General features: G+C 72.3%; 47 protein-coding genes, 2 tRNA genes and 4 pseudogenes (2 of these 53 cut by a window edge). 27 read left to right on the top strand and 26 right to left on the bottom strand.

The features are described 5' to 3' along the window. Positions 1 to 334, bottom strand: a pseudogene (locus OV079_RS59145) (GntR family transcriptional regulator) (its annotated part extends 284 nt beyond the left edge of the window); the annotation flags it as partial. Positions 335 to 383: 49 nt separating this feature from the next. Between OV079_RS59145 and OV079_RS35225 the strand changes: the two are divergent. Together OV079_RS35225 and OV079_RS35220 are read left to right on the top strand one after the other, a co-directional pair. Then, the gene (locus tag OV079_RS35225; protein WP_267773801.1) at positions 384 to 1,424 is read left to right on the top strand and encodes a pyridoxamine 5'-phosphate oxidase family protein; all 1,041 of its coding nucleotides are present in this window, start codon (positions 384 to 386) and stop codon (positions 1,422 to 1,424) included. Positions 1,425 to 1,438: 14 nt separating this feature from the next. Continuing rightward, entirely contained in the window at positions 1,439 to 2,311 is an 873-nt protein-coding gene (locus OV079_RS35220) for a phosphodiesterase (RefSeq protein WP_267773800.1), read from the top strand. On the opposite strand, the gene OV079_RS35215 is transcribed toward OV079_RS35220, so the two are convergent. From OV079_RS35215 to OV079_RS56485, 8 genes and pseudogenes are all read right to left on the bottom strand, one after another. Then, a complete protein-coding gene (locus OV079_RS35215; protein ID WP_267773799.1) occupies positions 2,304 to 2,483 on the bottom strand; it encodes a hypothetical protein in 180 nt (59 codons plus the stop codon). The two genes, OV079_RS35220 and OV079_RS35215, sit on opposite strands and share 8 nt — an antisense overlap. Beyond that, positions 2,456 to 2,635 carry a hypothetical protein gene (locus OV079_RS35210; RefSeq protein ID WP_267773798.1) on the bottom strand — a complete coding sequence of 60 codons (180 nt, stop codon included), beginning with the start codon at positions 2,633 to 2,635 and terminating at the stop codon, positions 2,456 to 2,458. The genes OV079_RS35215 and OV079_RS35210 overlap by 28 nt, the downstream gene beginning before the upstream one ends. 784 nt (positions 2,636 to 3,419) lie before the next feature. Beyond that, positions 3,420 to 5,912 carry a methionine synthase gene (locus OV079_RS35205; protein WP_267773796.1) on the bottom strand — a complete coding sequence of 831 codons (2,493 nt, stop codon included), beginning with the start codon at positions 5,910 to 5,912 and terminating at the stop codon, positions 3,420 to 3,422. Positions 5,913 to 6,114: 202 nt separating this feature from the next. After that, positions 6,115 to 6,900 (bottom strand): annotated as a pseudogene (locus OV079_RS59140) (homocysteine S-methyltransferase family protein); the annotation flags it as partial. 248 nt (positions 6,901 to 7,148) lie between these two features. Next, entirely contained in the window at positions 7,149 to 7,748 is a 600-nt protein-coding gene (locus OV079_RS35195; protein ID WP_267773792.1) for an OmpA family protein, read from the bottom strand. A gap of 18 nt (positions 7,749 to 7,766) precedes the next feature. Then, positions 7,767 to 8,540 (bottom strand): PP2C family protein-serine/threonine phosphatase, encoded by a 774-nt coding sequence (locus OV079_RS35190; protein WP_267773790.1) that lies wholly within the window; start codon positions 8,538 to 8,540, stop codon positions 7,767 to 7,769. Positions 8,541 to 8,703: 163 nt separating this feature from the next. Further along, a tRNA-Ala gene (locus tag OV079_RS35185) sits at positions 8,704 to 8,776 on the bottom strand. Between the two features lie 102 nt (positions 8,777 to 8,878). Further along, positions 8,879 to 9,058, bottom strand: coding sequence for a hypothetical protein (locus OV079_RS56485; protein WP_267773788.1), 180 nt, complete (start codon positions 9,056 to 9,058; stop codon positions 8,879 to 8,881). A 26-nt stretch (positions 9,059 to 9,084) separates the two neighbouring features. Between OV079_RS56485 and OV079_RS35175 the strand changes: the two genes are divergently transcribed. The 4 genes from OV079_RS35175 (at position 9,085) to OV079_RS35160 (ending at position 14,116) form a co-directional block, all read left to right on the top strand. Beyond that, positions 9,085 to 9,834: a TlyA family RNA methyltransferase gene (locus OV079_RS35175; RefSeq protein ID WP_267773787.1), complete on the top strand. Its 750-nt coding sequence runs from the start codon at positions 9,085 to 9,087 to the stop codon at positions 9,832 to 9,834. 71 nt (positions 9,835 to 9,905) lie between these two features. Continuing rightward, positions 9,906 to 10,226, top strand: a complete 321-nt coding sequence (gene yhbY / locus OV079_RS35170) for a ribosome assembly RNA-binding protein YhbY (RefSeq protein ID WP_267773786.1) — start codon at positions 9,906 to 9,908, stop codon at positions 10,224 to 10,226. Between the two features lie 24 nt (positions 10,227 to 10,250). After that, on the top strand, positions 10,251 to 12,284 hold the full coding sequence (locus OV079_RS35165) for a TldD/PmbA family protein (RefSeq protein ID WP_267773785.1): 2,034 nt from the start codon (positions 10,251 to 10,253) through the stop codon (positions 12,282 to 12,284). After that, complete coding sequence (locus OV079_RS35160; protein ID WP_267773784.1) at positions 12,281 to 14,116, top strand: metallopeptidase TldD-related protein; 1,836 nt, start codon at positions 12,281 to 12,283, stop codon at positions 14,114 to 14,116. Before OV079_RS35165 ends, OV079_RS35160 begins: the two co-directional genes overlap by 4 nt. 298 nt (positions 14,117 to 14,414) lie before the next feature. Here OV079_RS35160 and OV079_RS35155 read toward each other — a convergent pair whose 3' ends face one another. The 3 genes from OV079_RS35155 to OV079_RS35145 form a co-directional block, all read right to left on the bottom strand. Beyond that, positions 14,415 to 14,672: a hypothetical protein gene (locus tag OV079_RS35155; RefSeq protein WP_267773782.1), complete on the bottom strand. Its 258-nt coding sequence runs from the start codon at positions 14,670 to 14,672 to the stop codon at positions 14,415 to 14,417. Positions 14,673 to 14,742: 70 nt separating this feature from the next. Beyond that, entirely contained in the window at positions 14,743 to 15,255 is a 513-nt protein-coding gene (locus OV079_RS35150; RefSeq protein ID WP_267773781.1) for an RNA polymerase sigma factor, read from the bottom strand. A gap of 13 nt (positions 15,256 to 15,268) precedes the next feature. Then, complete coding sequence (locus OV079_RS35145; RefSeq protein WP_267773779.1) at positions 15,269 to 15,661, bottom strand: hypothetical protein; 393 nt, start codon at positions 15,659 to 15,661, stop codon at positions 15,269 to 15,271. Between the two features lie 162 nt (positions 15,662 to 15,823). On the opposite strand from OV079_RS35145, the pseudogene OV079_RS35140 reads away from it, so the two are divergent. Beyond that, positions 15,824 to 17,551, top strand: a pseudogene (locus OV079_RS35140) (M13 family metallopeptidase); the annotation flags it as partial. A 456-nt stretch (positions 17,552 to 18,007) separates the two neighbouring features. Here the strand turns inward: OV079_RS35140 and OV079_RS56480 are convergent. Next, entirely contained in the window at positions 18,008 to 20,443 is a 2,436-nt protein-coding gene (locus tag OV079_RS56480; protein ID WP_338088971.1) for a serine/threonine protein kinase, read from the bottom strand. 40 nt (positions 20,444 to 20,483) lie between these two features. Between OV079_RS56480 and OV079_RS35130 the strand changes: the two genes are divergently transcribed. The 4 genes from OV079_RS35130 (at position 20,484) to OV079_RS35115 (ending at position 24,498) form a co-directional block, all read left to right on the top strand. Beyond that, positions 20,484 to 22,664, top strand: coding sequence for a type VI secretion system Vgr family protein (locus OV079_RS35130; protein WP_267773777.1), 2,181 nt, complete (start codon positions 20,484 to 20,486; stop codon positions 22,662 to 22,664). 114 nt (positions 22,665 to 22,778) lie between these two features. After that, complete coding sequence (locus OV079_RS35125) at positions 22,779 to 23,249, top strand: DUF6484 domain-containing protein (protein ID WP_267773776.1); 471 nt, start codon at positions 22,779 to 22,781, stop codon at positions 23,247 to 23,249. Beyond that, positions 23,249 to 24,121 carry a hypothetical protein gene (locus OV079_RS35120; protein ID WP_267773774.1) on the top strand — a complete coding sequence of 291 codons (873 nt, stop codon included), beginning with the start codon at positions 23,249 to 23,251 and terminating at the stop codon, positions 24,119 to 24,121. The genes OV079_RS35125 and OV079_RS35120 overlap by 1 nt, the downstream gene beginning before the upstream one ends. Beyond that, positions 24,055 to 24,498, top strand: coding sequence for a hypothetical protein (locus OV079_RS35115; protein WP_267773773.1), 444 nt, complete (start codon positions 24,055 to 24,057; stop codon positions 24,496 to 24,498). The genes OV079_RS35120 and OV079_RS35115 overlap by 67 nt, the downstream gene beginning before the upstream one ends. Before the next feature lie 119 nt (positions 24,499 to 24,617). Here the strand turns inward: OV079_RS35115 and OV079_RS35110 are convergent, their stop codons facing one another. Continuing rightward, the gene (locus OV079_RS35110; RefSeq protein WP_267773772.1) at positions 24,618 to 25,625 is read right to left on the bottom strand and encodes a PDZ domain-containing protein; all 1,008 of its coding nucleotides are present in this window, start codon (positions 25,623 to 25,625) and stop codon (positions 24,618 to 24,620) included. A gap of 139 nt (positions 25,626 to 25,764) precedes the next feature. After that, positions 25,765 to 27,075, bottom strand: a complete 1,311-nt coding sequence (locus OV079_RS35105) for a hypothetical protein (RefSeq protein ID WP_267773771.1) — start codon at positions 27,073 to 27,075, stop codon at positions 25,765 to 25,767. A gap of 297 nt (positions 27,076 to 27,372) precedes the next feature. Between OV079_RS35105 and OV079_RS35100 the strand changes: the two genes are divergently transcribed. Further along, positions 27,373 to 29,160, top strand: coding sequence for a serine/threonine-protein kinase (locus OV079_RS35100; protein WP_267773769.1), 1,788 nt, complete (start codon positions 27,373 to 27,375; stop codon positions 29,158 to 29,160). A 139-nt stretch (positions 29,161 to 29,299) separates the two neighbouring features. On the opposite strand, the gene OV079_RS35095 is transcribed toward OV079_RS35100, so the two are convergent. Together OV079_RS35095 and OV079_RS35090 are read right to left on the bottom strand one after the other, a co-directional pair. Further along, positions 29,300 to 30,379: a hypothetical protein gene (locus OV079_RS35095; RefSeq protein WP_267773767.1), complete on the bottom strand. Its 1,080-nt coding sequence runs from the start codon at positions 30,377 to 30,379 to the stop codon at positions 29,300 to 29,302. 3 nt (positions 30,380 to 30,382) lie between these two features. Next, a complete protein-coding gene (locus OV079_RS35090; RefSeq protein WP_267773766.1) occupies positions 30,383 to 31,255 on the bottom strand; it encodes a DUF4215 domain-containing protein in 873 nt (290 codons plus the stop codon). Positions 31,256 to 31,643: 388 nt separating this feature from the next. Here OV079_RS35090 and OV079_RS35085 point away from each other — a divergent pair, with 388 nt between their 5' ends. The 3 genes from OV079_RS35085 (at position 31,644) to OV079_RS35075 (ending at position 35,611) form a co-directional block, all read left to right on the top strand. After that, positions 31,644 to 33,335: an alkaline phosphatase D family protein gene (locus OV079_RS35085; protein WP_267773765.1), complete on the top strand. Its 1,692-nt coding sequence runs from the start codon at positions 31,644 to 31,646 to the stop codon at positions 33,333 to 33,335. 5 nt (positions 33,336 to 33,340) lie between these two features. Then, positions 33,341 to 35,209, top strand: coding sequence for a carotenoid oxygenase family protein (locus tag OV079_RS35080; RefSeq protein WP_267773764.1), 1,869 nt, complete (start codon positions 33,341 to 33,343; stop codon positions 35,207 to 35,209). A 329-nt stretch (positions 35,210 to 35,538) separates the two neighbouring features. Further along, positions 35,539 to 35,611, top strand: a tRNA-Phe gene (locus OV079_RS35075). A gap of 60 nt (positions 35,612 to 35,671) precedes the next feature. Here the strand turns inward: OV079_RS35075 and OV079_RS35070 are convergent. Both OV079_RS35070 and OV079_RS35065 read right to left on the bottom strand, forming a co-directional pair. Then, positions 35,672 to 37,534: a HEAT repeat domain-containing protein gene (locus tag OV079_RS35070; protein WP_267773763.1), complete on the bottom strand. Its 1,863-nt coding sequence runs from the start codon at positions 37,532 to 37,534 to the stop codon at positions 35,672 to 35,674. Between the two features lie 85 nt (positions 37,535 to 37,619). After that, positions 37,620 to 37,979 carry a hypothetical protein gene (locus tag OV079_RS35065; RefSeq protein ID WP_267773761.1) on the bottom strand — a complete coding sequence of 120 codons (360 nt, stop codon included), beginning with the start codon at positions 37,977 to 37,979 and terminating at the stop codon, positions 37,620 to 37,622. A gap of 45 nt (positions 37,980 to 38,024) precedes the next feature. Between OV079_RS35065 and OV079_RS35060 the strand changes: the two genes are divergently transcribed. From OV079_RS35060 to OV079_RS35010, 11 genes are all read left to right on the top strand, one after another. Then, positions 38,025 to 38,273 (top strand): hypothetical protein, encoded by a 249-nt coding sequence (locus OV079_RS35060; RefSeq protein ID WP_267773760.1) that lies wholly within the window; start codon positions 38,025 to 38,027, stop codon positions 38,271 to 38,273. Positions 38,274 to 39,090: 817 nt separating this feature from the next. After that, complete coding sequence (locus tag OV079_RS35055; RefSeq protein ID WP_267773747.1) at positions 39,091 to 39,507, top strand: sporulation protein; 417 nt, start codon at positions 39,091 to 39,093, stop codon at positions 39,505 to 39,507. 9 nt (positions 39,508 to 39,516) lie between these two features. After that, on the top strand, positions 39,517 to 39,993 hold the full coding sequence (locus OV079_RS35050; protein ID WP_267773745.1) for a PaaI family thioesterase: 477 nt from the start codon (positions 39,517 to 39,519) through the stop codon (positions 39,991 to 39,993). Beyond that, the gene (locus OV079_RS35045) at positions 39,990 to 40,481 is read left to right on the top strand and encodes a PaaI family thioesterase (RefSeq protein ID WP_267773743.1); all 492 of its coding nucleotides are present in this window, start codon (positions 39,990 to 39,992) and stop codon (positions 40,479 to 40,481) included. The genes OV079_RS35050 and OV079_RS35045 overlap by 4 nt, the downstream gene beginning before the upstream one ends. A gap of 606 nt (positions 40,482 to 41,087) precedes the next feature. After that, positions 41,088 to 41,453, top strand: coding sequence for a sacsin N-terminal ATP-binding-like domain-containing protein (locus OV079_RS35040; RefSeq protein ID WP_267773742.1), 366 nt, complete (start codon positions 41,088 to 41,090; stop codon positions 41,451 to 41,453). A 139-nt stretch (positions 41,454 to 41,592) separates the two neighbouring features. Beyond that, positions 41,593 to 44,052, top strand: a complete 2,460-nt coding sequence (locus OV079_RS35035; protein WP_267773740.1) for a transglutaminase-like domain-containing protein — start codon at positions 41,593 to 41,595, stop codon at positions 44,050 to 44,052. 318 nt (positions 44,053 to 44,370) lie between these two features. After that, positions 44,371 to 45,864 (top strand): hypothetical protein, encoded by a 1,494-nt coding sequence (locus tag OV079_RS35030; RefSeq protein WP_267773739.1) that lies wholly within the window; start codon positions 44,371 to 44,373, stop codon positions 45,862 to 45,864. Continuing rightward, positions 45,864 to 46,721 (top strand): TrmH family RNA methyltransferase, encoded by an 858-nt coding sequence (locus OV079_RS35025; protein WP_267773738.1) that lies wholly within the window; start codon positions 45,864 to 45,866, stop codon positions 46,719 to 46,721. The genes OV079_RS35030 and OV079_RS35025 overlap by 1 nt, the downstream gene beginning before the upstream one ends. 19 nt (positions 46,722 to 46,740) lie before the next feature. Beyond that, the gene (locus OV079_RS35020) at positions 46,741 to 47,814 is read left to right on the top strand and encodes a hypothetical protein (RefSeq protein ID WP_267773737.1); all 1,074 of its coding nucleotides are present in this window, start codon (positions 46,741 to 46,743) and stop codon (positions 47,812 to 47,814) included. A gap of 127 nt (positions 47,815 to 47,941) precedes the next feature. After that, complete coding sequence (locus OV079_RS35015; RefSeq protein ID WP_267773736.1) at positions 47,942 to 48,553, top strand: SDR family NAD(P)-dependent oxidoreductase; 612 nt, start codon at positions 47,942 to 47,944, stop codon at positions 48,551 to 48,553. Between the two features lie 524 nt (positions 48,554 to 49,077). Then, positions 49,078 to 49,518, top strand: coding sequence for a TerB family tellurite resistance protein (locus OV079_RS35010; RefSeq protein WP_267773734.1), 441 nt, complete (start codon positions 49,078 to 49,080; stop codon positions 49,516 to 49,518). Positions 49,519 to 49,715: 197 nt separating this feature from the next. On the opposite strand, the gene boxB is transcribed toward OV079_RS35010, so the two are convergent. Next, positions 49,716 to 51,140, bottom strand: a complete 1,425-nt coding sequence (gene boxB / locus OV079_RS35005; protein ID WP_267773732.1) for a benzoyl-CoA 2,3-epoxidase subunit BoxB — start codon at positions 51,138 to 51,140, stop codon at positions 49,716 to 49,718. A 34-nt stretch (positions 51,141 to 51,174) separates the two neighbouring features. After that, positions 51,175 to 52,848, bottom strand: a complete 1,674-nt coding sequence (gene boxC / locus OV079_RS35000; RefSeq protein WP_267773730.1) for a 2,3-epoxybenzoyl-CoA dihydrolase — start codon at positions 52,846 to 52,848, stop codon at positions 51,175 to 51,177. Positions 52,849 to 53,343: 495 nt separating this feature from the next. Here boxC and OV079_RS34995 point away from each other — a divergent pair, with 495 nt between their 5' ends. Further along, positions 53,344 to 54,000 carry an HAD hydrolase-like protein gene (locus OV079_RS34995; protein WP_267773729.1) on the top strand — a complete coding sequence of 219 codons (657 nt, stop codon included), beginning with the start codon at positions 53,344 to 53,346 and terminating at the stop codon, positions 53,998 to 54,000. Positions 54,001 to 54,089: 89 nt separating this feature from the next. Here the strand turns inward: OV079_RS34995 and OV079_RS34990 are convergent, their stop codons facing one another. The 5 genes and pseudogenes from OV079_RS34990 to OV079_RS34975 all read right to left on the bottom strand — a co-directional run. Next, entirely contained in the window at positions 54,090 to 54,701 is a 612-nt protein-coding gene (locus tag OV079_RS34990) for a class I SAM-dependent RNA methyltransferase (RefSeq protein ID WP_267773727.1), read from the bottom strand. Between the two features lie 26 nt (positions 54,702 to 54,727). After that, complete coding sequence (locus OV079_RS34985) at positions 54,728 to 55,156, bottom strand: class I SAM-dependent RNA methyltransferase (protein WP_267773725.1); 429 nt, start codon at positions 55,154 to 55,156, stop codon at positions 54,728 to 54,730. 107 nt (positions 55,157 to 55,263) lie between these two features. Further along, positions 55,264 to 55,392 (bottom strand): annotated as a pseudogene (locus OV079_RS59130) (hypothetical protein); the annotation flags it as partial. A 21-nt stretch (positions 55,393 to 55,413) separates the two neighbouring features. Beyond that, positions 55,414 to 56,700 carry a 3-phosphoshikimate 1-carboxyvinyltransferase gene (aroA, locus tag OV079_RS34980; RefSeq protein WP_267773724.1) on the bottom strand — a complete coding sequence of 429 codons (1,287 nt, stop codon included), beginning with the start codon at positions 56,698 to 56,700 and terminating at the stop codon, positions 55,414 to 55,416. Next, positions 56,697 to 56,871: the final stretch of a DUF5924 family protein gene (locus OV079_RS34975; RefSeq protein ID WP_267773722.1), read on the bottom strand. 884 nt of this gene lie beyond the right edge of the window; only the last 175 of its 1,059 coding nucleotides appear in the window; its start codon lies off the right edge, out of view — the gene reads right to left on this strand; it ends in the stop codon at positions 56,697 to 56,699. The genes aroA and OV079_RS34975 overlap by 4 nt, the downstream gene beginning before the upstream one ends.

Below are 56,871 nucleotides of genomic sequence, written 5' to 3'. Positions count from 1 at the left end.
ACGCGGGCTTGGCCGGGACGCCGGTGCGCAGCGCCTGACCGGCGCGTCGCGGGGTGGGCTCGGGCAGGGTGCGCGAGACGAAGGTGCCGCGGGCCTGGGCGCTGTCGATCCACCCCTCGGACTCGAGCTCGCGGTAAGCGGCGAGCACGGTGTTGCGGTGGACGCCGAGGTCCTCGGCGAGGCGGCGGCTGCCCGGCAGCGGGTCGCCGGGGCGCAGGCGGCCGCGCCGGATGTCGGCCGAGACGGCGTGGGCGATCTGCACGAACAGCGGCAGATCGCCGGCGGGGTCGAGGTCGACGGCGATCTGCCACGGCCGAACTGGTCTAGTCGACATGAAAGAACTGGACCTTTTTCATGGACCAGTGTGCGGCCATCCTCGAGGCATGCGCAAGCAGGAGTTCTTCGGGATGGCGCGCGAGGAGGCGGTCGCGCTGCTGGCGGCGGCGCCGGTGGTCCGCCTTGCGAGCGTCGGCGAGCGCGGGCAGCCGGTGCTGCGCTCGCTCCACGCGGTGGTCCTCGACCATTGGCTGTACTTCCACGCGGCGCCGGTCGGCGAGAAGTCGGAGGCGGTCGGCAACGAGGCGGTGATCGCCGCCGACGAGACGATTGCGACGATCCCGAGCCACGTGTTCGACCCGGAGCGCGCGTGCCCTGCGACCACGTATTACCTCAGCGCGCAGGCCCACGGGACGCTGCACGCGGTCGACGAGCCGGGGCTCAAGGCCCGCGTGCTGCAGGCGCTGATGGAGAAGCACCAGCCGGAGGGCGGGTACGCGCCGATCACCGCCGACGACCCGCGCTACCGCGGGGCGGTGAAGGGGATCGCGGTGGTCGGCATGCCGCTGACGCAGGTCGACGGCAAGGCCAAGCTCGGGCAGAACCGCGGGGCCGACGACCTGGGCAAGGTGCTGCGATTCTTGTGGGCGCGCGGGGAGCCCGGCGATCCGCGGGCGGTCGACCTGGTGCGCGCGGCCAATCCGAGCGTGCCGACGCCGGAGTTCCTGCAGGCGCCGGCGGGGGCGCGGCTGCGCTGCGCGATGGGGCCGCGCGACCTGGCGGAGGCGGTCGAGCTGCTGGCCGGCCAGTACTGGAACGTGGATGTCCCGCGGGACAGGATCGCCCGCGCGCAGGTGTCCTCGTCGGCCTGGGTGGGGGCGCGCGACGAGGCGGGGGCGCTGATCGCCTCGGGGCGGGGGATCGCCGACGGGGCGCGCTGCGCCTTCCTGCTCGACATCGTGGTGGCCGAGGCTTGGCGCGGCCGCGGGCTCGGCAAGGCTCTTTTGAAATTGCTGCTCGACCATCCGCAGGTGCGCGGCTGCCGGCGGGTCCTCCTGCGCACCCGCGACGCGCAATCTTTTTATAAGGCGTACGGCTTCCGTGAGCGCGTGGAGCTGCCCGGGACCGAGATGGTGCTGAACCGATAACCTGGGAGTGAGACATGCTCATTGCGCAGATCAGCGACCCCCACGTCAGCGCGCTGGAGGGCGTCGCCGACAGCTTGCTTCGCACGTCGGGGCACCTGGCCCGCGCCGTCGCGCACCTGAATCGCCTGGAGCGCCGACCGGACCTGGTGATGATCACCGGCGACCTGGTCGATCGCGGCGAGGTCGGCGAGTACGAGCGGCTGCGCGAGCTGCTCGCGCCGCTGCGGATGCCTGTGTTCCTGCTGGCCGGCAATCACGACGATCGTGACAACCTCCGCCGCGTGTTCGCCGATCACGGGTATTTGCCGCGCGCCGGCCTTTTACAGTACACGGTCGACGACTGGCCGGTGCGGCTCGTCGCGCTCGATACCCAGGTCCCGGGGGAGGCCGGCGGTCGCTTGTGTGGCGAGCGGCTCGCCTGGCTCGAGGCTCGCCTCGCGGAGGCGCCGGAGCGGCCGACGGTGGTCGCCATGCATCACCCGCCGTTTGCGCTCGGGATCCCGGTGATGGACGCGTTCGGGCTCGACGGCAGCGACCGCCTGGCTGCGGTGCTCCGGCGGCATCCGCAGGTCGAGCGCGTCGTGTGCGGGCACCTTCACCGGCCGATCGTGCGCAGGTTCGCGGGCACGGTGGCGTGCACGTGCCCGTCGACCGCGCACCAGCTTGCGCTCGATCTGCCGCCGGCGAACCGGCTGGCGTTCGTGATGGAGCCGCCGGCCTGCATGCTGCACCTGTGGCTCGGCAGCGACGGCGGGCTGGTCACGCACCTGAGCCTCATCGCCGGCGAGCACCCTCCGTTCACGGTGCACGACGGTCGAGGTGGGTCCGCGACCCGCAGCCGCCTCCGGGCTTTCATCCGGCGTGAGGTCGGATCTTCGCTCAATTAAAGTCGTAGATCTGGCTGAGCACGCAGGTGTTGCGGTGATAGGCGCCGAACCACGAGATGTCGGAGCCGGGGAACACGACGTCGGGGTGACGCAGCACGCGGAAGTCGTCGAGGTCGTGGGCGTACGGGTCGTCCAGGAGGTCGTTCAGCTCGACGACGAGGTCGAGCGACACGGCGTCCTGGGCCTGTTGTAGGTGTTGCCGCCGGCGGTGACGATGTCGCCGCCGAACTGTCGATAATAGAGGACGAGGTGCGAACGCAGGTCGGCGACGAAGGTCGAGACCAGGTCGCGCTCGCTGTATTCTGTGACTGCCCGGAGTGACATGTTCGACCAGGACCAGGACGTGGGCGTTACTGTTCAGAGGAACAGGTGCTGGAGCGGCGCGGCGCGGTCCGGCTCCGGGTCGTGCGCCCGGCGGCGTCCCGTGGAACGTCGGCCGAGGGCACGAAGTTCTCGCGGGCCTGGCCTTCCGCGAGCCCATGACGGCCAGGCAGAGCGAACAAGACGAGCGCGGACCGGCGCACGCGGGAAAGGTGACACGAGGGACGCGTCTCGACAATGGGCCGGGATGTCCGGGCCGTCGCAGCGGCGCTGCGCGGGGGGCCGTAGATTCGCGTGCAGCGCCGGCCCGGCGCGGATCTGTGCATCTTTGCGGCCCGGGGCCGAAACGGTGATTGCGTGGCACGCGAGCGGGTCGGCGCAGAGCGTCGGTCAGGCGTCCACTCCGGCTCGAGTGCCACGGTGTTTCGCTTCCGTGCTTGAGCTCGCTGCCGCGGCGAACAGGCTCAGCGTCGCGGCCGCGTAAAGCTGTCGTCGTCGTCAGGGTGAACGGCCGCCGGGCTCAGCTGGAGCGCGAGCGGTGTCATGCGAGTGTCATGATTCGCCCGGTCGAGCGTCGGTGTCGCCGAATGCAGTCCCCGGCGGGAGGTCGATTCGCAGCAGCGCGGGGGCGCGACCGCGTGGGCCCGGGTCGGCGGCGAGGACGTCGTCGGGCGGGCCGTCGTGCTCGACGACGGCCGACGAGGAGCGCCCGAGCGGCGGCCGGGCGCGCGGACGGTCGGGCCGCGCCGGTGCAGCGAATGGCCGCACCCGGCGTGGCCATCGGGCGCTAGATATTAAAATACTTGGCGTCCGGGTGATGGACGATGATCGCGCTGGTCGACTGTTCGGGGACCAGCTGGAAGCCCTCTTCGGTGAGGGTGACGCCGATGTTCTCGGTGCGGAGCAGCTTGCAGAGGTGGACCTGGTCTTCGAGGCGGGGGCAGGCCGGGTAGCCGAAGCTGTAGCGCGAGCCCTGGTAGTGCTGGCCGAACAGGCCCTTGATGTCGGTGCTGTCGTCCTGGGCGATGTCGAGCTCGCGGCGGACCCGCTTGTGCCACAGCTCGGCCAGGCCCTCGGCGCCCTCGACCCCGAGCCCGTAGAAGTGCAGGTAATCGTCGTAGCGGTTGGCCGCGAACATCTCCTGGCAGTGCTGGGTCGCCACCTCGCCCATCGTCACGCAGGTGAGGGCGATGACGTCGCGCTCGCCCGAGCGGACGCTGCGGAAGAAGTCGGCGATGCACAGGCGGCCCTTGTCGAGCTGGCGCGGGAACGTGATCCTGACCCGTGGCGTGCGGTCGTCGGGCTCGCCCGGCGCGGGATAGATCAGCAGGTCGTTGTGGTCGCTCTGGCACGGGAAGTAGCCGTAGACCACGCGCGGCTGCAGCATCTTGTCGGCCACCGCCCGCTCGCACCACATGCGGAACTTGGGCTCGACCGTCTTCTCGAGCAGCTCCTCGTACTCGGCCTCGTTCATCTTGCCGCGGCGGTACTGCCACTGGCCGACGTACAGCGCCTTCTTGTTCATGTAGCGGAAGATCTCGCCGAGCTGGACCTCCTCCGGGCCGGCGATCCGCGCGCCCCAGAACGGCGGCGTGGGCACCCGCGCGGCCGGCTGGACCCCGCTCTTCACGTAGGTCTCCATCGACTTGCGCATGTGCGCCTCCCACTCCTCCTGGGTGGTCTGGCGATAGGCCTTGATCCGCTTCGGCGCGGTCAGGCTGATCTTGTCGGGCGGCACGTGGCCGCACAGCTCGTCCATCAGCGCCAGGCCCTCGAACGCGTCCTTGGCGTAGAACACCCGCGAGCGCGGGCGCGACTCGGCCTGCCGCTGCGGCGAGGCGTCGGTCGCGGCCTCGCCGGCGGCCAGGTCCTCGTCGCGGCCGCTGTAGGCGTTCTGCAGGTTGTGCTCGACGTAGCCGCGGGTCAGCGCCGCGCCGCCGCAGATCACCGGCATCAGGTGCCCGAGCTCGCGCATGCGCTCGAGGTTCTCCTTCATGATCACGGTCGACTTCACCAGCAGGCCGCTCATGCCGATCGTGTCGGGCTTGTGCTCGGCGGCGGCGGCCAGGATCGCCTCGATCGGCTGCTTGATGCCGAGGTTGACGACCTTGTAGCCGTTGTTGCTGAGGATGATGTCGACCAGGTTCTTGCCGATGTCGTGGACGTCGCCCTTGACGGTGGCGAGCACCATGCAGCCCTTGCTCGGGCCGGCCGTCTTCGACATGTGCGGCTCCAGGTGGCGCACGGCGGTCTTCATCGCCTCGGCCGACTGCAGCACGAACGGCAGCTGCATCTTGCCGGCGCCGAACAGCTCGCCGACGGTCTTCATGCCGTCGAGCAAGATCTCGTTGATGATCCGCAGCGGCGGGTAGACTTCGAGCGCCCGGTCGAGCAGGACGTCGAAGCCGACCTTGTTGCCGTCGACGATGCGCTTCTTGATCTGCTCCTCGAGCGGCAGCGCCTCCTCGGGCGGGCCCGACTCGATCTTCTTGGCGCCGGCGAAGCGGTCGATGAAGGCGAACAGCGGGTCGTAGCCCTCGGCGCGGCGGTCGTAGATCAGGTCGCGCGTGATCTTGAGGTCGTCCTCGCCGAGCTTGTGGGTGGGGATGATCTTCTTGGCGTTGAGGATCGCGGCGTCGAGGCCGTGCTCGCGCGCCTCGGCCAGGTAGACCGAGTTCAAGATCTGCCGCGGGTAGGGCTTGAGGCCGAACGAGATGTTGGACAGGCCGAGGATCGTGCGCGCCTCGGGCAGCTGGGTGTCGATCAGGCGGATGCCCTCGAGGGTCTCGAGGCCGAGCTTGCGGCTGTCCTCCTCGCCCTGGGCGATGGTGAAGGTCAGCGGGTCGAACACGAGGTCGGCCTCGATGAGCCCGTGGCGGTCGACGGCGAGGTCGCGCATGCGCCTGGCGATCCGCAGCTTGCCGGCGGCGTCCTTGGCCATGCCCTCCTCGTCGATGGTGAGGGCGACCAGGGCCGCGCCATACTCGCGGGCGAGCACCGCGATCTTGTCGAACTTGCCCTCGCCGTCCTCGAGGTTGATCGAGTTGATGATCGGCCGCCCGCCGATCAGCTTGAGCGCGGCCTCGAGCACGTCGAGCTGGGTGGTGTCGATCATGATCGGCAGCGACACCGCCGGGACGATCTTCTTGAGGCACTCGCTCATGTCGCGGACCTCGTCGCGGCCGACGTAGGCGACGCACACGTCGAGCACGTGGGCGCCCTCGGCCTGCTGCTCCTTGGCCAGCTCGGCGATGCCGTCCCAGTCCTCGGCCAGCAGCATCTCGCGGAACTTGAGGCTGCCGTTGGCGTTGGTGCGCTCGCCGATCAGCAGCGGCCCGGAGTCCTGGTCCAGGGACAGACGCTGTAGAGGCTCGCCACTGCGGGGTGAACTTGTCGGGCCGCGGCCCGGGCTTGAGACCGGCGACGGCCTCGGCGATCGCCTTGATGTGCGCCGGCGTGGTGCCGCAGCAGCCGCCGACGAGGCTGGCGCCGAACTCCTCGGCGAAGCGGCGGTGCGCCTTGGCCAGCTCGGCCGGGGTGAGGTGATAGACGGCCCGGCCGTCGACGTTCTGCGGCAGGCCGGCGTTGGGCTGGACCGAGACCATGCGCGTGCTGGTGCGCCCGAGGTGACGCACGTGCTCGACCATGAGGTCGGGGCCGGTGGCGCAGTTGAGGCCGACGACGTCGACCGGCAACGACTCGAGGACGACCAGCGCGGCCGCCGTGTCGGTGCCGACGAGCAAGGTGCCGGTGGTCTCGACGGTGACCTGCACGAGCACGGGGACCTCGACGCCCCGCTCGCGCGCGACCCGGTGGACCGCCAGCACCGCGCACTTGACCTGCAAGATGTCCTGGCAGGTCTCGATGAGGATGCCGTCGGCGCCGCCGTCGATGAGGCCCTCGGCCTGGCGCATGACGCTGGCCAGCAGGTCGTCGAAGCTCATGTGGCCGAGCGAGACCAGGCGGGTGCCGGGGCCGATCGAGCCGAGCACGAAGCGCGGCCGCTCGGGGGTCGAGTACTCGCGCGCGACCTCCTTGGCGATCTCGGCGGCGCGCCGGTTCAGCGCGTAACACTCGCCCGCGAGGTCGAACTCGGCCAGCACGTGCGGCATGCCGCCGAAGGTGTCGGTCTCGACGCAGTCGGCCCCGGCCTCGAAGTAGGCGGCGTGGATGTCCCGGATGACGTCGGGCCGCGTGCGCACCAGGACCTCGGGGCAGCCGTCGTAACCCCCGTAGTCGTCGGCGGTCAGGGTGCGCGCCTGGATCATGGTGCCCATGGCCCCGTCGCACACGAGCACGCGCTCCTGCATGGCCCGCAGCAGCGGCAGGGTGCGCCGGCGCGCGGCCAGATCGAAGCGAGGGACCGGGACGGTAATGTCATTGCCCGCAGACATGGGTCTGGGCTTGGTAGCAAGGCGGCGAGGCCATTGCAAACCTCGTCAGGGCCCGAAGTCGAACGGAAGGCCGACTGACGAGTGCGACTCGAAGGCCCCGCGTCGAGGCCGCGACGCAAGACTCACGAGCAAGGGTCGCCGGCCGGCCTGCCGCCGCCGTCGGCGGGCATCCCACCGATCGCCCGCCCCATCAAGGCGACGTTGTGGACCTCGATGCGATTGTTCTGGACCCGGCCCTCGGGCGTGCTGCCGTCGACGATCGGCTTGCTGTCGCCGAAGCCGACCGGATAGAGCCGCTTGCAGTCGACCCCCATGCGCACGAGCTCACGCGCGACGGCCAGCGCCCGCCGCTCGGACATCGCCTGCGCGTCAGGCCCGCTGAAGTGACCCTCGATGCGAACCCGCGTGACGGCCGGTTTGGCCTGCAAATAGCCGCGAACGTGGTCCAGCGCGATCTCGCTCCCGCGGCCCGGGACGTCGGAGGCGGCGGCGAAGTCGACCGGCCGCGGCAAGACCAGGCGGTGCCCGTCGAGCTCGTACGTGACCGGCGCCGCTGCGGGCTCGGGGGCCGCAGGCTCGCCGCTCGGCGCCGCTGCGAGCTCGGGGGCCGCAGGCTCGCTGCTCGGCGCCCCGAGCGCCGCGGGCTCGGGGGCCGCAGGCTCGGGCGCAGCGGCCGGCCGACAGGCGCACAGGCCCACGAGCACGAGTCGCTTCCACGTCATGGCGAACCCGGGCGGCGCTCAGATCACGCGGCGCAGCAGCACCGCGCTGATGTTGTCGGGCCCGCCGTGGCGGTTGGCGGCGTTGACCAGCCGACGCGTGGCCTCCTGCGGCGGATGCTGGGTGATGATGCTGTGCATCTCCTCGTTGGGGACGACATCGGAGAGGCCGTCGGAGCACAGCAAGATGTTGTCGCCGGCCTCGATGATGCCGGCGTTGATGTCGGGCACGCCCTTGGAGCGGCCGTGGCCGAGGCAGCGGGAGATCCGTCCGCGATAGGGGTGGACGGCCGCCTGCTCCTTGGTGATGACGCCCTTGCTCACGAGCTCCTGGACCATGGTGTGGTCGAGGGTGATCGGCGTGGCGGCCTTCTTGTCGACGAGGTAGGCCCGGCTGTCGCCCGAGTGCGCGACCCACATCTTGTCGCGGATGCCCATGACCATCACGCAGGTGCAGCCCATGCCCTCGGTGTCGGGGCTCTTGGCGCTGAACTCGGTGATCGCGGTGCTGGCCAGCAAGAACGCGTGGTACAGCAGCTCGCGCGGGCCCTGCTTGCGGAAGTTGCCGTCGATGTAGGCGGTGATCCGCTCGACCGCCAGCGCCGAGGCGAGCTCGCCCGCGTTGTGCCCGCCCATGCCGTCGCACACGACGGCGAGGTAGTAGCCGCGACCGTCGTCCTCCTGGATCGAGATCGCGTCCTCGTTGTGCTCGCGCGACATCCCGGTGTCGCAGGCGCCGGACATCTGCACCTCGAAGTGGCCCGGGTAGAACGTGCGCTTGAAGAGCTTGTACATGAACCGAGGCGCTGCGAAAGCGTGAGGTCCGCCGATCCTGGCACCTCGGCGCAGCCGGTTCAAGCCATGATCGCGGCCGTCGCGCGGACGAAAGCCGCGCGCATCGATCAAGCGCGCGTTAAGCAACGAGCCCGAAGTCGGAGGACTTCGGGCTCGGTTTTAGTGGAGCAGAGGGGGATCGAACCCCTGACCTGTGCATTGCGAACGCACCGCTCTCCCAGCTGAGCTACTGCCCCGGAGAACTTGGAGGCCCGGGAAGCTAACCGAAGTGACTCACCGAAGCAAGCGTCACGAGCGGGCGACGGGGCGAGCAGCGAGGGCCGCGGATGGGCGAAACATCACGCGTCCGGACCCGGCCGCCGGCCGCGCCAAACCAGGCCGAGCAGCCCACACGCGACCACGACGACGAGCAGCACGATCTGGGGACCGTCCAGCGGCGAGATCAACCACTGCAGAGCGCGCTCCAGGCCGGCGGGAGCGCCCACCCCGAGCCCGCCGAGGATCTGCGTGCGCACCACCGGCTTGCGATATACGACATGGCCCCGTGCCGCAACCTCCCCGCGTCCGCCTCGACAAGCTCGTCGTCGACCGCGGCCTGTGTGACTCCCGCTCGCGCGCCCAGGCTCTCATCATCGCCGGCAAGGTCGTCGTCGGCGACCACACCGAGAGCAAGCCCGGCGCGCTCGTCCCCGCCGACGCGGCCGTCCGCCTGCGCGTGGCCGACCACCCGTTCGTGTCGCGCGGCGGGCTCAAGCTGCGCGGGGCGCTCGACCAATTCACCGCGCTCGACGTCCGCGATCGCGTGGCCCTGGACGTCGGCGCGTCGACCGGCGGCTTCACCGACTGCCTGCTGCAGGCCGGCGCGGCCCGGGTCTACGCGATCGACGTCGGCTACGGCCAGCTGGCGTGGAAGCTGGCGAGCGACCCGCGGGTGGTGGTGCTCGATCGCAGCAACATCCGCACCCTCCCGCGCGAGGCGATCCCCGAGGCCGCCGACCTGGCGGTGGCCGACTGCTCGTTCATCTCGCTGGTGAAGGTGCTGCCGTCGGTGCTGCCGTTTCTGGCCGCCCGCGCGGACGTCGTGGCGCTGATCAAGCCGCAGTTCGAGCTCGGCCCCGGGCGCGTCGGCAAGGGCGGGATCGTCCGCGACGCCGAGGACCACGCCGAGGCCTGCCGCGCGGTCCTCGCCGCCGCCGAGGCGCTCGGCCTGCGCCAGATGGGCCTGTGCGACTCGCCGATCGAGGGCCAGGACGGCAACCGCGAGTTTTTGGTGTGGCTGCGCCAGGGGGCGTGAGCTGCGCGCGCGACCGCGCGCACGCGTGAGCCGGGCCGCCTTGCGCGTCCGCGCCGGGTACACTCCGCCGCGTGAACCGCCCTGTCCTCGGCGCCCGCAGCCGCGCCTTCCTCAAGTCGCTCGCCCATTCCCTGGCCCCCGTGGTGCAGGTCGGCGCCGAGGGGATCTCTCCCGAAGTCGTGCGCGCCACGAGCATCGCGCTCGAGGACCACGAGCTCATCAAGGTCAAGCTCGGCCAGAACTTCCCCGGCGAGCGGGTCGAAGCCGCCGAAGAGCTCGCCGCCCAGACCGGCGCCGCCGCAGTGCAGGTGATCGGCCGCGTGGTCGTGCTCTACCGCCGCCGTTCGCGCGAAGATCCGAAGCGCCCGCGGATCGAGCTCCCGCGGCGCTGACCGATGTCGGCTATCATGCGGCCGATGTCGGCCAGACCCGCGGCGACCCCGGCGCACTCGCGCGCGAGCCGAGACACCGCGAGCGCCGCGCCGATCGCCTGCGAGGCGATCGCCCCCGCGGACGCGCCGGTGCAGGCCGCGAGGCGGCGGACCTCGCCGTGGCTGGTCGCGCTGGCGGCCGGGCTGGCGCTGGCGAGCTGTCGGCCGCGCAACGCGGCCACTTCGCCGACGCCGGACGCGTGGGTGGCCGGCAGCGACGCCGCGCGCGAGCACGCGATCACGCGCACGCGGGCGCCGGTGGGCCTGCCCGAACCTGTCCTTGATTTCCTGGCCCAAGAGACACTCAAGAACCTGGCCCAGCTGCAGGGCGAGGGCGCCGAGGTGCCGGCGTACTTCCTCGCCTACGACCTGATCGCCCGCGATCATCTGTGGCTCGAGGCGCAGAACGGGCAGATCGTGCGCAACCGGAAGGACAGCGACCGCACGGTCGACGTCGACGTCCGGGTCGGCTCGCGCCAGCTCGACAACAGCCACCCGGGCGACGCCAACTACGGGCCGGGCAACGGGCTCGGCAGCGGCATGTTCGTGTCGGTGCAGAACGACCCGCTGGCGCTGTCGCAGGCGCTGTGGCAGTTCACCGAGCTGCAGTACAAGGACGCGCTCGCGGCCTTCAGCGCGGCCGAGAGCGCCGAGCAGCTGAAGAGCCAGACCGAGGACAAGCCGCCGTCGCCGGACTTCAGCGAGGAGAAGCCGAACATCCACGCCGAGCCGCCGGTGTCGCTCGACCTCGCCGCGGTGGGCAAGCAGTGGGAGCCGCGGCTGCGGGAGATCTCCGCGGCGCTGGCCGACGACCCGCACGTGCTCGAGAGCCAGGTCGTGTTCCTCGCGTGGGTCGACAACCGCGCCTACGTCAACAGCGAGAACACGCGGATCCAGGGCTCGCAGGTGCGCCTGCGCCTGATGCTGCAGGCCAAGGCCCAGGCCGACGACGGCATGACGCTCGACCGCTTCGAGAGCTTCGAGGCCCAGGCGCCGGAGCAGCTGCCGGCGCAGTCGGTGCTGCTGGCCACCGCCAAGCGCCTGCGCGACGAGGTGCTGGCGCTGCGGGTGGCGCCGCTGGCCGAGCCCTACGCCGGCCCGGCGGTGCTTGCGGGTCGCGCCGCCGGCGTGTTCTTCCACGAGATCTTCGGCCACCGCCTCGAGGGTCACCGCCAGAAGGACGACCTCGAGGGCCAGACCTTCGCCAACATGATCGGCAAGCGGGTGCTACCTGTCTTTTTGGACATGGTCGACGACCCCACCGCCGAGACCCTCGGCGGGGTGCCGCTGTCGGGCCACTACCACGTCGACGACGAGGGCGTGCCGGCCGAGCGGGTGGTCCTGGTCGAGCGCGGCAAGCTGCGCACGTTCCTGCTCGGCCGCTCGCCGGTGCTGCCGTTCACGAAGAGCAACGGCCACGGCCGGCGCGAGCGCGGCTATCAGGCGGTCGCCCGCCAGGGCAACCTGATCGTCACCAGCCGCAAGACGATCCCCGACAAGGACCTCCGCCGCGCGCTCATCGACGAGGTCAAGCGCCAGAACAAGCCGTACGGGCTGTGGTTCTCCGACATCCAGGGCGGCTACACCATCACCGAGCGCTCCGGCCCGCAGGCGTTCAAGGTCATGCCGCTGCTGGTCTACCGGATCTGGGCCGACGGCCGCCCCGACGAGCTGGTCCGCGGCGTCGACATCGTCGGCACCCCGATCGCCGCGTTCGAGACGATCACGGCCACCGGCGACACGCCCGGGATCTTCAACGGCATGTGCGGCGCCGAGTCGGGCGACGTGCCGGTGTCGGCCGTCAGCCCGTCGCTGCTGCTGCGCAACCTCGAGGTCGAGCGCGCCAGCCACGAGCGCGGCAAGCCGCCCCTGTTGCCGCCGCCGCCGGTCGGGGGCAAGGCTGACCCGAAGAGCATGTCCCCCGCGCCAGCCGCCGCAGCGCCGCGCAAGGCCGTGAACGCGGCCGACAATGGCCGGAAGGACATGTCCTCCGCGCCAGCTCCGCGGAGGTCGCGATGAAGCCGATCGTCCTGGCCCTCGCGCTCGCGCCTGCCGCAGCGGCAGCTCCGGCGCCGACATCCGCCCCGACCCCGACAGCGGCCGCGCCGGTCGCCGCGGAGGCCGCCGAGAGCGAGATCGCGGCGGTCGAGCAGGAGATCGCCCGCGGCATCGCGGGGCTGCGCCTGCCGGACTCGCCGGCGCCCTATCAGGCCGTCGTCTACGTGGTGCGCGCCGAGGTGCTCAGCATCGACGGCAGCTACGGCGGCATCATCACCGACGTCCTCGAGGACCAGGCGGCGGCGGGCATCGACATCCGCGTCGGTTCGGCCGAGCGCGACCAGACGGGGGTGTTCGGCCAGGACGGGGCGTGGCCGCGCTTCAACTTGTCGCTGCTGCCGTCGGCCGAGCTGACGCGGCACAAGCTGTGGCTCGGGCTCGACCAGGCGTTCCGCCGGGCCACCGGCACCTACGCGCAGAAGCTGGCGATCCTGGCCCGGCTGGCCGGCGAGCCGCTGCCGCCCGACCTCGGGCCCAAGCCGGAGCCGCTCGTGCGCCAGCCGGTGCCGCCGGCGCCGACCGACACGATCGACCGGGAGGGCCTGCGCGAGCTGGTGCGCGCGCTCAGCAAGCGGTTCGCCGACCACCCGGCGATCGACAACGGCGACGTGTTCGTGCAGGTGCTGCGCAGCCACGTCACGACGATCACGAGCGAGGGCGTGGTGCTGCACGAGCAGCGCGACCGCGCGGTGCTGGCCGTGATGGCCGACACGCGCGCGCTCGACGGGATGCACCTCGACCACGGCGCGGCGATCCACCTGCAAGAGCTGCCGCGCGCGACCGACGAGCTGAAGAAGCGCGGCGAGGAGCTGGTCGACGGCGTGCTCAAAGAGCTGACGCTGATGGCCGACGCGCCGATGCTCGACGACGACTACGACGGCCCGATCCTGTTCGCCGGGCCGGCTTCGGCGCAATTGCTGGCGTCGACGATCGCGGTGCACACCGGCGGGACGCCGGCGCCGCTCGGCGACAACGGCCGCGTCCGCGACTTCGAACCGCACTGGCAAGACAGCCTCGGCAAGTCGGTGCTGCCGGCGTTCCTCGACCTCGAGGACGACCCCCGCGAGGGCTTCGGTCGCCTGGCCGTCGACGCCCAGGGCTTTGCGCCCAAGCCGCTCACGCTGGTGAAGAACGGGGTGCTGCAAGAGCTGCTGATGACGCGCACGCCGAACCCGCGGCGCAAGGAGAGCAACGGCCGCGCGCGCCTCAGCCCGGGCCTGGCCTGGGGCGCGGCGATCACCAACCTGTCGCTCAAGTCGAAGAAGCGCGGCTCGCCGCGCAAGGCGCTCGAGAAGGAGCTGCTCCGCCGCGCCCGCGAGGACGGCTACGAGTACGCGTACATCGTCGAGTCGCTGCGCGACGGCAACATCCTCGGGCCGGTGAACCGCGAGGGCGCGACGAGCTACAGCACCGGCCGCAAGGTGTCGCTGCCGCTGCCGAGCAAGATCTACCGGCTCGACGCGTCGGGCAAGAAGACGCTGGTCCGCGGCGCCATGATCGCGCCGGCGTCGATGCGGGTGCTGCGGCGGATCCGCGCGGTCGGCCAGAGCGCGCCGGCGCTGCCGCTGCGGATCGCCCCCGGCGCGACGGGTGGCTTCGGCGCGGAGACCGGGATGGACGGGATCCTCAGCAACACGGTCGACGTCAGCGTGAGCTCGCCCGACCTGCTGCTCGACGGGCTCGAGCTGCTGGTCGAGCGCAGCGAGAACGAGCGCCTGCCGATCCTCGAGCACCCGCTGCGCCGCGGCCAGACGCCGCCGCCGCAGCCGCCGGCCGACGACGACGCCGAGTGAGGCCGGGCCAATCTCGCCCCGGCGCCTCGGTCTCTCGTGGTGATCCGCGACGACGAGGACACCGCCCGTCGGTGGTCGCGGTCGAGGATGTCCTTCGGGACAGGCTCGGAGAAGCTCGAATCGGCGGGTCGAGGACACCGCCCGTCCGTGGGTCGACGCTGTCCTTCGGGACAGGCGCGGCGAAGCTCGACTCGGCGAGTCGAGGAGGCCGCCCGTCCGGGGTCACGGTCGATGCTGTCCTTCGGGACAGGCGCGGAGAAGCTCGACCAGGCGGTCGGTCGAGGACGCTGCCCGGCGATCAGGCCGGGTCTTCGTGGCCGACGGCCTCGGCGCCCCAGTCGTGGCCGACCAGCCAGGTGACCACGAGCAGGCCCGTCAACAGCGGGAGGATCGCGCCGGCCGAGCCGCCCCAATCGGGCCCCCACAGCGTCCACAGGCCGAGGCTCGCGGCCAGGGCCGCCGCCGCCAGACCATCCGAGAGGCCGGGGCGCGCGGCGTTGCGGCGTTGCAGCGCCATGATTCGGTCGAGCGCGACGAGCCGCTCGGTCCGCGCCACGAAGGCGAGGTCGGGGGTCGCTCCGGCGGGGCCAGGTCGTCGGCGAGCAGCTTGTCGAACTCTTCGTCGGTCATCGCGGCTCCTTCGCTTGCGCCTCCAGCAGCGCGCGTGCGTTGCGTTTCGCCCGGGCGGCGATGCTCTTCAGCGTCCCGAGCCGCAGCTCGAGCATCGCCGCCGCTTCTTCGTGCGTCCAGCCCTGGCCGTCGCACAGCACCAGCGCGGCGCGCTCGACCGGCTCGAGGCGGGCCAGCACCGCGGTCATGTCGAGGCGCGCCGCGTGGCCCGGCTCCGCGGCCTCGTCGGCGAGCAGCGCCGCGCCGTCGCGCTTGCGCGTCTCGGACGCGTGGCGGCGTCGCTCGTCGAGGAACAGGCGCCAGCCGATGCGGAACAGCCACGCCGCGTAGCTGCCGCGGCCGTCGAACTGCCCCGCGCGCCGCCACGCCTGTAAGAAGCAGTCCTGCGCGAGGTCGTCGCTGCGTCCGGGTCCGGCGACGCGCGTGAGGAAGTCGCGGAGCCGGCGCTCGTGACGAGTCACCAGCTGCGAGAACGCCTGCGAGTCGCCCGCGGCCGCGCGGCGGTTCAACGCTGGATCGTCCTCAACCATCCCGGACGACATCCCGCGGGCCGCGCCGCGAGCCTGCACGGCCGCGGAGGGCCAGCACGACGCCCACGAACAGCGGGAACAGGGCGACCCCGGCCGCGAGGCGGAGCGCAGACGGATCTGCCTGCAACCAGCCGAAGCCGACGCAGGCCGCGGCCACCGCGATCAGCATCGCCCCGTTGCGGTTGTCGAGCGCGTCGCGCTCGGCCTGGGTGCGCCCGCCGAACAGCCGGCCGAGGAGCTCCGGATCGGCGACGGCGCCGGTCGTGAAGGCGCGCCGCAACGTGTGGTGAAGCATCGCCAGGCGGGCGAAGCGGAGCCCGTGGATGAACGCGACCAGCAAGGCGATGGTGCCGATCAGTGCGCCTGCGAAGTGAGGGTCCAGCATGTCGTTCCTCGTCCGTCTCCTCGAGAGTGACGAAAGCCGCGGCGTCCTGGATGAGCTCGCGGTCGATTTTTCGCGGGCGACAAATCATGGGCCGCTCGTCATCCGCGGAGCAGGCGGGGTCCGTCATGGCTGCGAGCGCCGGCTGCGCGCCGGGGCTCGAGGATGCACGCCATGAACCCACGATTTCGCCGCTTCACCGTCAGTCTGACCCTCCTGGCCGCCGCCTGTCCTGCAGGGGCGCCGACGCAGCCGCCGCTCGAGGTCGGCGGGCGCCTCGACCTCGACGGCATGGACCCGAGCGTGGCGCCGGGCGACGACTTCTACCGCTACGCCAACGGCGCCTGGGAGGCGCGCACGCCGATCCCCGCGGATCGGCCCTCGTTCGGCACCACGCAGCAGATGCAGGACGACGCGTCCGAGCGCGTGCGGGCGATCGTCGAGGAGGCAGCGCGCACGCCCGGGTCGAAGCTCGGCGACCTCTACGCGAGCTTCGTCGACGAGGCGACGGTGGCGCGGCGCGGCATCACCCCGGTCGCGCCGTGGTTGCGGGCGATCGGGTCGGCGGCGGACCACGACGCGCTGGCCGTCGAGACCGCGCGGCTGGCCCGCTTCGACGTCGGCGGGCTGTTCGGTGTCAGCGTCGAGACGGACGACCGCGAACCCGGACGACACATGTTGGTCCTGCGCCAGGCCGGGCTCGGTCTGCCCAATCGCGGATTCTATGAGCACACCGATTCGACGATGAATGCGATTCGCTCCGACTATTGTGAATACATGGAAAAAATGCTGACGCTCGCGGGCGAGGCCGACGCCGCCGAGCGTGCGGCCGCGGTGCTCGCTTTCGAGACCGCGCTGGCCCGGGCCCACTGGTCCGTCAGCGATTCACGCGACGCGGTGCGCACCTACAATAGAAGCACACCGGCGGAGCTCGAGCGGCTCGCGCCGGGCTTTCCCTGGCGACGCGCCCTGGCGGCGATGGGGTTCGCGGAGCCGTCGAGCCTCGTCGTCGCCCAGCCGAGCGCCCTGGCCGGCGAGGCTCAGGTCTATCGCCATACTCCGCTGCCCGTGTTGCAGGATTACGCGCGGCTGCGCGTGCTCACCAGCTATTCGCGGTACCTCTCGCCGCCCTTTGAAAACGCGCGATTCGCCTTCTACGGCCGGGCGCTCGCCGGGACGCCCGAGCCGCTGCCTCGCTGGCGCCGCGGCGTGTCCCTGGTCGGCGCGGTGCTGCGCGACCTGGTCGGCCAGGCCTACGTCGCCCGTCACTTTCCGCCCGAGGCGGAGGCGCAGGCGCGTGAGCTCGTCGCCGACCTGATCGCGGCCCTCGACGACCGCCTGGCCCGCGCGGCCTGGATGACGCCGCAGACCCGCGAGCGGGCGCGGGCGAAGCTGGCGCGGACCCGGATCCAGCTCGGATATCCCTCAAAATGGATCGATTACGCAGGCCTCGAGATCGTGCGCGACGATCTGGTCGGCAACCTCGCGCGCGCCAGCGCGTTCCAGTTCGAGCGGATGGTCGCGCGCCTGGGCGCCCCGACGGATCCCGCCGAATGGCTGGCGCCCGTCACGGTCCCCAACGCCTACGCCAGCGCGAGCGTCAACGAGATCATCCTTCCGGCGGCCGTATTGCAGCCGCCGCTGTTCGATCCATCCGCTGACCCGGCACTCAACTACGCCGGCATCGGCGCCACCATCGGCCACGAGCTCAGCCACCTGTTCGACGACCAGGGCCGCAAGTACGACGCCGACGGGCGGCTCGGCGACTGGTGGACTGCCGAAGACGAGCGCGGCTTCCACGGCCGCGAGGCGGCGCTCGTGGCCCAGTACGACGATTACGAGCCGCTCCCGGGTCAGCGCGTCCAGGGCTCGCTCACGGTGGGGGAGAACATCGCCGACCTGGCCGGTCTGGGATTGGCGCTGGCGGCCTATCGTCGCTCGCGCGCCGGCGCCCGCGACACTTTTAAGAAACTTCACGCCCGAGCAGCGGTTCTTCCTCGGCTGGGCGCGCGTGGCGGACGAAGTACCGCGATCACGCGCTGCGGGCCCAGCTGCTGTCCGACGCTCACGCTCCCGCCCGCGAGCGCTCGTGGACCGTGCGCAACCTCGACGCCTGGTACACCGCGTTCGACGTGCGGCCGGGGGACCGCCTCTATCTCCCGCCGTCGCAGCGCGTGTCCTTCTGGGGCACGGATTGACGCGACTCGCTGCGGGCCGGGATTCGCAGCGAACGGCGATGTGCGGATGGATCGTCAGAACGGCGAGCGTGACGAGGTTGAAGCGGAGGAGCCCGCGCGGAGAGACGCGCAGCGCTATCCGAGGGGCATCTCGACGGCGAGCGCTGCGAGATCAGCGGGTCAGCAGCACGACGAGCGCGGTGATGATCAACACGCCGAGGCCGATGTTGAAGAACATGAGCCCGCGCGGCGACAGCCACGGCTTGTCGGCGGGCGGCGGGGTGGCGGGGGCCGGCGTCGCGGCGCCGGCCGGGCGTTGCGTTCGCATCGCGCGGGCCTGGTCGCCGGAGTTCGACACCACCCGGGTCGACTCGTCCCGGGGCGTGGTGCGAGGCTGGATGTCCTTCGGGTCATGTAGCGCGAGGGTCGACTCGGCCGGTCGCGCGCCGCCCTGGTCGAGGACGACCGTCGACTCGGGGCGCATCTCGGTCGGCGCTCGGCCCATCATTCGCGGCAGCGCCCGGGTCCGCTCCTCTCCGTCGGGATCTTCGGATGTGTCCTCGGGGACAGGTTGTTTCGAGCGCGGCCGCAATGTCGGCATCGCGGTCGTCGCCGCGTCCTCGTGCGCGCCCGGATCGGGGAGGGCCATGGTCGACTCGGCGGGTCGGCGACCGTCGCGCTCGGTGGTGGTCCAGGCGGCGGGAAGACCTGACCTTTCGGACAGCCCGTCGTCGTGAGCCAGGGCCATGGTCGTCTCGGGGGCCGTGGGGCGCCGGCCGTCGCGCGCGGTGGTGGTCCAGTCGGCGGGGAGCGCTGGCTGTCGGGACGGATCGTCAGACTCGGCCTGTAGCCGGGTCTTGTCCGAAGGGCGCCGGCGCTCGGCGATCGTCGTGCCTGGCCGCGAGGACATGTCGCCGGACAGCGGCAGGGCGACGGTCGACTCGGCTGGCGGACGACCTGTCTTATGGGTCGCCTGGGTCCGGCGACCTGGCTTCTCGGACAGCTCACCGGAAAGCGGCAACGCGACGGTCGCCTCGCGCGGGGGGACGGGCGCTGGAAGTCGCGCTCGGTGGTGGTCCACTCGGCGGGCAGGTCCTGCGGCGCAGGCACGGTGTTGGGCGCGGGCCGCGTCCTGGCGGCCTTCGGCGCGGCCTGTCGGGGGTCGCGTTCGTCCGCACCTGACCTTCGGGACACCCGCGCGGGCTCGCGCAGCTCCATGGTCGGCTCGGGGCTCGCGGGACGGCGAGCGTCTCGCTCGGTGCTCGGTTCGGGCGTGACGATCCGGCCGGTGTCGAGCTGCTGCAGTGATTCGCGGGCCGGCTTGCTCGCCTTCGGCGGCTGCGCCGGGATCGGTCGGTCGGCGCCGGAGCCGAGCAGCTCCGGTTCGTCCGCGGCGGGCGGCGAATCGGCGGTGGCCGGCGCGACCGGTGCCACGAATGCGGCGTCTCGGTTCGGCCCGCGGGCGGGCGGCTCGGGCGCGGCAGCAGGCGGCTTCGGCCGGGCCACCGGGATCCGCAATGTGCGTGGTCGGGTCGGCGACGGGTGCCGGCTCGTCCGCCGGTTCCGCGGTGGCCGCATTGTCGCCGGCGTTCGCCCGCGGGGCCATGCCGCCGACCGATTGGCGGACCAGGGTCAATGCGCGCAGGAACTCGCGGGCGTTGGCGTGGCGCTCCTCCGGCCGCCGCGCCAGCGCCCGCGTCAGCAGCGGCCGGGCCTGGGCCGGCAGCCCGGCGGTCGACAGGTCGGGCGTCGATTGCAGCGCCTTGTGAGCCGCCTTGAACGCGGAGGGGGCGGTGAATGGATGGACCCCGGTGGTCGCCTCGAATAGCAGCACCGCGAGCGTGAACACGTCGGAGCGGGCGTCGCCGGCCTGGCCTTCGATCTGCTCCGGCGCGCGGTAATCGACGAACGCGCCGCCGGGGCGCGGGGCCACCGGCGAGACGGCGATCTCGGCGATTCCGAGGTCCAGGAGCCGCACCTGCGAGCTCTCGGTGATCCGCACGTTGCCGGGTTTGAGCGCGCGGTGCGCGAGGCCTGTGGCCTCGTGGACGGCCGCGAGCGCGTCCGCGCAGGTGCTCACGACCTCCGCGGCCCGCGACCATTGCAGCGGGCCGCCGCTGGCCCGCAACGTGTCGAGGTCGGCGCCCGCCACCCACTCGCCGACGGCGAAGCGCGGTCCGCCGGCGACGACAGGCGTCTGGGGCAGCACGACCGCGGGGTGACTCACCGCCGCGGCGCTGCGGAGGGCCTCGCCGTAGCGACGGAACGCCTCCGACGAGACCGCGGCGGGGTCGAACAGTTTGAGCGCGCAGGTCTGACGGCGTTCTCGGTCCCAGGCGAGGAACACCTGGCCGAGGCTGCCGCCGCCGGCGGGCCCGCGCAGCTCCCAGCGCTCGCCGAGCACGTCTCCGACCTTGGCTCTCGCCTCGCTGGCGTCCGTCACGACCGGCCGAGCATCCACGGATCTCCGCGGGCGATCAACCGCATATGACATGACCGAAGTCGCGCGAGCGTCGCAGCCGTAATGGGGCGTTTTTGTCTCAGGGCCGCCGAGCCTTGTCGGGGCCGATCGCATGTAGTAGCTTTTCGGACTCGTTCGAGCGCTCATGACGGAAAGTGGCAGCAGCGCCCTGCTGGGCAATCGATCGATGTTCACATTCACCGTGGACGGCTGCGGCGAGGAGCTGCGGGTGGTCCGCTTCAGCGGCGAGGAGGCCGTCTCCTCGCTGTTCGGGTTCCGCTTCGAGCTGGCCTCGGTGACGGTCCCGCTCGACGACCTGGTCGGCCACGCCGCGGTGCTGACGATCCAGGGCCGCGAGGCGCCGCGGTACATCCACGGCCTGGTGTGCGACGCGCGTTACATCGGCGAATCGTCGAGCTACACCCTCCACGAGGTCACGCTGGTGCCGGAGATCTGGACGCTCCAGCAGCGCGCGGGCAGCCGGATCTTCCAGGGCCAATCGACGCCCGAGATCGTCGCCAAGGTGCTGGAGACGGCCGGCATCCCGCGCGCCGGGGTGCGGACGCAGCTGCACGGGACGTACGCCCCGCGCGACTACTGCGTACAATACCGTGAGACCGACCTCGACTTCATCAGTCGGCTGATGGAAGCCGACGGCATCTATTATTTCTTCGAGCACCACGAGGACAAGCACGTCCTCGTGATCACCGACCAGGCCGACGGCGGGGCGCCGATCGCCGAGGATCCGGCGCTCGGGTTCAACGCGACCCGCGAGCGCGAGCGACTGCTGCGATTCACCCTCGGCGAGAGCATCCGCCCGCAGCGGGTCTCGCTGCGCGACCGCAACCTGCACACCCCCGCCGAGGAGGTCGAGGCCGAGGAGGGGCAGGGCGACGCGCGCGAGCTCTACGACTACCCCGGCGGCTTCCAGGTCGGCGGCCGCGGCGGCCCGGAGACGGCCGGCAAGCAGGCCCGCATGCGCCTCGAGGCGGTCCAGGCGACCCGCCGCTCGGGCAGCGGCGAGAGCGACAGCCCGCGCCTCGCGCCCGGCTATTTCTTCAACGTGGCCGACGAGTCGCATCCTCATCTCGAGGGCGAGTATCGCCTGATCCGCGTGGCCCACCGCGGCGAGCAGCCGCAGGTGCTCGACGAGGGCGCGACCGGCGAATTCTCGTACACCAACCGCTTCGATTGCACCGCGGCCGAGCTGCCGTATCGCGCGCCGCGGCGGACGGTCAAGCCGACGGTGCACGGGGTGCAGACCGCGACGGTGGTCGGCCCCGGGAGCGAGGAGATCCACGTCGACGAGCACGGCCGCGTGAAGGTGCAGTTCCACTGGGACCGCCGCAGCGCGTACGACGACGGCAGCTCGTGCTGGGTGCGCGTCAGCCAGATGTGGGCGGGCAACGGCTTCGGCGCGATGTTCCTGCCGCGGATCGGCCACGAGGTGATCGTCGACTTCATCGAGGGCGACCCGGACCGGCCGATCATCACCGGGCGGATCTACACCGGCGTCAATACGCCGCCGTATCCGCTGCCCGACCAGAAGACGAAGAGCACGATCAAGTCCGAATCAAGCCCCGGCGGCGGCGGCTCCAACGAGCTGCGCTTCGAGGACGCGAAGGGCAGCGAGGAGATCTTCCTCCACGGCCAGAAGGACTGGAACATCGTCATCGAGCACGACAAGACGCAGTCGGTCGGCAACGACGAGGCGCGCTCGGTCGGTCACGACAGCGGCGTGTCCGTCGGTCACGACGAGACGATCGAGGTCGGCAACGATCGCAAGATCACGGTCGGCAAGATGCACGTCGAGCGGATCGGCGCCAACATGTCGATCGGCGTCGGCTCGAACCTCACCGAGACCGTCGGCGCCAGCGCGACCTTCACCGTCGCGGCCGACCAGACCGAGTCGATCGGCGCCAACAAGGCCGAGACCGTCGGCATCGCCAGCACCCTGGCCGTCGGCGCCGCCTATGCGGTGACCGTCGGCGGAGCGATGACGGAGAACGTCGGCCTCGCCAAGTCCGAGACGGTGGGCCTGGCCCGCGCGGTCAGCGTCGGCGGCAGCAGCTCCGAGAGCGTCGGCGGGGCCAAGAGCGTCAGCGCGGCCGACAACATCACCGAGAGCGCCGGCAAGAACATCGCGCTGCAGGCCGGCAAGCACGTCAACGTCACCGCCGGCGAGAACCTCAACCTCGCGGCCGGCAAGAAGGCCGCGGTCGTCGCCGCCGATCAGCTGTCGATCCAGTGCGGCAACGCCACGGTCGTGCTCAAGAAGAACGGCGACATCACGATCCAGGCCAAGAAGCTCAGCATCAAGGCCACCGGCGAGGTCACCGTCAAGGGCTCGAAGATCAAGCTCAACTGAGCCGCCGCGCGCTCGTGTTCCACGGGCCCGCGTGGCGTGTTCCACGGCCATCCCCGGCCTTTTCCCACTCCCGTCTCTCTCACGCCTGAGCTGTCCGCCACCGAGGAGCAAGTCATGGCCGCGCGCCGCCCCGCATCGTCCCGCGTCGTCCCGATCGTCCCGCCGACCCCGGCGCCGGCGTTGCCTGCGGTGATCCTCGGCTGGCTCACCGCCGCCGAGCCGCCGCTGGTCGACTTCCCCGGCAATCCGGCCGGGCCGGTGCCGGCGCGGTTTTTGGTCGAGCTCGACGAGCGCGGATTGGCGAACGCGGTGAAGACACGGCAGCCGGCCGCGCTGATGTTCGAGGGCGGCGACCCGTCACGCCCGCTGATCGTCGGCCTGGTGCAGGCGCCGGGCTCGGCCCGCGAGGCCCGCGTCGACGGCAAGCGCGTGGTCCTCACCGGCACGGAGGAGGTCGAGCTGCGCTGCGGCGAGGCCAGCATCTCGCTCAAGAAGGACGGCAAGCTGGTGATCCGCGGCGCCTACGTCGAGACCCGCGCGAAGGGCACGAATCGCATCAAGGGCGGTTCGGTGCAGATCAACTGATGACGACGCGCGAGGGCGACGACGAGCCGCTGTGGGACGTGCTCGAGGAGCACCTGGACGAGGCCGAGTTCCTGTGGGAATCGTGGGAGCAGAGCCTGGTCGCCCCCAATTATACGCTCGAGGAGGTCGCGGCCGGGGTCGAATCGCGGCTGCTGGCGCACCTCGACGGTCTGGTGATCGGCGGGGCGGCGGCGGCCGAGCGATTGTTGGTACCGGCGCTCGAGTCCGATGAATCGGCGCGGGTCAGCGCGGCCGCGGCGGCGCTGCTGCTCGGGGCCGGTGATTCGGCGCTGGGGACCTTGTTCGCGGTGTTGCAGGATTTGCCCGAGCAGCGGCCGGCGCTGGTGCGCGCGTTCGCGTGCGTCGATCACCCCGGGCTGCTGGCGCGGCTGCGGGCAGGGCTGGCCGACGTCGACGAGGCGCTGGTGGCATCGTGCGCCGAGGCGCTGGTGTTCCGCCACGAGCCGCTGGGCGAGGCGCTGTCGGTGCTGCTCGCCAGCGACGACCCGACAGTGCGCAGCCTGGGCCTGCGGGCGCTGCCCGGCGAGGGCGAGGGCTCGGTGCGGGCGATCCAGGCCGCGCTCGGCGACGAGGAGCCGCTGGTGGTCGACGCCGCGATCGCGGCCGGTCTGGTGCTGGCGCCGGCGCCGACGTGGACCCGCGTGCGCGCGCGAGCCGAGGAGCCCGGCGGCGGATCGGCGCTGGTGCTTTGGCGCTGCGCGACGCGGCCGGCGATCGTGCGGCGGTGCAGGCGGCGCTCAGTGATGCGTCGCGGCGGGCTGCCGCCATCTACGCGCTCGGCCACGTGGGCGCGCCGGAGCTGGTCGACGCGTGCCTCGAGTGGCTCGACGACGCGGCGTGCGGGCCGCTGATCGGCGAGATGATGCAGGTGCTGACGGGCATCGATCTCGACGACGCGGGCCTGACCGTGACCGTCGAGGACGAGGCGCTCGAGCACACTCCCGAGCACGACCTGCCGCGGCCCGATCCGCTGCCGACGATGCAGTGGTGGCTGCGCCAGCGCCCGCGCTTCGAGGACGGGGTGCGCTATCTGCATGGGAAAATTCGCGGTCGCGCCGAGGTGATCGAGGCGCTGACGAGCGGGCCGATGCGCCGGCGGCCTGCCCTGTTGCAGGACCTGCAGCTCCGGGCGCCGCGCGGGGTGCTGCTGCGCCTGCAGACGCGCGCGCTGACGAGCCGACAGCTGGCCGAGCTGGCCGAGCTCCGCCGCGCGCTAGCGAGCAGGTGAGGGCCAGCGGTGGGCCGAGCCGTCGTGGACCGCCGAGGCTCGGCCGAGACGAGCTCTAAAAACACAAATGGCCCTTCGGACAGGTCCGAAGGGCCATGGCTCAAGAGCCAGTCAGTGGCTCAGAGGCTCTTCTTGGCGAACTCGATCGCCTGGATGATCGTCCACTGGTCGTCCTTGCCCTTGCCGGCCAGCTCGTCGCCGGCGGGCGGGGCCTGGATGCCCTCGGAGTGCCAGCGGATGATGCCGTCCTCGTCGAGCAGCACGATGGCCGGGGCCTGGCGGAGGTACTGCTGGTAGGTCGTCGCGCCCTCGAGGCCGAGCTCGCGCGAGGCCTGGTACTCGGTCGCGTTGGGGAAGCGGTAGGTCGGCAGCGGGCCCTTGTCGGGCAGGCCGTTGGTCTTCTCCCAGTCGCGCAGGCCGGAGTCGTTCATCGGCCGCACGCGCGGGGTGCCGTCGCCGAGGTTGTTCGACGGGAAGGTGATGTGCGTGAACATGATGTCCACGCCGGAGTTCTGCAGGTCGTCGCGGGCCATCTGCAGCACGCGCAGCATGTTGGCGGCCTGGGCCTGCTCCTCGCGGGTCGCCCAGTCCCAGAACAGGATCAGGCGCTTCTTGCCGGCCATCTGGCGGCCGTCGGTGGAGCCGCCGTCCATGTTCATCAGCATGATCATGAGGCTGGCGTGGCCGAACAGGTTGCGGCGGGCCCACTGGGGCGCCTTGTCGAGGTCGGCGGCGCCGACCGACCAGAACGGCGGGGCCTCCTTGATCGGCGGGAGCTTGTCGCTCGGGTTGGCGACGATCTCGACGTCGACGACCTGGCCGCCCTTCTTCTGCACCTTGAGCTTGACCGGCTGGCCCGTGGCGATCTGGCTGACCCGCAGGTCCTTGGCCGAGGTCACCTTCTGGCCGTTCAGCTCGAGCACCAGGTCGCCGCGGCTGAGCTGGTCGCAGCCCTTGTCGCAGCCGAGGACGTAGGTGATGTACACGCCGCCGGGCTTGAGCTGCTCGCTCGTGACCTCGATGGTCGGAGGGGCCGAGCCGGCGCCGTCACACGCGGCGATGGCCGACAGGGCCAGTGTGGAGGCGAAGCCGAGGGGGACGAGACGGTGAACGAGACCGCGGAGCATCGCCGCGGACTTTAGAGCGGGGCCCCGCGAGCGTCAAATCCGGGCGACGTGCGTAAAGAGCGCGGTCCGAAACTCGCGGGCCGGCGGGGCGCTGGGGGCCTGCGGGCGTCGCGGCCGGCGTCTCGTCGTGAAGCTCGCTTCACAGACCCAGGCGGAAGCGGACGCTGACGGAGAACGACCAGAAGTGGGGCAAGCCCTTGCGGAGGTTGGTGCCGGCGTCGAGCGCCGCGCCCTCGATGATCGACAGCGGCGCCACCCCGGACAGCTCGGGGTGGCTGACCCCGGTGATGACGTAGAACGCGTAGTGATAGGCGAACTCGCCGGTGACGGCGATGTTGGGGTGGACGAAGGCGCCGCCGCCGACGCGGAACGGGGCGACGAAGCCGTGGAAGTCCATGCGGGTGGGGCCGCCGGTGGTCTCGTAGCGGTTGCGCCACAGCTGGTAGTGGATGCCGGTGCCGATATAGGCGACGCCGCGGCCCTTGCGGAGGAAGTGGATCCGCAGGGCCGGGCCGGCGCTGACGGCCCGCGCCTTGGCGCTGTTGACGATCAGCTGGTTGAAGTCGACGTCGACCTCGGTGCCGAGCCGCTCCGACAGCGCCTGCTCGAGGCGCGCCGGGTCGATGCCGTACAGCGCCACGGCGTTCTTGCCCTCGATGTCGCGCGGGCGCAGCGTGCCCCACTGGGCCTCGATGCCGATGTCCAGGATGCCGAGCAGGTTGCCGCCGACGAAGCCGCCGAGCAGGGCGCCGGGGCGCTCGCCGTGGCCGTTGCTGCCGGCGCAGAACTGCCGCGTGCAGCCGAGCGTGCCGAACCGCGGCTCGACGATGAGGCCGGCGTGGCGCCACTTCTTCGGCTGCTTGCGCCGCGCCCGGGCCGCCTCCTCCTCGATGTCCTCCTGCGACTTCGGCGGCTCGGCCGGCTTGTCGCTCTTGGCCTCGGCGCCGGTCGGGTCGGCGCCCTCGATCATCGGCGCCCGCGTGTCCGCCGGGCCCGCCTTCGGGCCCTCGGGCTGCAGCGGGTCGCCGGCGGGCGAGCTGCCCGAAGAGACAGGTGGCGGCGGGGTCGGCACCGGGCTCGAAGCGGGCGGCGAAGCGGGCGCGGCCGGCGGGGGCACCGAATCGGCGGGCGGCTCGGGCGCGGCGACCGGCGGCGCGGGCGGGGTGGGCGCCGGGGTCGGCCGCGCCGTGGGGCGCATGACCGGGGGCCCGGGGGCGGGCTTCACCGGGGCGGGCGCAGTCGTGGTGGGCGGCGTCGACGGGGCGGGGCTGGTCGGCGGGACGTTCTGCGGGCTCGTGTCGGGCAGCATCGGCGGGGGGCCGATGTCGGGCAGCTTGGGCGGCGGACCGACCGAGGGGGCCGCGGCGGCCTCGGCCGGCGCCAGGGTCCACGCGAGCGCCAGCGCGCCGAAACAGACCAGAGACAACGCGGCGCGACGAGCAGAGAGCATCACGGACCTCAGTACGATGCGTGACGGGCCCGGTGATTACAAGCCGAGTCCGACGCCGGTAGGTGTGCGGAGGCGTCGTTCGCGAGGGCGACCATGCGTGACGGATCCGGATGCGCGCGCTCCCGAGTTCCTGGCCCAAGGGACAGCTTCGACTCGCGCCCTGCGGCGAGCTGCTTTCTTTGCCGCGGCGATTGTGCGATAACGCGCGGGCCCTCGCGTTCTGGCGACGGATTCGATCCAGGTCGCCACCCTCGGTTATGCTAGCGCCGGTCCCGTCGCTCCCGCTGCTCCCGCCCTATGGACCCGTCGTCCCACTCGCACGAGCCGGCCCCCGGTGAATCCTCGGGAGTCATCAAGATCCCCAGCCTCGCGCAGGAGGCGGACCCCGCGTCGCGCAGCGGCACCGGCTTCGCCAAGGTCGTCGAGCCCGACGACCCCGACGACCTGGTCGATCGCGTGCTCGGCAACTACCGCCTTGTGCGGCCGCTCGGCGGGCGCGGCCTGACGTCGGTGTACGAGGCCCGGGCGGCGGCCGGCGGCGACCGCCGCTTCGCGGTGAAGATCCTGCGCAACGCCAACTTCAACCGCGGCGCGCTCGATGTCGTGCAGCGGCGCTTCGTCCAGGAGGCGCGCGTCGCTTCGCGCCTGCACCACCCGCACATCGGCGACGTGGTCGACTTCGGGACCGAGGCCGGGCTGGCCTACATCGTCATGGAGTACCTCGAGGGCGAGAGCCTGCGCGAGACCTTGAGCCGCCACGGGCCGCTGCCGTGGACGCGCGTGCTGCCGATGTTCCTGCACATCTGCGACGCGCTCGAGGCGGCCCACGCGCAAGGAGTGATCCACCGCGACCTCAAGCCGAGCAACGTCTACCGCGTGCGTCACGCCTCCAGCGACGACTACGTCAAGGTGGTCGACTTCGGGCTCGCGCGGATCGTCGACGAAGATTTGCCCGAGGGCCTGCTGGCCGGCGGCGTGCTCCTGTCCACCCCGGAGTACATGGCGCCGGAGCTGATCCGCGGGGCCAAGCCCGACCCGCGCGTCGACATCTACGCCGTCGGCGTCCTCCTCTACGAGCTGCTCACCGGCTCGTGTCCGTTCAAGAGCGGCAAGCAGACGACCGTGCTGGCGATGCAGCTGCTCGACACGCCGATCCCGCCGCGGCGCGTCGCGCCCGACGCCAACATCCCCGGCGTGGTCGAGCGCGTGATCCTCAAGGCCCTGAGCAAGGCCCCCGAGGAGCGCTATCAAAACATCATGGAACTGCGCCTCGCTCTGCTCGACGACACCCGCATCGGCCGCACCGAAGCCGCCGCCATCCGCACCAAGGCGCTGTCCGGCCCGTCCCGCAGCGCCGCCAGCACGTCCGGGGCCGTCAAAGAGAGCAGCGTCGGCGTGACCATCATCCTCGCGCTGATCGCCGCGGGCCTCATCGCCTGGGTGTTCGCCGGGACGCCGGGCCTCGAGTTCCTCACCGGCGCCCCGCCGCCGGGCCCCGCGCCGGTCGTCGCGCCGGCCGCGGCCGTGCTCCCGCCCGACGCTCAGCCCCCGGCGGCGACCGACCCGCGCGTGCTCGAGACCACGCCGCCCGCACCGACGCAGGACCCGCAGATCGAGGCCGAGCCCGACGAGCCGCCGCCCGAGCCGGAGCCGCCGGTCGCCCTGCCGACCACGCCGCCCGAGCCGTCGCCGCCGAGCGACCCCGAGCCGACCGCGATCAAGGCTGCCCGAACGACCAGGTCCTCCGAGACAGGCGCGAAGGAGCCCGTCAACTACGACATCGTCGACGACCCCAACGAGGCGACGGTCGTCACCGAGGCGCAGATCGACGAGCTGCTCAAGCCCTACCGCCCGGCCGCGGCCCAGTGCGGCCGCCAGCACGGGGTCGAGATCGACGCCACGGTGACCTTCAAGTTCGTGCTGACGAAGGACGGCCGCCTGACCCAGATCAAGCCGGTCGGCCGCGCCGCCTCCGACCCCGCGGCGGTGTGCATGATCGACCTGATCCGCGACGCCCGCCTGCCGGTGCCGGCCGGCAGCAGCTTCAAACACGCGTTCTTCGACTACAGCTTCCGCGTGTACTGAGCGGGCGGATCGGCCTGTCTCACGGGACATGTCGAACGACGCGTGGCGCTCTTCGACCGCAGTGTCCGTGTTACCGAGGCCGCGGAGATAGCTGTCCCCCGGGACAGGTTGATGGCCGCGTGACTCTCGCGGCCGCGCCTCAGTCCTCGAGCTCGCCGTCCTCGAAGCAGTAGAGGCGCCGCGCCTTGTCACAGAGCGAGCTGAGCGCGCTCGTCCACTGCCGCTCGTCTCGCCAGAGCTGCCAGTCGGGGCCCATCTCGAGCTCCAAAGCGTTGAGCCCCGAGCGGGCGGCGAACCCCAGGCCGTCGGAGGTCCAGCCGTCGCAGTGGTCGACGGCGCTGAACGGCTCGCCGAACGGTGCGGTGTTGGTCCACACGAGCTGCTCCGTCACGTGCATCCCGGTCTCGGTGAGCGCGATCCCGGTGCGCGGGCCCTGCTCGATCAGCTCCGTGAAGTCCGCGGCGATCATCCGCCCGTTGGGAAGCACGTAGGGCGCGCCCTGCAGATCGACCTGCTCGAAGCGGCTCAGCGGCGAGTCGAGGCCGTCGCTCAGCCAGGCGCGAAAGGTCAGCGCGTTCCCCAGGGCGGCCGCGGTCGCCAGGTTGCGGCAGCGGAGGTCGGCGCCGGGCAGCCCGCCCAGGGCGCCGTCGTAGGTCGCGCTGCTGAGGAACACCAGGCGACCCTGCCAGCGGCACGTGAGGCTGCAAGGCACCATGTCTTCGAGCCCCATCCCGGTGCCGTTGAGGAGGCCGAGGTCGCACTCCTCGAAGCCCTCGTCGAGCTGGCCGTCGCTGCAGCGCGGCGCCCAGGTGCAGTCGGGGCGGCAGCCGCCGTACTCGCCGACGTTGCCCGGGCCGAAGTCGCAGTCCTCGGCGCCGATCCACAACAGCCCGTCGCCGCAGGTCGCCGGGTCGCACTGCAGGGTGCAGGCGCCGTTGTTGGAGTTGTCCGTCCCGAGGTCGCAGTCCTCGCCGAGGTCGAGGTGGCCGTCGCCGCACGCAGGGCCCTCGCTGCCGGTCGTCGGGTCGGTGGTGCTGCCGGTCGACGTCGTGGTCGGGTCGACCGGCATCGTCGTCCCCGACGTGGCGGGCGGCGGCGGTTCGCCGGAGCTCGAGGTCCCGGTCGTCGACGACGAGGTCGCGCCGGCGCCCGGCTCGTGGGTGGGCAGACAGGCCGCGGCGAGCGGCAGTGCCAGACCCAGGGCGGTGCGGATCTGCATGAATCAGGCCCCCTCGAAGCAATAGAGGCGCAGCTGCTCGATGCAGCTGGTCGGGTTGAACTGGGGATCGGGTTCGTAGGTCCAGCGGCCGTCGAGCACGCCGCTGTGGCCGTAGTGGCCCTGGATCGCCGCCAGGTCGTCGATCGTCCAGTCGTCGCAGTGGGTGACGCCCGGAGCGGCGGTGCCGTCGGGCAGGGTGCCGGTCCAGGCGCCGCCGAGGGCGGGCTGGCCGAACTCGTCGACGTCGAAGGAGGCGCTGAGCGTGCCCGACAGGAACTGCTCGAAGTTCTCGGCGATGACCTCGCCGTCGACCCGGCGGTAGCGGCCCATGCCGGGGAACACGCGCTCGCCGGCGCTGGTGGTGGAGTCGCTGAGCCAGGCGCGGTAGCCCTTCCAGTTGGCGCCGAGGCCGGCCTGGTTGGCGAGCTGGCCGCACAGGTTGTCGGCGCCGGTCAGGCCGCCGATGAGGTCGGGCTGGAGCACCATGCTGGTGGCGAAGACCCACCGGTCGCGGAAGCATGCGGCGCAGCCGTCGTCCGGGTCGGCGTTGGCGTCGTCGCACTCCTCGTCGGCGTCGAGGATGCCGTCGCCGCACTCGCCGACCGGGCCGGTGGTGCTGCTGCTGCCCTCGCCGGTGCTGCCGGTGCTCTCGGTGCTGCCGTCGCTGCCCGCCTCGGAGCCGCTCGTCGTGCTCGTGCTCGTCGAGGTCATGAGCGTCGAGCTCTCGCTCGCCGCTTCGCCGCCGCCGGTTGAGCTGGAGCCCGAGCTCGAGCTCGAACTCCCGTCCTCGGGCGGAAAGGGGTAGGTCGTCTTATCGATCCCGGGCGCAGTACACCCGGTGAGGAAGACGAGCGCGATGCAGACGCTGCGCGACACCGCGCCACGGTACCACGACCGGCGCCGGCGCACCAATACGAGGGCCTGCAGCGCGATTCACGCCTGTCGGCAGGCGCCCCCGACCGCGCCGGAATTGCGCGGAGCGGTGGCGCGAGCGATCGGCCGCGCGACGAATCGAGGGCTGTCGATGTTATGACATGTCCTTCGGGACAGCAAAGCATATCGCGCGACGGGGCGACACGCGATCCGCGTGGCGTGTCTTCACGGTCACACGCTCGGCCCTCTGCATGGGGAGGGCCTTTCGGGCGCGCGCTGAAGGTCACGCCGAGTTCGCGCCGATGTGATGCGAAGTGCCCATAAAGTCGGGCCCGATGTCCGACCACGACGATCTGCCCGAGGCCCAACGGAAGCTCGCCCGGCGAGACTTTTGAAGAAACTCGCGGGCGCGACGCTGGTGGCGGTGCCGGCGTGCGCCGACGACGTGATGGCGGGCACCGAGGGGCTGGACGGCAGCAGCACCGGTGACGGCAGCAGCACGACCACGAGCGGCGAGGTGCCGACCACGGGGACGCCGACGACGAGCAGCTCGACGAGCACCGGCGACGCGACGACGACGTCGAGCACGGGCGTCGACTCGACGAGCACCGGCGACCCGACGAGCACGAGCACGGGCGAGCCGGGCGACATGGGCGCGCAGCCGCAGGCGTGCGAGGGCCAGGAGATCGCGTTCGCGCCGGATGCGGTGGCGGAGGACCTGGCGCGCTTCCCCACGGCGGTGATGGCCGGGGCGATGCGCCAGGAGTCGGCGCTGCTGCACGGCCGCAGCGAGACGCCGGACCCGGTGCTGCTGCGCGTGTGGCAGCCCGGCGATGTCGAGGGCACGGTGCGGGTGGTCCGCGAGCTCGAGGTGGCGCCCGACGAGAACGGCTACCTGCGGCAGTTCGTCGACGGCCTGTGCCCGGGGCAGTGGTACCGCTACGGCTTCTTCGGCACGGAGCGCGGCGAGCCGGTCGCGCGCGGGGTGCTCGGCGAGTTCCGCACCGCGATCGCGGACGACGCGATGGAGCCGCTGACCGTGGCGATCTCGTGCTGCAACGGGCTCGACAACTTCCCGTGGCCGGCGCTGCAGCGGACCAGTGACGAGTACTACGACGTGTTCCTCCACCTCGGCGACATGGCCTACAACGACGGCGAGATGTCCCTGGCGGACTACCGCGGCAACTGGCAGGCGTACCTGGCGGTGGCGGACGGTGGCGGGATGGCGCTGGCCTACGCGCGCGCCGGGCTCTATTGCACGCTCGACGACCACGAGGTCACCAACGACTTCAACCCGGAGACGATCGACCCGCAGCGGCTGCAGGACGCGATGACCTCGTACTTCGAGGCGATCCCGGTGACCGACACGCCGATGGGGTTCCGCGTGTGGCAGAGCTTCCGCTGGGGCCTGACGGCGGAGTTCATCGTGCTCGACTGCCGCACCGAGCGGAAGCCGTCGACCGCCAACTCGGCCGACCCGATCTACCTCGGCAAGGAGCAGATGGCCTGGCTCAAGGAGCGGCTGCAGTCGAGCCCGTGCCACTTCAAGGTGATCCTCAACTCGGTGCCGATCACCGACATGCCGACGATCCCGTGGGACTTCGCGGCCAATGACCGCTGGGAGGGCTACCCGGTCCAGCGCCAGGAGCTGCTCGACTTCATCGCCGCCGAGGACATCACCAACGTCTGGTTCCTGTCGGGAGACTTCCACACTTGCTTCATCAGCCACGTCGAGCCCGACGGCGACGGGGTGGTCGCCAGGACGCGCGAGATCGCCGTGACCGGCGGCAACACCAACGTCCTCGGCGACTTCCTCGCCGCCCCACATCTCGTTCGGCTCGTCGAACCCGCACGGTTGCATCATCACGTTCGACCCGTCCGCCGACGAGGTGCTGGTCCGCTTCATCGACGCGGACAGCGGGCAGGACGCGTACAGCGAGACGCTGACCCAAAAATGACACCGGTTACACGTGAACTTCGGGACATGTCCTCCAGCGCGTTCGCGCGCGCAGGAGCCTTGAGGATCCGCACGGCCGCGCGGTGGACGACCAGGCGGCTTTCAGACGCTGATCCGGGACGATGACCCACATGGAGATCCCGCAGGGACCCAGCCGCATCATGCCCACGTCGATGCTCAGCAGCGGCGCGGAGGACCTCGACGGTCACCGCCGCGAGCTCGAGCTCAACGTGCTGGACGGCGCGCTGCCGGCGGACCTCCACGGGCACCTGTTCATCGCCGGCTCGATCGCCTCGCTCGGCCGCCCGGCCTTCACCGGCGAGGGCACGCTGTACCGCTTCGACCTCGAGGCCGACCGGATCCGCCTGACGCAGAACATCATGCGGCCGCCGTGTCACTACGCCGACCGCGCCGCCGCCAACTTCGGCGAGTTGATGCAGTTCCGCGACATCGGCCTGTCGCGGATCTCGCCGCTGCTCGGGATCCGCACGGTGCTGAGCAACTCGCCGATCCCGCTGCGCGACCGCATGATCGTGACGACCGACGCCGGCCGCCCGTGGGAGTTCGACCCGGTCACGCTCGAGCTCGTGACCCCGATCGGCAAGGCCGACGAGTGGCTCGGATCGATCCCCGTGCCGTGGGCCTTCCCGCTGGTGCTGAGCACCGCCCACCCGGCCGAGGACGAGGCCACGGGCGAGCTGTTCACCGTCAACTTCTCCAACCCGGCGCCCGGCGGGCGACCTGGCTTTTCGCACCTGGTCCGCTGGACAGGTCGGGCGCTCGAGCACTTCACCCTGATCGACCGCGACGGCGAGGCGATCCAGATCCACCAGTGCGTGCACCAGATCCAGGTGACCCGCCATTGGGTGCTGATCCAGGACTCGGCGTTCGTGGTCGAGATGCGCCAGCTGGCGCTCGACGTGCTCGGCCAGGTGCTGCCGGTCGAGCCGCTGCGCGAGCTGCTGGGCGCGAGCACGATGCGGACGCAGCGGCCGACGACGGTGATCCACGCGATCCGCCGCAGCGACCTGCGGCCGCGCGCCGGCGGGTTCGCCGACCACCCGACGCCGGTGCTGGCCCACCGCATCGAGCTCGAGGGCGAGTCGGTGCACTTCTACGCCGACTTCGAGGACGACGGCGAGCACGTGCGCCTGATCGTGCCGCACACGCCGACGCTCGACGTGTCGGAGTGGATCCACGAGGGCGAGGACCTGCTGAGCGGCGGCGAGGCCGGGATCGAGGTCGCGGGCATGCAGATCCCGTGCGCCCTGGCCCGCGGTCGCCTGGGGATCCACAAGGTCCACGTGCCGTCGGGCAAGGCGGAGTCGCGCTTCGTCGAGGGCCGCGAGACGTGGGGCCTGGCCCTCGGGACATACGCGCGCCGCGGGCCGGAGAAGCCGATCGAGGTCGTGTACTACAACACCAGCGGGTTCGCGCCCGAGCTGGTGCCGTCGCGCCTGCTGTCGGCGTACGCGCCGCGGGTGGATATCGGGGCGCTGCCGCTGGCCGACGGCGAGCCGCCGCGCCTGCTCGAGATCGACACGACGACGGGAGTGATGCGCAGCTACACGGCGCCGAACGGCTGGAGCCTGCTGTCGCCGAACTTCATCCCGCGCCGCGGCGGGCCCCGCCACGCCCGCGACGGCTACGTGGCGGTGCTGGCCCACGCGTCGGAGACGGTGCCGCGCACGCTCGGCTCGACCGGCGAGGAGCTGTGGCTGTTCGACGCCAACGACATCACCCGCGGCCCGGTCGTCCGCCTCGGCCACTCGGTGCTCGACTTCGCGTTCACGATCCACGGCTCGTGGGTGCCGACGCTGAAGCCCAGCCGTCGCGACTACCAGGTCGACATCCGCAGCGAGCTCGACCTCGAGTACATCCGCACCCGCGCGCTCGGGTCGCTGGCGTTCTCCGATCTTTTTAATGAGACGCTCGGCCGGGTGATGCACAGCGACGACGTCGACTCGCTGCTGCTGAACGCGGTGTTCCCGAAGTTCTGAGGGCGAGGTCGCGTGAGCGCAGAGGGCGAATCGCGGCTCTGATGATTCAGGCCGCGCGCGCTCGCGAAGGTGATTGCGAATGGCGGGAGGTGGCCGCTCCGGCGCACAATGTCGTGAGTACCCGTGAGCGGTACCATCTTTTCGGGATTTCCGAATAGTTGATAGGGCCGTGCGCCCGAGGCGGTGAGGCGAGGGACCGGCGCTCGCGGGGCCTTCGGGGTGGTGAGAAATATCTCTAAATTGAGCGACCAGGCGGGTGGTCGGCGGGCCTGTCCGGAGCGCCAGGTGCTTGACGCCCGGCCGCGGATCTCGTACCACTGCGCCCCCACGCCCAGGTAGCTCAGTTGGTAGAGCAGGGGACTGAAAATCCCCGTGTCGGCGGTTCGATTCCGTCCCTGGGCACTCTAGAGAACCGAAGCAAAGAGGCGGAGCGCGCGGCGCCCCGCCTCTTCGCTTTTGGACTCAAAAGTCAGCGGCGGCGGCCGGGCGGGCGCAGCGGCTTGTCCCAGCGCTGAGCTGGCCCGTGAAGCCGCCCATGTCGAGGGTGAGCGAGCCGCGCAGGACCAGGCCGGCCGCCTGGAGGGCCGGGTCGGTCACCCGCGGGAGCGGCGAGATCCACGCCAGGCGGCCGCCGGGGGCCAGGACGGCGGCCGCGTTGGCCACGAAGGCGGTCAGCAAGGGGCCGACGTCGCCACGGTGCACGCGTCGGCCCATCGGCGGGTTGGTGACGATCAGGGTGACGCCGGTCGGCCGATGCGTGGTGGCGTCGGCCAGGGTGAGCTCGGCGCGCAGGCCGGCGTTGCGCAGGTTGGTCGCCGCGACGGCGAGGGCGCGCGGGTCGAGGTCGGTGCCGAGGAGGGCCGCGGCCGGGCCGAGCAGGCCGCGCTCGCACAGCTCGAGGCCGGAGCCGACGAACGGGTCCCAGACGACGTCGGCGGGGCGGACCTCGGCGAGCCGCGCGAGGGCGGCGGCGATCGTCGGGTGCGAGGCGGCGGGGACGTCGCCGCTGCGGTAGGAAAATCGCGGGTCGGCGGACTCGAGCGCGGGCTTGTCGTCGACGGGCTCGAGTGCTTCGCGGTCGGTGGAGTGGCGCGAGGTCGCGGGGTCCGTGGGGTTGCGGGAGGTAGCGAGTTCGCGGTCCCTGGTGTTGCGCGAGGTCGCGGTTTGGCGGTCGGCGGCGGCGGGCTGGGCGAATGCGAGTCCTTCGCCCGGCTTGTCGGTCGCGCTCCAGCGACGCGGGCGCAGCTCGGCGCGGACGAGCAGACCCGCGTCGTCGACCACGACCTCCCAGGTCGTCTCGCGCGGGTCGTTGACGAGCTCGGGCCACCGCGCGGCGGCGGCGGCGGCGACCTGCCAGACGAGGGCGCGGCGGTGGCCGCCGCGGGCCCAGGCGAGGCGGTAGCGGACCTGTCCCTTGGTATATGTGTTGAAGAGCAGGCGGGCTTCGGGGCTCGTCAGCAGGGCGGCGATGGTCGCGGGCAGATCTGTCCCGCGGGACAGGGGCGGCAGCGGCAGGCCGACCTCGGTCCACAGGCGAACCGCGAGGAGGTCGCGCAGCGGGCCGCGCAGGGTGGCGGCGACGCGGCCGGGGCCGAGGACCCGCGGGGCGAAGCCGGGGCCGAGCGCGTCGACCAGCAGCGGCTCGAGGCCGGGGCGGCAGCCGAGCATCAGCGGGCGCGGCTCGGCGGCGATCGCGTCGAGATCGATCGCCGAGCCGACCTCGCCGCGGCCGAGGCTGCGGCCGAGCATCAATCGGGCCCGCGCGGTCAGCCGCTGCAGCTCGGGGTCGCCCGTCTCGAGGCCGTCGAGCCAGGCGAGGGCGTCGGCGTCGCCGACCTTGCCGAGCGCCTCGACCAGGCTGCGCAGGTGCGGCAGCGAGGCCTCGGCGCGGGCGCGGGCGAGCAGGGCCGCGGCGACGTCGGGGCCGCCGCGCTTGCCGAGCGCGCCGATGGCGTTTCGCCTGGTCTTCGGGTCATGGTCGTCGAGACATGCCTTTAAATGCATGTCGACAGCGGGGTCGGCGGGCAGGCGGCCGAGGACGCGGACGAGGCGCGGGCGCAGCGGCGGCTCGGCGTCGGGCAAGCGGCGCAGGAGGGCAGGGGCCGCGGCAGCGCCGGCGCGCAGGAGGGCGCGCTCGACGTGGACCGCGAGGTCCTCGTCGTCGCCGAGCAGCTCGACGACGTCGCGGAGGTCGTGGCGGCCGGGGGTGAAGCCGGCGTCGGCGACGGCCTGTGCGAGCTGCTGGCGGCGCTCCGGCGCGAGCACGGGCGCAGGTGAGGTGCGCTCGGTCGCAGGCTCGGCCGGATCGGTCGGTGGGGTCGCCATGGGCGGCGAAGCATAAGCGATGGCGAGCCGCGCCCTCACGGAGATTCGCCGCGGCGACGCACCGCTGCGCGCGAGCGACGGGCGCTCACTTGCCGAGCGGCGCCTTCTCCATCAGCACGGGCACCGCGTTGGGGCCGCGGCGGACCTGGAACGAGGTCATCGCGGTGCGGTAGCCGGGGGCGTTGAAGCGGAGCAGCAAGGTCGCGCCGTCGTCCTTGAGCGGGAGCTCGGGGAACTTGTCGACCGTGTAGGCCTTGTTGTTGACGCACGGGCCGCTGACGCACTCGACGGTGGTGCCGGCCGGCGCGCCCTCGAACTGGAACACCGCGCTCTCGGGGGCGCCGAACTCTCGCTCGAGCGCGAACTGGATGTAGTTGCGGCCGGGCACGAGGTTGTAGGTGCCGACGTAGGGCTTGTAGTGCATCGCCCGGAACTCGAGCTGCACCGTGGCGCCGGCGGCGGGATCGCGATCGGCGGGTAGACGCCGGTGATGAAGTCGGCCGAGCGCGTCGGACACGGGCCGCTCACGCACTGCACGATCGTGTTCTGCGGGCCCTTGGCGAATTCGAGGTTGGCCACCGCGGCGTCGGCCGCCGGTGAGGCGGGTGCGCCGGATGCGCTGCTCGGATTCGCGGCCGCTTCGGGCGCCGGCGCGCTCGCTGCCGCGACCAACTCGCAGGTGCAGTGGGCGTCGTCGACGGCAGCGCAGCGCACGCCCGGCGCGACCCGCTCGATGTAGACGGCGCACGGGTCGTTCCCGGGACCGCTGGCGACGGTGCTGGCGGAGGCGGCGTCGGGCGTCGCGGAGGCGGAGGCGTCCGAGCGCGAGCGGCCGGAGCATGCGATGCCGAGGACACACAGGCCGAACAGGGCAGGAGTGATTGCACGCATGGCGCAGCTCAGCTTTTAGCGCGGGCCGGCCGACCGCTCAAGAAACGGACCGGGCCGCCGTGCGCCCGAAAGGCCGAGCTTGGCCGCGTCGGCGAGGGTCCACCGAGCTCGGCCGCCGCTCTCGGCAAGGCTGCAGAGCCGGGTGTGACCCGGCGGACCCGGCGACGATCTCGAGGCCGCGGCGCGGGGAGGTGGCGCGGTCCAAACCGGCGCGCGCAGGACCCGAGGTCCGCGAGCGGTGCGAAGCGGGGGGCGCGGCCGGGTCGGTGCGGGCGGCGGCATCCGAGGTCCGCGAGCGGTGCGAAGCGAGGCGGCGCGGCCCGGGTCGGTGCGGGCGGCGGCATCCGAGGCCCGCGAGCGGTGCGAAAGCGAGGCGGCGCGGCCCGGGTCGGTGCGGGCGGCGGCATCCGAGGCCCGCGAGCGGTGCGAAGCGAGGCGGCGCGGCCGGACGGGTGCGCGCCGGCATCCCGAGGCCCGCGAGCGGTGCGAAGCGTGGCGAGGCGGCCCGGGTCGGCGCGCGCAGGACCGGAGGCGCGGCCACGAAGGCCCGAGACCCACACCCGGCCACCCGCTTTCGCCCGTGAAAGCCGGCGGCCCGCCCGGCGAGGCAGCGTATGAACCGAGATTCACGTGCCGCGCGGCCCGGGTTCGGCTAAGTGCCAGACATGGAGATCCTGGACCGACTCAAGAGCATCGTGGGGATCGGCAAGGCGACGATCGAGCTGTCGAAGGTCGACACGCCGGTGCGCGCCGGCGCCGAGCTGCACGCCACAGTGATCTTGCGCGGCGGGGACTACGACGTCGCGGTCCAGGACGTGCGCCTGCACTTCGACGAGGAGCGCATGGTGTACACCGCGCAGGGCCGCGGCGACTTCGCGTTCTGGCAGCAACACGCGAACGTGACGATCCCGCTAGGCGGACGGATGCTCGGCAAGGACGAGCAGCTCGAGATGCCGGTGGTCCTCACGCTGCCGGCCGACCTGGCGGCGAACGCGGAGAACCTGCGCTACGTGCTCATCGCGGAGACCGAGATCCCCGGGCTCAACCCGAAGCACGCCGTGCCGGTCGAGGTCGTGGCATAACCACGATCGATGTCCGACGAGCGACTCGACGCGGAAGACCTGAACCGCCTGCGCGAGCTCGGTCAGCGCTTCATGCGGGCCGTGCCTCACAACAACGCGCTCGGCCTCGAGCTGCGGTCCGTCGGCGAGGGCCGGGCCGAGATCTTCCTGCCCTACGACCTGCGCCTGGTCGGCAACCCCGAGACCGGGGTGCTGCACGGCGGGGCGATCTCGGCGCTGATCGACGCCTGCTGCGGCGCAGCGGTGTTCCAGGCGCTGCGCAAGCCGATGGCGATCGCCACCCTCGACCTGCGCATCGATTACCTCAAGCCGGCCGCTCCCGGCGTCGGCGTGACCGCCCGCGCCCACTGCTACAAGGTGACGCGCCACGTCGCGTTCGTCCGCGGGGTCGCGTTCCTCGACCACGAGGACGACCCGATCGCCACCAGCGCCGGGACCTTCATGCTCGGCACGCGCACGACCAGCCGCACCGAGGGGGCCACGTGAGCACGAGCGATTCGTGGCTGCGACAGGTGCTGGCGGAGGCCCGCGCGGCCGGTGACCCGAGCCGGCTGGCGGCGGCGGTGCCGTACGCGCAGACGATGGGGATCTCGCTGCTGCTGGCGCCCGGGGGGCCGCACGCGGGCGAGCTGCTGGGCGTGATGCGGTTCGGCGAGCACTTGATCGGCAACCCGGTGCTGCCGGCGCTGCACGGCGGAGCCCTGTGCGCGCTGCTCGAGTCGACGGCGATCTTCCAGCTGCTGTGGGAGAGCGAGCTGTCGGCGACGCCGCGGACGATCGGTCTCACCGTGGAGTACCTGCGCTCGGGTCGCCCGGTCGACACGTTCGCGCGCGGGATGCCGACCCGCCAGGGCCGCCGCGTGACCAACGTCCGCGTCGAGGCCTGGCAAGACGACCGCTCGCGCCCGATCGCGGTGGCCAGCGCGCACTTCCTGGTCCACAGCGACGAGGGGCCGGCGAAGCTCGAGATCTGAGCGGCGGTGCCGGCCGCCGACCCGCACGAAGTGCATGACGCCGGCGAGAGCGAGCGGCCGTCCCGGGCCTCTGGAGGCGGCGATCGGCGACGCCGGGCCGCTCTCTTGCGGGCCGTGGTGCGCGCTCGGCCGGTGGCGCGCGGTTCGGGCTGTGCGCGCCGTGGACGCGGCTCGGGGTGGTAGAGCGCGGCTCGGGATGGGTGGGCGCGAGGCGACCCGGGCTGGTGGTGCGCGGCTGGGCTGGCGCGGACCGTGAGGCGAACGAGGCCGGTGGTGCGCGGCTGGGCTGGCGCGGGCCGTGAGGCGACCCGGGCTGGTGGTGCGCGGCTCGGCTGGCGCGGACCGTGACGTGGCTCGGGCTGCCCAGGGCACCCTACGTTGCGCCTGGGAGCCGGGCGGGCGTCCTGCATCCCGGGGCCTCGAGCACCGGCGGCGAGACGTCGCCGGGCGCGCTCCCGGAGTCCGCAGCACGAGGGCTGCGCCCGGCCCCGAGCCGCGTCCGCGCGCCCCGGGGCCGGCTCGAAACGAGCGCGCTCGTCCCGGGCGCGCCAGCCGGTACACTGCTCGCGTGTCCCCGTCGCACCACGGCCGGCTCGAGGCCGCAGGATGAGCAGCGCGCCGCCCGGGTCCGAGTTCCGCGCCCGCGCGCGCGCCGAGGCCGAGCGCTACGGGCCCGACCCGTGGGTGTTCGTGCGCGAGCTGCTGCAGAACGGCCGCGACGCCGGGGCCACGAAGGTCGAGTTCACCTGCGAGGCCCGCGGCGGGCGGTGGGTGCTGCGCTGCCGCGACGACGGCGAGGGCATGACCTTCGCTCACGCGCGCCGCTATTTGTTCGCGCTGTACGCCTCGAGCAAGGAGTCGCGGCGCGACCAGGTCGGCCGCTTCGGCGTCGGCTTCTGGTCGGTGCTGCGCTTCGAGCCGGAGCGGATCGCCATCCGCTCGCGCGCGCCGGCCCGACCCGAACTCGCCTGATCCGGAGGACAGGTCGGGCGCGTGGGCGCTCGAGCTCGCAGGCGACCTGGCGACGGCGCGGAAGATCGCGCCGCCGAGCCTGCCGGGCACGGAGATCGAGCTCGAGCGGGCGGCGGTCGACGAGGCGCTCGAGCGGCGGGTGTTCGACGCGGCGTTCCAGAACGCGCGCTTCCTGGCGACCCGCGACGACCCGGAGCGGCCGCTGGTGGTGACGGTCAACGGGCGCAAGGTGAACAAGCCGTTCGCGCTGCCGGCCCCGAGCGCGAGCTTCCGCCGCGGACGGGTGCGCGGGGTGGTGGCGCTCGGCGAGGCGGCGCGGGTCGAGCTGTTCTCGCGCGGGCTGCGGGTCCGCTCGGCGGCGTCGCTGGCCGACTTCGTGGTCGCCGGCGGCCGCAGCACCGACAACAGCCGCGTCCACTTCACCGAGCTGCCCGGCCGGCTGGCCCCGCAGGCGCTGCTCGAGAGCGACGCGCTCGAGCTGATGCTGTCGCGCTCCGACGCGCGCGACAACAAGGCGCTGCGCCGCCTGGTCGACCTGGCCCAGCGCGAGCTCGAGGGGCTGATCGCCCGCCAGCTCGACGCGGTCCGCCCGCTGCCGTGGTGGCAGCGCCCGTGGGCCGGGCTGCGCGACCTGGTCCGCCGCTCGCTGGCGGTGCGTATGTTCCTGGCGGCGCTGCTCGGCGCGGCGCTGGCCGGCGGGGCCGCCTACGCGATGTGGGGCGACCGCGTGTGGGCCCGCTTCAGGCCGGCCGCGGGGATGTCTTATGGGACAGGTCCCATCGGACATGGCGAAACGGCCAGCGCCAACCTGCCGGCCCGCTACTCCGACCTGGCCGCGCGCTACCGCGGGCCGCAGGTCGACGTGCTGACCGGCGCCGGCGCCCGCGAGCCGCCGCTGACGTTCCGCCCGGCCGACCTGCGCCTGCACTTCGCGGCGCTGCTGTTCACCCGCCTGGGCGACACCGCCGAGGCCCGCCCGCCCGAGCCGCGCGGCGACTACGCCTTTACGACATGTCCCGAAGAGCAGGTGTGCCCGGAGGTCGAGCTGCGCCTCGGGGCGCCGGCCGGGCCGCTGCGGGTGCCGGTGCCGACGGGCCATCGAGTGGTCGCCGGCAGCGCGGCGCTGGTCGACGCCGACCACCCCGAGGGCGCGCCCGCGGCCCTGCAGGTCGGCGCCGACGGGGAGGCGCTGCTGGTGCTGCCGGAGGCCTCGGAGGCGACGCTGGTGTATCGCACCGCGCCGGCCCCGGCGGGCCCGCCGACGCGGCCGGTGTCGTCGGGGCTGCTGCCGGCCGACGTGCGCCGCGAGGCGCGAGCGCTGCGCGGGAAGTCGATCGCCGCGCGGGTGTCGGCGCTGACCCGGCTGACCCGCGAGCTGGTGGCCTACAGCACCGCGCCGGAGGTGGCGGCGCAGCACCGGGCGCTGGGCGAGGAGCACTTCGTCGCCCGCGCGCTCGAGATCGGGCAAGGCGACTGCGACGTGCAGAACGGGCTGCTGACGGCGCTGCTGCAGGAGGCGGGGGTCGAGTCGCGGCTGGCGATCGGGTTCGTCGGCCAGGACGGGCGCGTGAACCCGTGGCTGCACGCGTGGGCCGAGTACCGCGGGCAGGACGGCGAGTGGGCGGTGGCCGACGCGAGCACGGGGGTGGCCCTGGGCACGCCGGCCGGGCCGCTCGAGCCCGGGGAGGTCGACGCGGCGGCGGACACGACGGGCTCGCTGGCCGCGGCCGACACCGCCGAGCTCCCGCCGGCCCCGCCGGGCGAGCCGCCGGGCGACATGGCCGTCGGGGCAGGTTCTTCGGAGCATGTCGGAACGGCCATGTCGTGGCGGCGACCGCTGGCGCCGTGGGGGCTGGCCGTGGGGGCTGCGGCGCTGTTCGCGGTGGCGCTGTTCGGGCTGCTGCGCGAGCGGACCCGCCGGCGGGTGGCGCTCGACGCGAGCGGCGACCTGTCGCGGCTGCTGCAGGGCGCGCTGCAGCAGCCGGAGGTGTTCCAGGCGGTGCCGGCGGTGTTCGAGCGGCCGCTGGTGCCGACGGCTGCCGGCGGGGCGCTGTCGCTGGCGCAGGCCAAGCGGCTGGCGGCCCGCGGGCGGCTGTACCGCACGCGCCGGCGCTCGCCGCTGGCCGTCGACGCGCTGGCCGGCGACGCGGCGGTGCTCGACGAGGAGCGCCCCGAGGCCCGCGCGGTGGCCGACGCGCTCGGGGCGACCGACCTCGATCTGTGGGACGCGCTGCTGAGCACCGCGGGGGAGACCGAACTGCTGAAGGCGGTGAGCGCCCGTCTGACGGCGGCGGGGGAGCCGTGGCAGGTGCTCGCCAGCCCGTCGCTCGGCCCGGAGGAGCTGCGCAGCCTCGATCTGGCGCCGCTCCGCCTGCGCAAGTCGCCGCTGCGCGGCCGCCGGGTGGTGGTGGCGGGCGCCCAGAACCCGTGGCTGCTGGACGCCGCCGGGGTGCTGGCGGCGCGCCCGGCCGCGGCCGTGTTCGCGGCCCTCGACTATCTGCTCGACCGCCTCGACCTCGGCCCCGAACGCACCGCCCGCCTGCTGCGCCAGGCGGCCCGCGAGGCGGTCCACGAGGCGGCCCGCGGGAGGCCGGCGTGAGGGAGCGCGAGATGTCCCTCGGGACAGCTTGAGAGAGGTCAGGTCTGGATATGTCTCCCGGGACATGTTCTTGGTTTCCCCTCGAAGGGCGGCACGCGCCGAGCAGGGAGCAGAATATGTCTTTAGGGACATGTCGATGAAGGTCGGGCGTCGGAGCCTCGGCCGAGAAGCGAGAGACACCTCGAGGGGCACCTTTTTGAAAAAAGTCCGGGGGGACATGGGGGCGGGGGTGAGCGAGACGGTCGACCTGCGCCAGCTGCTGGCGATCGACATCGAGGCGGAGCTGCGCAAGCTGGCGACCGCGCAGCTGCAAGGGCCGTGGCAGCTGCCGGCGAAGCTGGTGCGGCGGTCGCTGTCGGCGGGGCGCGCACCGTCGAGGTCGAGCTCGGGCGCGCCTCGGTGCGCGTGCGCGACGACGGGGCGGCGATCGGGCGCGAGCTGCTGCTGGCGCTGGCCGACCTGCTCGACGCCGGCGTGCAGGCCGAGCGGCGCCACCGGGCCCTGCTCGCGCTCGAGGAGGCGGGCGCGCTGGCGCTGCTGGCCCTGCCGGCGCTGCGGCCCGGGCGGGTCGAGATCGTGGCGCGCTCGCACGGGCTGGTGCGCCGCCTCGAGTGCGCCGGGCAGGGGCGCGCGAACCTGTCCGAAGGTGCAGATCCATCCGGCGGCCGCGGGACCGAGTTCGTGGTCCGCGGCGCCGAGCTCGACCCGGCGCGCGCGCGCACGTACCTGGCCGATGTCGCCCGCTTCGCGCCGGCGGCGGTCCGGGTCGACGGCGTCGACATCGGCGACGGCCTGCGCGGCTACCTCGCGCGCGCGGAGCTCGAGCTGCCGCCGTTCAAGCTGCGCGGCACGGTGGCCCTGGCCCACCGCGGCGAGCCGGCGCGGATCTGGCTGCTCGTCCACGGGGTGGTGTCGACCCACGTCGGGGTCACGCGGGCGCCCTGCTTCGAGGCGGTGGTCGAGCTGGCCGACAAGTTCGCGGCCGGCGAGCTGACCCCGGCCGCGACCGCGGCCGACCTGCGCGAGGCGATCGCGCCCGCGCTCGAGGCGATCGTCGACGCCGGCGTGCAGCTGATGCTGGCGACCGGGGCCCGCTCGGCGAGCCTGCCGGCGACCAGCCAGGCGCGGGTGCTGCACCTCCTGCTGCAGGCGCTGCGCTCGCGTCGGCGCGCCGCCGAAGTGCTGGCGTTGCCGGTGGTGCCGGCGCTGGTGAGCCGCGACGAGCGGCGGTGGTTGGCGATCGAGAACCTGCCGGCGCTGGCCCGACCCGAGCCGGCCTTCGCCCTCGAGCCCGAGCAAGACCCCGACGAATTCGCCTTGCCGGGCCCGCCGGTGCTGCTGCTCGGCACCGCGGAGCGGGGGATCCTGGCCGAGCTGCTGCAGCTGCGGTTCCGCTCGCCGCCGCCGCGCGGAACCGAGCAGATGCCGGTCTCGGCCGCGCTGGCGCGGGGCTGGCGACGGCTGGCGCAGGCTTTCGGCCGGGCGCGGCGACCGTTGCCGGATTCGGCATTGTCGGCGGCCGAGCGGCGGTTCCTGGCGACCCTGCGGGCGGCCGTGCGCGGCGGGGCGGGGGCGCCGGAGCGGGTGGAGCTGTGCGCCGGGGCCGGTTCGCCGCGGGTGGCCGGCGAGCCGGCGACCCTGTACCTCGGGCGCGAGCACCCTGACGTGCGGGCGGCGATCGCCGCGGCCGAGACCGGTGAGGCGTGGGTCTTCCCGGCCTGCATCGCGCTGCTCGCCGGCAGCGGCATGCCGGGGACGGCGAGCCGGGCGACGTGGGTCCGGACGTGGCACCGGCTGTTACAAGGGCGGTGATGACCCCGGTCCGCGTCGACGACCCCGACGACCCGCGCCTCGCCGACTACCGCGAGCTGGAGGCGCTCGGCCACCGTCCCGACCCGCGCCGCTTCATCGCCGAGAGCAAGCTGGTGGTCGAGCGCCTGCTGCAGAGCGCTTACCCGATCGCCTCGGTGCTGACGACCGAGAGCCACTGCGCGCGCCTCGGCCCGGCCCTGGCCGCGCGCCCCGAGGTGCCGGTGTACGTCGGCGAGCAGGCGCTGCTGCGCACGGTGGTCGGCTTCAACTTCCACCGCGGCGTCGCGGCCTGCGGCCTGCGGCCTGCGGCGCTGCGCTGGAACGACATGGCCCCGGGGACAGAGCATGAAGATGTCCCGGAGGACATGTTGTCGGCGCTGTGCGAGCGACCGGCCTACACCGTCGCGCTGGCCCAGGGCCTGAGCGACCCGGCCAACGTCGGCGCGATCGTCCGGGCCGCGCGGGCCTTCGGCGTCGACCTGCTCCTGCTCGACCGGGCCGGCGCCGACCCGCTGAGCCGGCGGGCGATCCGCGCCGCCGCCGGGAACGTGTTCGCGCAGGGGCTCGCCGGCGTCACCGACCTCGTCGCGGTGGTGGAGCGGCTGCGCCGGGCCGGCGCCACGGTGCTGGCGGCGACCCCCGGTCCGCGGGCGCGGCCCCTCGGCGCGGTGGAGCGGCCGGCGCGGCTCGTGATCCTGGTCGGCAGCGAGGGTCAGGGGCTGCCGGCGGCGTTGCGCGCGGTCAGCGACGCCGAGGTCGCGATCCCGATGCGCCCGGGCGTCGACTCGCTGGGGGTCGCGGCCGCCACCGCGATCCTGCTGTACGCCCTCGCCGGGGCGCAGGACCCGGGGTTATGATGGGCGCCAGGCGAACGACATGGACGTCATTCTCAGCGCCTCCCTCGGGCTCCTGTTTTTGGTCGTCGGCACGGCTGCCGTGTTCCTGATGTACTACCTCTGGGGCTTCCCGTTCGACAAAGCCACGCGCACGAGCGCCGCCCCGCCCTCGCTGATGCGGCTGCACCGGCAGCTCGGGTGGTTCTACATCCTGATCTACATCGTCTTGATGTTCGAGATGGTGCCGCGGATGTGGAACTACCAGGTCGAGTGGCCGGCGCGGACCGTCGCGCACATGTGCCTCGGGATGGGGGTGGGCTTCATCCTGATGATCAAGGTGCTGATCCTGCGGTTCTTCCGCCACCTCGAGGAGTGGATGCCGGCGCTCGGGACGTCGCTGCTGGCCTGCACGATCATGCTGGCCGGCCTGTCGATGCCGCACGCGTTCCGCGAGATGGCGCTCGCCAGCGAGATGGGCGACGTCTACGGCGACGAGAACCGCGCCCGCGTGAAGAAGCTGCTGGAGTCGGCCAAGCTGCCCGAGGAGGCGCCGATCGACGAGCTGTCGTCGGTCGACTCGCTGCAGGCGGGCCGCCAGGTGCTGCTCAAGAAGTGCGTCGCCTGCCACGACCTCAAGACGATCCTCGACCGCCCGCGCTCGCCGCTCGACTGGGTCGGCACCGTCGACCGCATGGTCATCAAGCCCAGCTTCAACGAGCCGATCTCCGAGTTCGAGGGCTGGCAGGTCACCGGCTACCTCATCGCCATCTCGCGCGACCTGCAGCGCTCGCTGAAGGAGCGCCGCGCCCAGGAGGAGCAGCGCGAGCAGGCCGACGCGGTGCTCGCCGCGCCGCCGCCCGGGGCCGCGCCCGCGGTCGCCACCGAGCCGGCCCCGGCGCAGCAGATCGACGCCGCCGCGGCCCGCAAGACCTACGAGAGCGTGTGCAGCCAGTGCCACGAGCTGTCGGAGGTCGAGAAGGCGCCTCCCACCAGCGAGGCCGAGGTCATCGAGGTCATCCGCCGCATGGTCGACGACAACGAGATGAAGGCGACGCCCGAGCAGATCACCCACATCGAGTGGCACATGATCAAGGTGTTCGTCCACCGCGGCTGACCGTTCGGACAGGTCATCCAAAGCAACGAGACAAGGAAGGATCTCTCAGCATGCAGCGCGATCTCGAAGGGCTCACCATCGTCGTCACCGGAGGCGCCGGCGCGCTCGGCGGGGCGGTCGTGCAGGAATGGTCGAGGCCGGGGCGTCGATCGTGGTGCCGGCGATCGACGACGGCCCGGCCGACCGCGTCGCCGGGGTGCGCTACGTGCCGCGCGTCGACCTGGCCAATGAGGCGGCCGTCAACGCGCTGTACGCCGGGCTGCCGACGCTGTGGGCCTCGGTCCACGTGGCGGGCGGCTTCACCTGGAAGAAGATCGAGGACACCGACCTGGCGGCGCTGCAGAGCCAGTGGACGATCAACGCGGTGACTGCGTTCCTGTGCAGCCGCGCGGCGGTGGCGAAGATCCGCGCCAGCGGCAAGCAGGGCGGACGGATCGTCAACACCGTCGCCCGCTCGGTCGCCCAGCCGACCGCGGGCATCAGCGCCTACGCGATGTCCAAGGGGGCCGTCATCGCGCTCACCACCCAGCTCGCGGTCGAGCTGCGCGACGAGGGCATCACGGTCAACGCGGTCGCCCCGGGCCTCATCGACACGCCGACCAACCGCCGTGACATGCCCGACGCGGACTTCTCGCGCTGGACGAAGCCGGCGGAGATCGCCCGGGTCATCCACGCGCTGGTGGCCCCGGGGCTCGGCGTGACGAGCGGCGCGATCGTGCCGGTCCACGGCCTGTCCTGACTCATCGGACAGGTCGCAAAGAGCGGGGCGCGAGAGACCGCGGCTCGCCGCGAGGGCGACGCGTTCTGATCGATCCGCGCGGCGCGCTCGTCGAGCGCGCCGAGGCAGCGGCTCTTGCGACGAGGGCATCCCCTGGTCGTCGCCGCCGACCTTGAGGCGCTAGCCGTCGCTTGCGCCAGAGGTAGCGAGCGACGCGGAGGTGGCGGCGAGTTCGGCGAGCGTCGGTGAACCATCGGCGCAGATCGTCGGCGGCGACGAGCGACCACGCCGCAAAGAGGAGTCATTCGTGATCGGCGCGTCGAGCATCGCGCGGGAGCGGATCTGCTCCCCGCCGCAGGATCGTTGTTCCGAGGCATCTCGTGCGATTCGGAGGCCGACCGGCGCGCGCGGACGCTCGTGCCTGTCTCTTCAGACATGCGACGGTCGAACCGTGTTCGCGCGGCAAGCCGCGTTGACGGGCTGCGAGGCCGTTTGTTAGCGTTTCGCGGCTGTTCGTATCGGGGCAGCCACAAGGAGTTTCGCGCATGGGATGGTTCAGCTCGATCAAGGACAAGCTAAGCTCGGTGATCGTCGGCACGGCTGCCGGCGAATGGGCGGTCACCGCGATGGCGGTGATGGTGTTCGCCGACGGTGAGGTCGAGGAGGCCGAGATCGAGAAGGCGAAGATGATCGCGTTCTCCAGCCCGGTGATCAAGAACTCGATCGGCGCCGCGCGGGGCGAGCAGCTGTTCAAGGAGGCGGTCGAGACGATCAAGATGGAGCCGCGCTCGATGATCCAGACCTACCTGACCAAGCTCGACGCCCTGGCGCGCAAGATCGGCAGCCAGGAGGACAAGAACTTCGCGCTCGCCGGCGTCATCGCGGTCGCCGCGGCCGACGGCGAGGTCGAGCGGCCCGAGTACAAGCTGCTGGTCCGCTTCAAGGCGATCCTCGGCGCGACCCTCGACCTGCCCACCGCCAAGTGAAGGGCTCCGGCTCGTCGCCGGGGTCGGGAGGCAAGACCGGGCTCGGCGCGGGCTCGAAGAACATGGCGCATGAAACATGTCTGAAGAGACATGCGCCATGTCGTCGCCTGCTCTCGGAGCTGCGGGCCTCTGAAGAAAAACGCGAAACGGCCCCGGTTCGCCGAACCGGGGCCGCTTTCGCGTTCACGAGCGACAGATCAGTCGCGCAGCTGGACGTACTCGAAGTCGATCGGCTGGCCCTCGATGCCGCGGGTGGGCGGGGCGATCCAGTTGGCGAACTTGCCCGGCTCGTGCGAGGCCTTCATGATCGACAGCAGGTAGTCGTTGTCGCTCGGCGTCAGCACCCACTCGTGGCGGCGCTGCTCGAACTGATCCTTGGTGATCAGGTTGCCGGTCGGGTCGAAGGCGTGGTCGGCGTAGATGCCCTGGTGGCGGTGGAAGCGGCGGCTCGGGAGGGCCAGCCGGGTGGGCGAGCCGGCCTCCTCGAGGGTGCGGTTCCACTTGCGGAGCGCGCGCTCGCAGTCGTGGACGTAGGCGTCGCGCAGGACCTCGTTCATGGCGTTGCGCATCGGCACGTCGCGCTCGCTGAGGCGGCCGTCCTCGACCACCGGCAGGCGGTAGGTGCCGCCGAGGGCGCGGTGCTCCTCGTACTTGTCCTCGCGGTAGCGGCCCTTGAGGCCGGTGGCGAAGAAGTCGGCGGCGTTGCTCGAGATCTCGCCGCCGAACAGGTCGAGCGAGTAGGTGTACCAGTAGTTGATCGTGCGCTGGATGAGGTCGAAGTCGATGCCGCCCTGGTTGCGCACGTCGCCGTTGGGGTCGAGGCGCTGCAGCTCGGCCGAGCGCTTGACGATGCGGTCCATGCCGGTCTCGCCGACGAACAGGTGGTGCGCCTCTTCGGTCAGCATGAACTCGGTCGTGCGGGCCAGCGGGTCGAAGCCGCTCTGGGCCAGCGCGGCGAGCTGATACTTGCCGTCGCGGTCGGTGAACATGGTGAACGCGAAGAAGCTCAGCCAGTGGTCGCACGGCTGGTTGAAGGCGCCGAGGATCCGCGGCTTGTCGGGGTCGCCGCTGCGCCGCTCGAGCAGCATGTCGGCCTCGTCACGCCCGTCGCGGCCGAAGTACTTGTGCAGCAGGTAGACCATCGCCCACAGGTGCCGGCCCTCCTCGACGTTGACCTGGAACAGGTTGCGCATGTCGTAGAGGCTGGGCGCGGTGTGGCCGAGCAGGCGCTGCTGCTCGACGCTGGCCGGCTCGGTGTCGGCCTGGGTGACGATGATGCGGCGCAGCGCGTTGCGGTGCTCGCCGGGGACCTCGTGCCACGCGGCCTTGCCGGCGTCGTCGCCGCAGCGGATCAGCGACTCCTCCTGGCGCGGGTTGAGGAAGATGCCCCAGCGGTAGTCCGGCATCTTGACGTAGTCGTAGTGGGCCCAGCCGTCGTTGTCGACCGACACTGCGGTGCGCAGGTAGACGTTCTTCTGCGCGAAGTCCGAGGGGCCCATGTCGTTCCACCACTCGAGGTAGCTGGGCAGCCACTTCTCGAGCGCGCGCTGCAGCTTCACGTCGTCGGAGAGCCCGACGTTGTTGGGGATCTTGGCGTTGAGGTCGACGGTGTTGCTGACCATGGGATCCGTGTGCTCCAAAACGATCGGGGGGTACTTACACGCGGTTGAGGTCGAAGTGCGGGCGCTGGGGCTTGCCGTACAGGCTGAGCGCGCCCTCGGGGCCGGTGGCGTTGGGCCGGATGAAGATCCAATTCTGCCAGGCCGAGAGGCGAGCGAAGATCTTGCTGGTGTCGTTCTCGGCGCCGACGAAGCGCAGGTTGGCCTCCATGCCGGTGAGCGCGTCGGGCGACATGCTGGCGCGCTCCTCGATGGCGACGCGGGTGTCGTCGTCCCAGTCGATCTTGTCGAGCCGCACGGTGACGAGGCCGGCGTCGTCGGCGTCCTCGGGGCCCATGAGCTCCTGCTGCTCGCGCAGCTCCTGAACCTTGTTCGGGTCGGCAGCTAGCCTCACGGACAGGCGCGAAGGGCCATGGCTCATCGGCAATGCCCCAAAGTTCAGGGGGCCGAGGCCGACGCGCACGTCCTCGTCGTCGAGCAGGTAGAAGCGGTCGGCCGCGAGCGCCAGCTCGAGCAGGCAGCCGGCGAAGGCCGAGTCGGTGGCGTCGCCGAGGGCGAAGAACGAGCGGCTGGTGAGGTCGAGGCGGCGCAGCACGCGGGCCATGTGCAGCAGCACCTCATTGGCGAACCAGTGGTCGCGCGCGGCGAACAGCGCCCGGTCGTGGGCGATCACGCGGGCCGCGTCGCCCTCGGTGCGCAGCAGGACGAGGCCCGTGTCGAGCAGGTTGAAGCGCAGCCACAGCAGCGCGTCGTCGAGCTCGCGCATCGCACGGAGCGCCCACAGCTGGTCGCCCGCGGCGTGGATGGCGGCGCCCCCCTGCTCGACGAGCTTCACGTCGCCCTCGCTCGGGCCCTTGACGGTGATCGTGGCGGTGCGCGCGGCCGGGTCCCAGCTCAGGGTGACGTGGCGGTAGCTGCGGCGGTTCTCGCCGCGGTCCGGCGTGATCGGCCCGAGCTTCACGCCGACGCGCTCGCCCGGCTTCAGGTCGACCTTGCGCTCGGCCGAGGCCTTGGCCTTCTTGGCGACCTCCTGCTCGAAGCGGCTGCGCGAGAACACGGCGTCGACGAGGCCCCACTGCAGCGCACGCTTGCCGCGCACGCCCTCGGCGGTGGTGCAGAAGATGTCGGCGCGGTCGCGCCGGACCTTGCGCTTGTCGACCACGCGGGTGAGGCCGCCGGTGCCGGGCAGCACGCCGAGCAGCGGGACCTCGGGCAGGCTGACGGCCGAGTTGCCGTCGTCCTGCAGGTAGATCTCGGCGCACGCCAGCGCGAGCTCGTAGCCGCCGCCGGCGCAGGTGCCGTTGAGCGCCGCGACGTACATCTGGTCGCTGTTGGCGGTCGCGTCCTCGATCTCGCAGCGCGTCTCGTTGGTGAACTTGCAGAAGTTGACCTTCCACGCGTGCGTCGAGCTGCCGAGCATGAAGATGTTGGCGCCGGCGCAGAACACGTTGTCGTGGCCGGAGGTGACGACGACGGTGCGCACCTCGGGGTGCTCGAAGCGCAGGCGGCGGACCACGTCGGCCAGCTCGATGTCGACGCCGAGGTCGTAGCTGTTGAGCTTGAGCTCGTAGCCGGGGCGCAGACCGGCAGCGGCGTCGACTCGCATCAGCACCTTGGCGATCGCACCGTCGTACTGCACTTGCCAATGACGGTACCGCGAGGGATCGGTCTCGAACTCGACGGGGGGATGTTGCTGCGGCGAAGCGTCCATCGCAGACAAAAAATTACATGGGCTCGTCGCTTCGTGTGCCGCACATCGAAGTGTGCTCTCGCACGGGTTCGCAGACGCGTGCGGTGGGCCGGGGAGCGCCGTGGCGATCGTCGCGCGACCCTCGACGTCGCTGCGGATCGCGGTAGACCCGTGTGGACGCGCACGCGTGTGCGCTCGCACGGAATGCGGAATTTCGGGCTCCAACAGTGTTCTACGGCGAAGTTCTCCGAGTTCCATCGGCGCTCGACCGGCGGTGGATGACCTGTCCTTCGGGACAAGTCGTGTGCTGACTCGCCGCGCCGCGTCACGACGTCCGAAGGTGCGGCGATCGTCGCGAGCTCCGCGGTCGCGAAGATGACACGCATCGCACCGCGTGCATCGGCCGCCGCCTCGCGCTGCGACAGAGCCGTGTGCATCCGCACGACGATCTGTCCCATGGGTCTGGATCTCTTCTCAAGCGCGACTTCAAGCCGCTGCGAGTGCTAGACAGACCTCGTGCTCCGCGGCGTCCTCTTCGACCTCGACGGCGTGCTGGTCGACTCGCTGGCCTCGATCGGCGCTTGCTTCAACCACGCGCTGCAGACGCTCGGTCGCCCGCCGCTGCCGCTGGCGTCGCTCCGTTCGCTGATCGGGCCGCCGCTCGAAGAGAGCGCGCAGTCGGTGATCGGCGACGACCCGCAGCTGCTCGCTCGCTTCATCGCCGCCTATCGCGAGCGCTACGCGGCGACCGCCGTGGCCGAGACGCGGCCCGCCGCCGGGCTGGTCGAGGTGGTGACGGAGCTGGCGGCGCGCACCGACCTCGCGGTGGCGACCAGCAAGCCCGAGGTGTTCGCGCGGCCGATCCTCGCCGGCCTCGGCGTGGATCACTGCTTCCGGGCGATCTGCGGCCGCTCGCTCGAGCTCGACGCCGAGCCGAAGGCGGCCGTGATCGCCCGCGCCCTGCAGTCGTTCGCCGGCCGCGCCGAGGGCCTGGTGATGGTCGGTGACCGCCGCCACGACGTGATCGGCGCCGCGACCCACGGCATCCCGACGATCGGGGTGCTGCACGGGATGGGCAGCGAGGACGAGCTCCGCGCGGCCGGCGCTCGCTGGCTGGCGGCCGACCTGCGCGCGCTGCCCGGGCTGCTGCGCGAGATCGAAGCGCAGCTCTGATTTTTGCTCATGGGGAAGGAATGACGGTACATGCCTGTAAGGGCATGTCCGGAGGGACATGTCTTTGAGAGGAAAATAAAAGGGGCGAGTCAGCTCTCGCCTGTCCCGCGGGACAGCCAGGCGACCAGCTCGAGGTGCGGGGTCTGGGGCAGGGTGTCGTAGGCGCGCAGGCGGCGGAGGACGTAGCCTCCCGCCTGCAGGACGGCGAGATCGCGGACCAGGGCGTCGGCGCTGCAGCTCATGATCTGCAGGCGCGGCGCGGCCATCTGGACCAGCGCGGCGGACACGGCGGGGCCCATGCCGCCGCGCGGCGGGTTGGCGACGACGAGCTCCGGGGCGCGGCCTGACGCCTGCTGGCGGGCCAGGAAGACCTCGGCCGGCTCGGCCGGGACGCCCAGGGCCGCGGCGCTCTCGGGGTAGCTCTCGCACGGGACGACCTCGGCGAACTCGCGGCGCAGCAGGGCGGTGGTCACCCCGGCGCCGGCGTAGAGGTCGAACGCGAGGGCGCCGCGGTGCGGCTCGCCGTGCTCGTCGGCGAGGAGGTCGCGGTAGGCCCGCTCGGCGACGCGCGGGTTGGGCTGCAAGAAGCCGAGCGGGCCGACCTCGACGGGCACGCCGGCGAGGCTGACCGAAAGGACAGATTTTCCGCGAAGCTGCACCGGCGGCTCGCCGCGCACCGCGTTGCCGCGGCCGGCCTGCACGCTCCACCCGACGCCGGCCGGGAGCTTCAGGGCCTCGGGCAGCGCTCCGCGGCCCGGCTCGGGCGCGCCGCGGTGATCAGCGTCAGCAGGACGTCGTGGCCGTCGGTTTCGAACCAGGCGTAGCGGAGGTCGCCGGCGCCGGCCGCTTCGTCGTAGGGCTCGATCGCCAGGGCCGAGGCGGCCGCCTGCAGCTCGCGCGCGGCCGCGGCGATGGCAGGGTGGTCGACGCGGCAGTCGTCCATCGCCGCCGGGGCGTGCGAGCCGCGGTGGTAGCTGCCCACGAGGACATGTCCCGAAGTACCGGTGACGACGCGCTTGCTCGACCAGCGGTAGCCCCACTCGTCGGGGCTGGCGACCAGGGGGCCGGGGTCGAGGCCGTGGCGGTGGACCAGCGCGGCGCGCTTGAGCTCGCGCTGCGCGGCGACGTCCAGCGCCTGCAGCGGCAGCCCGAGCACGCGCCCGCCCGCGGGGCCGCGCCGGCGTCGCTGTGCGGGCACGGCGGGGCGCGACGGGCCGGGTGGGCCTGCAGCAGCGAGAGCAGGCGGGCGTGGGCCCGCGGGGCCTGACGGGAGGCGTGCTCGACCCGGACCTCGGCGCGCTCGCCGGGGTAGCCCCCGGGGACATGTATTGAAATACCTGCGCTTTCGGACAGGCCGTCGCCCTCGGGCGAGAGCCGCTCGAGGTCGACCGTGACGACGTCGCCGGCGCGCGCTCATTCGACCATGCCGAGGCCGGCGAGGACCTCGAAGTATCTTGGAAAGGTCTTGGCGACGCAGCCGGGGTCGCGGATCGTGACGTGGCCGGCCAGGCTGAAGGCCATGGCGACGCGGTGGTCGCGGTAAGTGTCGATCGCGGCGTCCTGGGCGATCTGCGCCGGCGGGGTGATGTCGAGGCCGTCCTCGTGCTCGACGACCTCGGCGCCGAGCTTGCGCAGCTCGGTGGCGGCGGCGGCGATCCGGTCGCTCTCGTGGTGGCGGAGCACGTCGACGCCGCGGATCCGCGTCGGCCCGCTGGCGTGCAGGGCGAGCACGGCGGCGGTCAGGGTGGTGTCGGGCATGTCCGACAGGTCGAGGTCGACGCCGTGCAGCGTACCTGTCCCGCGGACCAGGGTGATCTCCGGGCCCTGCAGGACGTGGGCGCCCATGCGCCCGAGGACGTCGCAGAAGCGGGCGTCGCCCTGCTGGCTGGTGCGGCCGAGGCCGGGCACGCGCACCTCGCCGCCGAAGATGGCCGCCAGCGACAGCAGGTAGGTCGCGGCCGAGGCGTCGGGCTCGACGTGGTAGTCGCGGCCGCGCAAGGTGGTGGGGCTGACCTCGAGGACATCTTGCTCGACCCACCGGGCGTCGGCCCCGAAGTCGCGCAGGCAGGCGAGGGTCATGTCGACGTAGGGCCGCGCGGGGGTGCCCTGCTCGAGGACGACGCGCAGCGGGGCCTCGGCCAGCGGGGCGGCGAGCAGGAGGGCGGAGATGAACTGCGAGCTCGGCGGGCGGGCGAGGCGGATCTCGCCGCCGCGCAGGCGGGCGCCGACGATCTCGCACGGCAACATGTCGTCGGCGCCGAGGCAGCGGATGGCGGCGCCCTGGGCCTGCAGGGCCTGCAGGAGGCCCTCCATGGGCCGCTCGCGCATGCGCGCGCTGCCGTCGACGACGCAGCGGATCGGCGAGGCGGCGAACACCGCGGCGAGGAAGCGCGCGGCGGTCCCGGCGGTGGCGACGTCGATCGGTCGCTCGGGGTCGTCGACGCGCGGCAGCGGGCCGCCGACGCCGGTGACGCGGACCTCGCCGGCGTCCTCGCTGGCCTCGCAGACGACGCCGCAGCGGCCGAGGGCGGCGCGCATGACCTGGGTGTCCTCGGAGTCGAGGCAGCCGCGCAGCATGGATGTCCCTTCGGACATGGCCGCGAGGACAAGCGCGCGGTTGGTCAGGCTCTTCGAGCCGGGCGGGGTGAGGGCGGCCACGATCGGGCCGGGCGGGGGGCGGACGCGGACTTCGCTCGTCATTGGATGACCTCGAATTCGACGCGACCCACGAGCTGGTCGTCCTCGGTGACGACGTCGATGCTCCACGGGCCGGTGCGGTCGGAGGGGATGTGGAACGAGCGCAGGGTCGAGCGCAGGCGCACGCTGCCGGGCGGCGGGTCGGCGGCCGGCTCGCTGGCGCCGCGCTGGACC

It is taken from the genome of Nannocystis pusilla (genome assembly GCF_026626665.1).
GTDB classification, from domain to species: Bacteria; Myxococcota_A; Polyangia; order Nannocystales; family Nannocystaceae; genus Nannocystis; species Nannocystis pusilla.
The sequence above is the reverse complement of the archived record's forward strand: the minus strand, read 5'-3'. Positions and strand labels throughout refer to the sequence as shown.

What these genes read in the sequence shown, in the direction of transcription:
- OV079_RS35225 (WP_267773801.1), top strand. Translation starts at nt 384, where the DNA reads ATGCGCAAGCAGGAGTTCTTCGGGATGGCGCGCGAGGAGGCGGTCGCG.
- OV079_RS35220 (WP_267773800.1), top strand. Translation starts at nt 1,439, where the DNA reads ATGCTCATTGCGCAGATCAGCGACCCCCACGTCAGCGCGCTGGAGGGC.
- OV079_RS35210 (WP_267773798.1), bottom strand. Translation starts at nt 2,635, where the DNA reads ATGTCACTCCGGGCAGTCACAGAATACAGCGAGCGCGACCTGGTCTCG.
- OV079_RS35205 (WP_267773796.1), bottom strand. Translation starts at nt 5,912, where the DNA reads ATGCTGCTGGCCGAGGACTGGGACGGCATCGCCGAGCTGGCCAAGGAG.
- OV079_RS35195 (WP_267773792.1), bottom strand. Translation starts at nt 7,748, where the DNA reads ATGACGTGGAAGCGACTCGTGCTCGTGGGCCTGTGCGCCTGTCGGCCG.
- OV079_RS35190 (WP_267773790.1), bottom strand. Translation starts at nt 8,540, where the DNA reads ATGTACAAGCTCTTCAAGCGCACGTTCTACCCGGGCCACTTCGAGGTG.
- OV079_RS35165 (WP_267773785.1), top strand. Translation starts at nt 10,251, where the DNA reads ATGTCGGCCAGACCCGCGGCGACCCCGGCGCACTCGCGCGCGAGCCGA.
- OV079_RS35160 (WP_267773784.1), top strand. Translation starts at nt 12,281, where the DNA reads ATGAAGCCGATCGTCCTGGCCCTCGCGCTCGCGCCTGCCGCAGCGGCA.
- OV079_RS35145 (WP_267773779.1), bottom strand. Translation starts at nt 15,661, where the DNA reads ATGCTGGACCCTCACTTCGCAGGCGCACTGATCGGCACCATCGCCTTG.
- OV079_RS56480 (WP_338088971.1), bottom strand. Translation starts at nt 20,443, where the DNA reads ATGAGCGCTCGAACGAGTCCGAAAAGCTACTACATGCGATCGGCCCCG.
- OV079_RS35130 (WP_267773777.1), top strand. Translation starts at nt 20,484, where the DNA reads ATGTTCACATTCACCGTGGACGGCTGCGGCGAGGAGCTGCGGGTGGTC.
- OV079_RS35125 (WP_267773776.1), top strand. Translation starts at nt 22,779, where the DNA reads ATGGCCGCGCGCCGCCCCGCATCGTCCCGCGTCGTCCCGATCGTCCCG.
- OV079_RS35120 (WP_267773774.1), top strand. Translation starts at nt 23,249, where the DNA reads ATGACGACGCGCGAGGGCGACGACGAGCCGCTGTGGGACGTGCTCGAG.
- OV079_RS35110 (WP_267773772.1), bottom strand. Translation starts at nt 25,625, where the DNA reads ATGCTCCGCGGTCTCGTTCACCGTCTCGTCCCCCTCGGCTTCGCCTCC.
- OV079_RS35105 (WP_267773771.1), bottom strand. Translation starts at nt 27,075, where the DNA reads ATGCTCTCTGCTCGTCGCGCCGCGTTGTCTCTGGTCTGTTTCGGCGCG.
- OV079_RS35100 (WP_267773769.1), top strand. Translation starts at nt 27,373, where the DNA reads ATGGACCCGTCGTCCCACTCGCACGAGCCGGCCCCCGGTGAATCCTCG.
- OV079_RS35095 (WP_267773767.1), bottom strand. Translation starts at nt 30,379, where the DNA reads ATGCAGATCCGCACCGCCCTGGGTCTGGCACTGCCGCTCGCCGCGGCC.
- OV079_RS35080 (WP_267773764.1), top strand. Translation starts at nt 33,341, where the DNA reads ATGGAGATCCCGCAGGGACCCAGCCGCATCATGCCCACGTCGATGCTC.
- OV079_RS35070 (WP_267773763.1), bottom strand. Translation starts at nt 37,534, where the DNA reads ATGGCGACCCCACCGACCGATCCGGCCGAGCCTGCGACCGAGCGCACC.
- OV079_RS35060 (WP_267773760.1), top strand. Translation starts at nt 38,025, where the DNA reads ATGAAGTCGGCCGAGCGCGTCGGACACGGGCCGCTCACGCACTGCACG.
- OV079_RS35055 (WP_267773747.1), top strand. Translation starts at nt 39,091, where the DNA reads ATGGAGATCCTGGACCGACTCAAGAGCATCGTGGGGATCGGCAAGGCG.
- OV079_RS35050 (WP_267773745.1), top strand. Translation starts at nt 39,517, where the DNA reads ATGTCCGACGAGCGACTCGACGCGGAAGACCTGAACCGCCTGCGCGAG.
- OV079_RS35040 (WP_267773742.1), top strand. Translation starts at nt 41,088, where the DNA reads ATGAGCAGCGCGCCGCCCGGGTCCGAGTTCCGCGCCCGCGCGCGCGCC.
- OV079_RS35025 (WP_267773738.1), top strand. Translation starts at nt 45,864, where the DNA reads ATGACCCCGGTCCGCGTCGACGACCCCGACGACCCGCGCCTCGCCGAC.
- OV079_RS35020 (WP_267773737.1), top strand. Translation starts at nt 46,741, where the DNA reads ATGGACGTCATTCTCAGCGCCTCCCTCGGGCTCCTGTTTTTGGTCGTC.
- OV079_RS35015 (WP_267773736.1), top strand. Translation starts at nt 47,942, where the DNA reads ATGGTCGAGGCCGGGGCGTCGATCGTGGTGCCGGCGATCGACGACGGC.
- OV079_RS35010 (WP_267773734.1), top strand. Translation starts at nt 49,078, where the DNA reads ATGGGATGGTTCAGCTCGATCAAGGACAAGCTAAGCTCGGTGATCGTC.
- boxB (WP_267773732.1), bottom strand. Translation starts at nt 51,140, where the DNA reads ATGGTCAGCAACACCGTCGACCTCAACGCCAAGATCCCCAACAACGTC.
- boxC (WP_267773730.1), bottom strand. Translation starts at nt 52,848, where the DNA reads ATGGACGCTTCGCCGCAGCAACATCCCCCCGTCGAGTTCGAGACCGAT.
- aroA (WP_267773724.1), bottom strand. Translation starts at nt 56,700, where the DNA reads ATGACGAGCGAAGTCCGCGTCCGCCCCCCGCCCGGCCCGATCGTGGCC.